The sequence below is a fragment of the Shewanella sp. SP1S1-7 genome, assembly GCF_031932105.1.
GTDB classification, from domain to species: domain Bacteria; phylum Pseudomonadota; class Gammaproteobacteria; order Enterobacterales; family Shewanellaceae; genus Shewanella; species Shewanella baltica.
The window spans coordinates 1-57,671 of the sequence record NZ_JAUOEU010000020.1 but is presented as its reverse complement, the minus strand read 5'-3'; the positions used below and the strand labels follow the sequence as shown (position 1 = coordinate 57,671).

General features: G+C 46.1%; 47 protein-coding genes and 1 tRNA gene (1 of these 48 running past the window's edge). 24 read left to right on the top strand and 24 right to left on the bottom strand.

What is annotated here, in order from left to right; all coding sequences use genetic code 11:
- The 3 genes from Q4Q49_RS15345 to Q4Q49_RS15335 form a co-directional block, all read left to right on the top strand.
- Positions 1-1,669 carry the 3' portion of an insulinase family protein gene (locus Q4Q49_RS15345; RefSeq protein WP_311999752.1) on the top strand. It extends 1,121 nt beyond the left edge of the window, so the window shows 1,669 of its 2,790 coding nt (coding positions 1,122-2,790); its start codon lies off the left edge, out of view; the stop codon is at positions 1,667-1,669.
- Between the two features lie 283 nt (positions 1,670-1,952).
- On the top strand, positions 1,953-6,212 hold the full coding sequence (locus tag Q4Q49_RS15340; RefSeq protein ID WP_311999751.1) for an EAL domain-containing protein: 4,260 nt from the start codon (positions 1,953-1,955) through the stop codon (positions 6,210-6,212).
- A 109-nt stretch (positions 6,213-6,321) separates the two neighbouring features.
- Positions 6,322-6,753, top strand: coding sequence for a hypothetical protein (locus Q4Q49_RS15335; protein WP_006085474.1), 432 nt, complete (start codon positions 6,322-6,324; stop codon positions 6,751-6,753).
- 282 nt (positions 6,754-7,035) lie between these two features.
- On the opposite strand, the gene Q4Q49_RS15330 is transcribed toward Q4Q49_RS15335, so the two are convergent.
- The 3 genes from Q4Q49_RS15330 to fadI form a co-directional block, all read right to left on the bottom strand.
- Positions 7,036-7,236 (bottom strand): hypothetical protein, encoded by a 201-nt coding sequence (locus tag Q4Q49_RS15330; protein ID WP_259544656.1) that lies wholly within the window; start codon positions 7,234-7,236, stop codon positions 7,036-7,038.
- Positions 7,237-7,636: 400 nt separating this feature from the next.
- Positions 7,637-9,757, bottom strand: coding sequence for a fatty acid oxidation complex subunit alpha FadJ (gene fadJ, locus Q4Q49_RS15325; RefSeq protein ID WP_311999750.1), 2,121 nt, complete (start codon positions 9,755-9,757; stop codon positions 7,637-7,639).
- Positions 9,758-9,762: 5 nt separating this feature from the next.
- The gene (gene fadI / locus Q4Q49_RS15320) at positions 9,763-11,073 is read right to left on the bottom strand and encodes an acetyl-CoA C-acyltransferase FadI (RefSeq protein WP_006082247.1); all 1,311 of its coding nucleotides are present in this window, start codon (positions 11,071-11,073) and stop codon (positions 9,763-9,765) included.
- A gap of 262 nt (positions 11,074-11,335) precedes the next feature.
- On the opposite strand from fadI, the gene Q4Q49_RS15315 reads away from it, so the two are divergent.
- The 17 genes from Q4Q49_RS15315 to Q4Q49_RS15235 all read left to right on the top strand — a co-directional run bounded on the left by Q4Q49_RS15315 (position 11,336) and on the right by Q4Q49_RS15235 (position 33,130).
- A complete protein-coding gene (locus Q4Q49_RS15315) occupies positions 11,336-12,292 on the top strand; it encodes a MoxR family ATPase (RefSeq protein ID WP_311999749.1) in 957 nt (318 codons plus the stop codon).
- A 24-nt stretch (positions 12,293-12,316) separates the two neighbouring features.
- Positions 12,317-13,270, top strand: a complete 954-nt coding sequence (locus Q4Q49_RS15310; RefSeq protein WP_220590628.1) for a DUF58 domain-containing protein — start codon at positions 12,317-12,319, stop codon at positions 13,268-13,270.
- A 2-nt stretch (positions 13,271-13,272) separates the two neighbouring features.
- Positions 13,273-13,929 carry a DUF4381 domain-containing protein gene (locus Q4Q49_RS15305; RefSeq protein ID WP_311999748.1) on the top strand — a complete coding sequence of 219 codons (657 nt, stop codon included), beginning with the start codon at positions 13,273-13,275 and terminating at the stop codon, positions 13,927-13,929.
- Positions 13,923-14,945 carry a VWA domain-containing protein gene (locus Q4Q49_RS15300; protein ID WP_311999747.1) on the top strand — a complete coding sequence of 341 codons (1,023 nt, stop codon included), beginning with the start codon at positions 13,923-13,925 and terminating at the stop codon, positions 14,943-14,945. The genes Q4Q49_RS15305 and Q4Q49_RS15300 overlap by 7 nt, the downstream gene beginning before the upstream one ends.
- Positions 14,942-17,038, top strand: coding sequence for a VWA domain-containing protein (locus tag Q4Q49_RS15295; RefSeq protein ID WP_311999746.1), 2,097 nt, complete (start codon positions 14,942-14,944; stop codon positions 17,036-17,038). The genes Q4Q49_RS15300 and Q4Q49_RS15295 overlap by 4 nt, the downstream gene beginning before the upstream one ends.
- Positions 17,032-18,726, top strand: a complete 1,695-nt coding sequence (locus Q4Q49_RS15290) for a BatD family protein (protein WP_311999745.1) — start codon at positions 17,032-17,034, stop codon at positions 18,724-18,726. The genes Q4Q49_RS15295 and Q4Q49_RS15290 overlap by 7 nt, the downstream gene beginning before the upstream one ends.
- Before the next feature lie 72 nt (positions 18,727-18,798).
- On the top strand, positions 18,799-19,362 hold the full coding sequence (locus Q4Q49_RS15285) for a sigma-70 family RNA polymerase sigma factor (RefSeq protein WP_006085483.1): 564 nt from the start codon (positions 18,799-18,801) through the stop codon (positions 19,360-19,362).
- Positions 19,355-20,059, top strand: a complete 705-nt coding sequence (locus Q4Q49_RS15280; RefSeq protein WP_311999744.1) for a DUF3379 domain-containing protein — start codon at positions 19,355-19,357, stop codon at positions 20,057-20,059. The genes Q4Q49_RS15285 and Q4Q49_RS15280 overlap by 8 nt, the downstream gene beginning before the upstream one ends.
- A 157-nt stretch (positions 20,060-20,216) precedes the next feature.
- Positions 20,217-21,668, top strand: coding sequence for a sodium/proline symporter PutP (gene putP / locus Q4Q49_RS15275; protein WP_311999743.1), 1,452 nt, complete (start codon positions 20,217-20,219; stop codon positions 21,666-21,668).
- A 353-nt stretch (positions 21,669-22,021) separates the two neighbouring features.
- Positions 22,022-23,332 (top strand): outer membrane protein transport protein, encoded by a 1,311-nt coding sequence (locus Q4Q49_RS15270; RefSeq protein WP_311999742.1) that lies wholly within the window; start codon positions 22,022-22,024, stop codon positions 23,330-23,332.
- Positions 23,333-23,435: 103 nt separating this feature from the next.
- Positions 23,436-23,822, top strand: coding sequence for a VOC family protein (locus Q4Q49_RS15265; RefSeq protein WP_006082260.1), 387 nt, complete (start codon positions 23,436-23,438; stop codon positions 23,820-23,822).
- A gap of 146 nt (positions 23,823-23,968) precedes the next feature.
- Positions 23,969-24,685: an SIMPL domain-containing protein gene (locus Q4Q49_RS15260; protein ID WP_220590634.1), complete on the top strand. Its 717-nt coding sequence runs from the start codon at positions 23,969-23,971 to the stop codon at positions 24,683-24,685.
- 171 nt (positions 24,686-24,856) lie between these two features.
- On the top strand, positions 24,857-25,870 hold the full coding sequence (locus tag Q4Q49_RS15255) for an efflux RND transporter periplasmic adaptor subunit (RefSeq protein ID WP_311999741.1): 1,014 nt from the start codon (positions 24,857-24,859) through the stop codon (positions 25,868-25,870).
- A 36-nt stretch (positions 25,871-25,906) separates the two neighbouring features.
- Positions 25,907-29,161, top strand: coding sequence for an efflux RND transporter permease subunit (locus Q4Q49_RS15250; RefSeq protein WP_311999740.1), 3,255 nt, complete (start codon positions 25,907-25,909; stop codon positions 29,159-29,161).
- Between the two features lie 43 nt (positions 29,162-29,204).
- Positions 29,205-29,417: a DUF2892 domain-containing protein gene (locus Q4Q49_RS15245; RefSeq protein WP_311988923.1), complete on the top strand. Its 213-nt coding sequence runs from the start codon at positions 29,205-29,207 to the stop codon at positions 29,415-29,417.
- A gap of 115 nt (positions 29,418-29,532) precedes the next feature.
- Positions 29,533-29,949: a rhodanese-like domain-containing protein gene (locus tag Q4Q49_RS15240; RefSeq protein WP_311988924.1), complete on the top strand. Its 417-nt coding sequence runs from the start codon at positions 29,533-29,535 to the stop codon at positions 29,947-29,949.
- A gap of 721 nt (positions 29,950-30,670) precedes the next feature.
- The gene (locus Q4Q49_RS15235) at positions 30,671-33,130 is read left to right on the top strand and encodes a S8 family serine peptidase (RefSeq protein WP_311988925.1); all 2,460 of its coding nucleotides are present in this window, start codon (positions 30,671-30,673) and stop codon (positions 33,128-33,130) included.
- 83 nt (positions 33,131-33,213) lie between these two features.
- Here the strand turns inward: Q4Q49_RS15235 and Q4Q49_RS15230 are convergent, their stop codons facing one another.
- The 10 genes from Q4Q49_RS15230 to Q4Q49_RS15185 form a co-directional block, all read right to left on the bottom strand.
- Positions 33,214-33,759, bottom strand: coding sequence for a YaeQ family protein (locus Q4Q49_RS15230; RefSeq protein WP_311906908.1), 546 nt, complete (start codon positions 33,757-33,759; stop codon positions 33,214-33,216).
- A gap of 159 nt (positions 33,760-33,918) precedes the next feature.
- Positions 33,919-34,830, bottom strand: coding sequence for a bifunctional precorrin-2 dehydrogenase/sirohydrochlorin ferrochelatase (locus Q4Q49_RS15225; RefSeq protein WP_311999739.1), 912 nt, complete (start codon positions 34,828-34,830; stop codon positions 33,919-33,921).
- A 19-nt stretch (positions 34,831-34,849) separates the two neighbouring features.
- Positions 34,850-35,209 (bottom strand): rhodanese-like domain-containing protein, encoded by a 360-nt coding sequence (locus Q4Q49_RS15220; protein WP_311999738.1) that lies wholly within the window; start codon positions 35,207-35,209, stop codon positions 34,850-34,852.
- Between the two features lie 128 nt (positions 35,210-35,337).
- Complete coding sequence (locus Q4Q49_RS15215; protein ID WP_006082273.1) at positions 35,338-35,655, bottom strand: putative signal transducing protein; 318 nt, start codon at positions 35,653-35,655, stop codon at positions 35,338-35,340.
- A 234-nt stretch (positions 35,656-35,889) separates the two neighbouring features.
- On the bottom strand, positions 35,890-36,837 hold the full coding sequence (gene secF / locus Q4Q49_RS15210) for a protein translocase subunit SecF (protein WP_259529411.1): 948 nt from the start codon (positions 36,835-36,837) through the stop codon (positions 35,890-35,892).
- A gap of 12 nt (positions 36,838-36,849) precedes the next feature.
- Entirely contained in the window at positions 36,850-38,700 is a 1,851-nt protein-coding gene (secD, locus tag Q4Q49_RS15205; RefSeq protein ID WP_106650964.1) for a protein translocase subunit SecD, read from the bottom strand.
- A gap of 17 nt (positions 38,701-38,717) precedes the next feature.
- Positions 38,718-39,050 carry a preprotein translocase subunit YajC gene (gene yajC / locus Q4Q49_RS15200; RefSeq protein ID WP_007649452.1) on the bottom strand — a complete coding sequence of 111 codons (333 nt, stop codon included), beginning with the start codon at positions 39,048-39,050 and terminating at the stop codon, positions 38,718-38,720.
- Positions 39,051-39,076: 26 nt separating this feature from the next.
- Complete coding sequence (gene tgt / locus Q4Q49_RS15195) at positions 39,077-40,201, bottom strand: tRNA guanosine(34) transglycosylase Tgt (RefSeq protein WP_106650965.1); 1,125 nt, start codon at positions 40,199-40,201, stop codon at positions 39,077-39,079.
- 162 nt (positions 40,202-40,363) lie between these two features.
- The gene (queA, locus tag Q4Q49_RS15190) at positions 40,364-41,401 is read right to left on the bottom strand and encodes a tRNA preQ1(34) S-adenosylmethionine ribosyltransferase-isomerase QueA (protein ID WP_311999737.1); all 1,038 of its coding nucleotides are present in this window, start codon (positions 41,399-41,401) and stop codon (positions 40,364-40,366) included.
- 63 nt (positions 41,402-41,464) lie between these two features.
- Positions 41,465-41,674: a hypothetical protein gene (locus tag Q4Q49_RS15185; RefSeq protein ID WP_311999735.1), complete on the bottom strand. Its 210-nt coding sequence runs from the start codon at positions 41,672-41,674 to the stop codon at positions 41,465-41,467.
- Positions 41,675-41,780: 106 nt separating this feature from the next.
- Here Q4Q49_RS15185 and Q4Q49_RS15180 point away from each other — a divergent pair, with 106 nt between their 5' ends.
- Together Q4Q49_RS15180 and Q4Q49_RS15175 are read left to right on the top strand one after the other, a co-directional pair.
- Positions 41,781-42,410, top strand: coding sequence for an acyl carrier protein phosphodiesterase (locus tag Q4Q49_RS15180; protein WP_311999734.1), 630 nt, complete (start codon positions 41,781-41,783; stop codon positions 42,408-42,410).
- A gap of 69 nt (positions 42,411-42,479) precedes the next feature.
- Entirely contained in the window at positions 42,480-43,151 is a 672-nt protein-coding gene (locus tag Q4Q49_RS15175; protein WP_311999733.1) for a pseudouridine synthase, read from the top strand.
- 98 nt (positions 43,152-43,249) lie between these two features.
- Here Q4Q49_RS15175 and Q4Q49_RS15170 read toward each other — a convergent pair whose 3' ends face one another.
- The 3 genes from Q4Q49_RS15170 to Q4Q49_RS15160 form a co-directional block, all read right to left on the bottom strand.
- Positions 43,250-43,690: a hypothetical protein gene (locus tag Q4Q49_RS15170; RefSeq protein WP_107948240.1), complete on the bottom strand. Its 441-nt coding sequence runs from the start codon at positions 43,688-43,690 to the stop codon at positions 43,250-43,252.
- 390 nt (positions 43,691-44,080) lie between these two features.
- Positions 44,081-44,548 (bottom strand): DUF3617 domain-containing protein, encoded by a 468-nt coding sequence (locus Q4Q49_RS15165; protein ID WP_311898134.1) that lies wholly within the window; start codon positions 44,546-44,548, stop codon positions 44,081-44,083.
- Positions 44,549-44,690: 142 nt separating this feature from the next.
- Positions 44,691-45,185, bottom strand: coding sequence for a DUF4279 domain-containing protein (locus tag Q4Q49_RS15160; RefSeq protein WP_311999732.1), 495 nt, complete (start codon positions 45,183-45,185; stop codon positions 44,691-44,693).
- A gap of 588 nt (positions 45,186-45,773) precedes the next feature.
- Here Q4Q49_RS15160 and Q4Q49_RS15155 point away from each other — a divergent pair.
- Positions 45,774-47,153 (top strand): Gfo/Idh/MocA family oxidoreductase, encoded by a 1,380-nt coding sequence (locus Q4Q49_RS15155; protein WP_107948242.1) that lies wholly within the window; start codon positions 45,774-45,776, stop codon positions 47,151-47,153.
- Positions 47,154-47,332: 179 nt separating this feature from the next.
- Here Q4Q49_RS15155 and Q4Q49_RS15150 read toward each other — a convergent pair whose 3' ends face one another.
- The 7 genes from Q4Q49_RS15150 to Q4Q49_RS15120 all read right to left on the bottom strand — a co-directional run bounded on the left by Q4Q49_RS15150 (position 47,333) and on the right by Q4Q49_RS15120 (position 54,615).
- Complete coding sequence (locus Q4Q49_RS15150; protein WP_311999731.1) at positions 47,333-47,857, bottom strand: CIA30 family protein; 525 nt, start codon at positions 47,855-47,857, stop codon at positions 47,333-47,335.
- Positions 47,858-47,932: 75 nt separating this feature from the next.
- Positions 47,933-49,159: a serine/threonine transporter SstT gene (gene sstT, locus Q4Q49_RS15145; RefSeq protein ID WP_006082286.1), complete on the bottom strand. Its 1,227-nt coding sequence runs from the start codon at positions 49,157-49,159 to the stop codon at positions 47,933-47,935.
- A gap of 174 nt (positions 49,160-49,333) precedes the next feature.
- Entirely contained in the window at positions 49,334-50,230 is an 897-nt protein-coding gene (locus tag Q4Q49_RS15140) for a chemotaxis protein CheV (protein WP_106650974.1), read from the bottom strand.
- Between the two features lie 140 nt (positions 50,231-50,370).
- Positions 50,371-50,841 carry a dual specificity protein phosphatase family protein gene (locus Q4Q49_RS15135; RefSeq protein ID WP_311999730.1) on the bottom strand — a complete coding sequence of 157 codons (471 nt, stop codon included), beginning with the start codon at positions 50,839-50,841 and terminating at the stop codon, positions 50,371-50,373.
- A gap of 72 nt (positions 50,842-50,913) precedes the next feature.
- On the bottom strand, positions 50,914-52,197 hold the full coding sequence (locus Q4Q49_RS15130) for a DEAD/DEAH box helicase (RefSeq protein ID WP_311898108.1): 1,284 nt from the start codon (positions 52,195-52,197) through the stop codon (positions 50,914-50,916).
- 47 nt (positions 52,198-52,244) lie between these two features.
- Positions 52,245-52,802: a methylated-DNA--[protein]-cysteine S-methyltransferase gene (locus tag Q4Q49_RS15125; RefSeq protein ID WP_311898106.1), complete on the bottom strand. Its 558-nt coding sequence runs from the start codon at positions 52,800-52,802 to the stop codon at positions 52,245-52,247.
- 115 nt (positions 52,803-52,917) lie between these two features.
- Positions 52,918-54,615 carry an Ada metal-binding domain-containing protein gene (locus Q4Q49_RS15120; RefSeq protein WP_311999729.1) on the bottom strand — a complete coding sequence of 566 codons (1,698 nt, stop codon included), beginning with the start codon at positions 54,613-54,615 and terminating at the stop codon, positions 52,918-52,920.
- A gap of 495 nt (positions 54,616-55,110) precedes the next feature.
- Here Q4Q49_RS15120 and Q4Q49_RS15115 point away from each other — a divergent pair, with 495 nt between their 5' ends.
- Positions 55,111-56,940, top strand: a complete 1,830-nt coding sequence (locus tag Q4Q49_RS15115) for an ABC transporter ATP-binding protein (protein ID WP_006082292.1) — start codon at positions 55,111-55,113, stop codon at positions 56,938-56,940.
- Positions 56,941-57,537: 597 nt separating this feature from the next.
- Here the strand turns inward: Q4Q49_RS15115 and Q4Q49_RS15110 are convergent.
- A tRNA-Glu gene (locus tag Q4Q49_RS15110) sits at positions 57,538-57,613 on the bottom strand.
- Positions 57,614-57,671: the final 58 nt, after the last annotated feature.

Here is a 57,671-nt window from a genome sequence, read left to right as displayed (position 1 = left end):
AGAGCAAGTTAAATCACTCGATTTGGCCAGCCACCTCAGCATCAATATGCATCATTATGAAGTCGAAGATTTGGTCTTTGGTGACTATCGAATGGATGGGCTGGATATTCCAGAAACCATAGCCCTACTCGAGCTAATGACGCCCCACAATATGCGTCTGCAGCTTATCGCGCAATCGGTAAAAACGGATCGTAAAGCCAACTGGTATCACACACCCTATAAAGTGCGCCCTATTGCACCTCAGTCCCTCGTTCGTTGGCAAGTGAGCAGTATTCGCCCTGAATTACAATTACCTGCTGCAAACCCATTTATCGTCGCCGACTCCATTCCTCGACCAGATAAGAGCGATGTCGATGTACCAGTGATCGTTGCAGAATCGACGGGATACCGTATTTGGCACAAGAAAGACGATGAGTTTAATGTGCCCAAAGGCCACATGTATTTGTCGCTGGACTCAGAGCAGGCGAGTAAAACACCAAAACATGCCGCCCTCACCCGCCTGTATGTTGAAATGCTGCTCGATTATCTGACTGAACCAACCTATCAGGCCGAAGTTGCGGGCTTAAGCTACAATATTTATCCGCATCAAGGTGGTATAACCCTGCATTTATCGGGCTTTACCGGTAATCAAGAAACCCTTTTGGCCTTGTTGATCCACAAAGCCAGAGAGCGTAATTTTACTGAAGAACGTTTTGCATTAATTAAATCTCAACTACTGCGCAGTTGGCAGAATCTAGCGCAGGCTAAACCTATTTCACAATTGTTTACTAGTCTGACTGTCACGCTACAAAAAAGCAGTTATGAACCTGCCCGCATGGCTCAAATGCTCGAAAACATAAGCCTTGAAGATTTGCATAACCATGTACGCGCCTTTTACGAGAAGATCTATCTTGAAGGGTTAGTCTACGGGGATTGGTTAGTATCTGAAGCACAAGCTCTCGGTAAACGCTTAGAGCACATTTTATCCTTGGTTTCGACGCCAAGCGCCGAGTCCACCAGAGAGTTAGTCAATTTAACGGGCCAAGGCACCTTACTTAGAGAACTTGCGATAGATCATCAAGATAGCGCGATCATTGTGTATTACCAATCTGCTGTGGCAACGCCAGAAAAGATGGCACTGTTTAGCTTACTAAATCATACTATGTCGTCCACCTTCTTCCATGAACTGCGCACTGAAAAACAGTTGGGCTACATGGTAGGCACAGGTTATCTGCCACTCAATCGTCATCCTGGGCTCATTTTTTATATCCAGTCGCCTACGACTGGACCACTGCATTTATTAGAGGCGATAGACGAGTTTATTGCAGACTTTAATTATGCCGTGATGCAAATCACCAACGAAGAATGGGAAAGCACTAAGGTCGGTCTTATTAGTCAAATCATGGAGCACGATGCGAACCTCAAAACTCGCAGCCAACGATATTGGGTCAGTGTCGGCAACAGAGATTATCAATTTAACCAAAGAGAACTGGTCGTAGACGAAATCACTAAGCTCACCCGCACTGATTTACTCAAATTCATGATGCGTAAAATGCGCACCAAACACAGTGACCGCTTAGTCTTATTTAGCACGGGTGAACAGCACATAACCCAAGCGGCGTTGCAGTCAGAAAAAATGATCACAGATCTCAAAACGTTTAAGCAAACGGCAGAGAAGTTTAATTTCTAAACAAAAACACTTTTACACACACATTTGTTCACAAAGTTGGACAAACAAACAAAACCGCTACAAATTGGCCCAACTATAGTTGTATCTATCACGGTTGGACGTAATACTAATGTAAAACATGGCTAGTCCATGTTCTACCCCTTCTTCAGCGAACAATTTTGCTGCATCTACATGCTGTTAAAAGGATTTTTAGCCGCCTCCGCTTTGACAAAGCCCTCACTTTCTGGAAAAGTGATGTAACACAATTGTTTCATGGCATCCTCGGATAATAAGAATAAACACTATGCCTAAAGCACTCTTTAAAATCGTCTTGCTCGCTTTCTTTGGCTTGCATGCATTCGAAGACGTAAACGCATCTCCCTTTTCTGATAAATCTCCAATTATTCTCCAATCACAATCTTTTGGTGTCCCGCAAGGACTTTCCCAAAGCACAGTTACGTCTATAGTCCAGGACCATGATGGCTATCTATGGATTGGAACATTTAATGGACTTAATCGATTTGATGGGAAAAACTTTAAGCATTTTTATGCTAATGATGCCAGAACAGGCCTTCCCAGTTCTTTTATCAGAAGTTTACTCATTGATGAACAAGGCGTGTTATATGTTGGAACCGATAGTGGTCTAGTCGTATATGATAAACTGCAAGAATCATTTTCTCATTATGGCCTATCGGTAAATGACTCCCCAGTCTGGAGCCTCAACTCAAGTGATAAGAGTTTAATTGTTGGAACCAACAAAGCAATTATTGATATAAGTAACAAAGAGCAAACTTATGAACTTTCAAAGAAAGGCCTAAGTGAAATTAAAAAAACGATAAAAGTAGGCGACGATTATTATATAAGAGACTATGCAGGTACATTATTTGAACTAAGCGGGAGTGAGTTAAAAGAGATAGCTCGAAAAACAATGGATTTCGAGCAAAAGAATGACACGACAATGCTAATATCATTCAGTGATGGATTATATGAATACGAAGGCAATGAAATAGTAAAAGTCGATAATCGAGCGTTTTCATTACTTACAAAATACAAAAAAAACATATATGGCTTCACAAATGAAAATGTTGTTGATATTTCCAACAACACTACTATTGGACTTTTATCTCCAGATAGACCTGACAAAACATCTTCATTTTTTGCAACCGAAGATATGTTTGTATTAGGAAGTATTGATCAAGGCATCACTATTGTAAAAAAAGTAAATAATTTAGTGCAAAAAACTAACTTAACGACAGATAGCACATGGCATCTTACAAAAAACACTAAAGGTTTTCTGGTTTCATCTGACTCTGAAAAAATAAAACTTTTTGATGAAAATTTGAACCTAATAAAAAGCTTCAACACTCATACTCAAGGATACAAATACGCAGTTCTAAGTGACGATGGGCTTTATTTTGGTACTAATACAGGGTTGTTTTTACAGAAAGATGATTCATCCAAGTTGATTAGCAAAAATATAATATCATCACTCTCTATTAATGAAAATAGTTTGACAATTGCTGCTGGCACACCTGATGGTAAAGTTTTAATCATCAAAAATGGTGAAATTACTAACAGCATTGATACAAAAAAGAATGAGCCAATTTTTGACGTAGAGTTAAAATCTGACAACCTAATATATATAGCTGGACAAGATGGACTAAAAAAATATGAAAATGGATTATTAGAAAACTTAAGCAATGAAATAACTTACAGCATCGAAAAAAGTGATAATGGCATTTACTTCGGAACATCAACATCACTGATGCTTTATAATGATACCAATAAAAAAATTTCGAGAATACTTTCTAACAATAAAGAGATCTACGCGATTGTAGATAATGATGGTTTTATAACAGCCTCATCACTAAGTGAAGTCATTATTTTTGAAAAAAACAGTAAAGTATCTTATATCTTAAAAACATCAAATGGGAGTCAATATGAGTACAACGCTCCCAATGGTATCAATATAAACGGTAACACTCTACTTGCGGGGATTAGTGGGATTAGTCTAGTATCTCCTAAAGATGTTGTAAGTTATGTAAAGAAAAGCAAGGTAAATAAAACAGAAATATCAGATTTCTTAGTATTTAATATAGTTCAAAATCAAGAAAGTAACTATCTATTACAATCAATCGCAGCATCTAATGAAATATCATTGAAATACTCTGACTATCCATTTTCGTTCAACTTTATATCTCCTATGTCAGACGACTCATCAACTAACTACTACTATAGAATGTTCGGTCTTTCTGATATATGGATACCTGCAAATGGAACAAACTCAGCAACATATACAAACCTATCTCCAGGAAATTATACTTTTCAAGTTTATTCTGTTAATTCACTTTCCGGTGAAAAAGCAGCAACAAAAGAGCTTACTGTCATTATAACACCTCCTTGGTGGTCATCATTTCAAGCAAAATCTATTTATGCTGCTATTGTATTATTTATTTCCTACCTTGTGACAAAAGCCATATTACGTCGTAGAGAAACACAAAGACAGATTGTACTCAGTGAAGAACGATTAAAACTATCATTATGGGGAAGTGGTGATGAAATGTGGGACTGGGATATAGAAACTGGCAACATTTTCCGCTCAAATATCTGGGGAGCACTTGAATTCCCCCGTGATGGACACCGTTCTGGTAAATCAGATGAAGAGAGCAATATACATCCAATGGATCAAGAGCGTGTTCGAGAAGCGCTCAATAAGCATTTTTATGGTGAAACAGATCATTTTGAAGCCGCATACCGAGTAAAAGGTAAAGACGACAATTGGGTATGGATCTTAGACCGCGCCAAAATTGTAGAACGTGATGAAAAAGATAATGCCCTGCGAATGACTGGAACGATTAAGAATATTAGTCAATTTAAACAAAAAGAAGAACAACTAAAACTCTTTGAAAAGGCTATTGAAAATATTTCGGAAGGCATGTTTATCCTCGACAGCGAATACCGTTTTGTCGAAGTTAATGAAGCTTGCTGTAAGATTTCATTACGTAACAGAACTGATTTTATTGGTAACTTACTCACATTTGATTTATATCCTGAAACCTTCTCCACCCAAATCAGGACCATGTTGAAACAACAAGGTCGCTGGGCAAATGAAGTAGAAGCAGCCAGAGGAGATAAAAGTCACTTCCACATGGAGCTCACTATCGATGCTATCTATGATGAGTTAGGCGAATTGTCACACTATGTCGGGGTTTTTTCGGATATTTCGAGACGAAAACAGCAAGAAGAAGAACTTAGAAAACTAACCAATAATGATCTTTTAACCGGACTACCTAATCGCTCCAACTTACAAGTGACCTTAAGTAACTTAGTGAATCGAGAAATAGCTCATGCGCTAATGGTGCTTGACCTTGATAATTTTAAGCGTATTAATGATTCATTAGGTCACCAGATTGGAGATACATTATTAAAGCTCGTTGCTGCCCGCATTAAGTCCTTACTTCCTAAAAATACCAGTATTTACCGTCTAGGCGGAGATGAATTCGCCATTGTATTAGATAAAAACTCAGATATAAGCGCCAGTGCTGCCATCGCTAACCGTATTATCGAAGGGTTAAAACCCGCTTTTGAAGTGAGTAATGAGCAACTAGTCCTAGGATTAAGTATTGGTATAGTGCTATTCCCAGAAGATGAGCAAAGCGAGCAAGCATTACTGAGGAAAGCAGATATTGCCATGTACCATGCTAAGTCAGCGGGAGGTAATTGCTATCAGTTTTATTCAGAGTCATTAAATCAGCATGCGATTAGGCAGTTAGAAATAGAGAATCTTATCCGTGAAGGCTTAAAAGATGATCTATTTGAAGTTTATTATCAGCCTAAGGTTGATCTTAAGCGTGGTAAAATTGCAGGCATGGAGGCTTTGGTCAGATTAAATCATCCAATACATGGTTTGATACCCCCAAATGATTTTATTCCACTTGCTGAGGAAAACGGCTTAATTGTTGAAATTGGTGAAATCGTCTTACGCAAAGCCTGTTTCGCAGCACAGAAATGGCGTGAACAAGGAATATTCAGCGGCAGAGTCGCCGTCAATTTATCGTCACGTCAATTTGCTCTCCCCGATATCCAGCAACGAATAGAGTCAATTTTAAGACTCACCAAACTCCCCGCTTGTCACCTTGAATTAGAAATAACAGAAGGTACTGTCATTAAGCAGCCGGAAACGGCGATTATTGTCATGCAGCAACTGGCTAAAATGGGCGTTAGTTTGGCACTCGATGATTTCGGCACTGGGTACTCGTCCCTTTCATACTTAAAACGTTTCCCGATTCATACTTTAAAAATTGATAAAGCTTTTGTTGACGATATTGATAAGTCTGATCGCGATCTCAAAATGGTCGATTCTATTATCACTATCGCCCATAACATGGGGCTTTCTGTTGTGGGTGAAGGAGTAGAACAGACTGCGCAATTAAACATTTTACGAGCACTTAACTGTGAAGAGATCCAAGGCTATATCTTTAGTAAGGCTATAAAAGAGACCGAGTTTACCCTGCTACTCCAAGAAGACATGATAAAGCCAAACACCCAAAGTAACATTAATTAATCATTTAAATCTCAATTTGATTGCGGTTTACAACATTGGCACAACAAGTGCAGTAGCACTATCAGTGTCAATAATAAATCAATATCAACTACCCTGAGAGAGAATTAGAATGATGAAAGGAATCCTTGCCGCCGTTACTTTATTATCTTCAATTGGTTTTGCAGTAAATACTTATGCACTTGAAGATAACACAAAATTAGAACCAGCAGCTAAGTCAATTACTTCAGAAGAACCTGCAGTTAAACTTGCTCCAGTAGAAGTAGCTGGGCATCCATATGTGAAGTTTAAGCCTTTCGAAATTGCTGGACATCCTTACGTGAAGTTCAAACCTTTCGAAATCGCTGGACATCCTTACGTGAAGTTCAAACCTTTCGAAATCGCTGGACATCCTTACGTGAAGTTCAAACCTTTCGAAATCGCTGGACATCCTTATGTGAAGTTCAAGCCTTTTGAAATCGCAGGGCATCCTTACGTGAAGTTCAAACCTCTCGAAGTCGCAGGACATCCTTACGTTAAATTTATTAACTCTGAAGTTGCATAAAATTAATCAGGTTAGGGAGAGTAACTATGCTAAATTCAATCAAAAAAGCACTCGGTTTATCCAAGCCAGCGCGTAAAAAAGTTAAGTTGCCAGAAGGCATAAACCACCTTGAAGTGATTTCTGCGAAAGGTTGGTGGAACTAATTTAAGTCCTGTAGCCATGAGTCTGACTCATGCTTTGTTATAGAAAATTAGGCTAGAAACAATAAAGGGAGCACTAGCTCCCTTTAGTTTTATATGAATATGAAAAGTGTGAAAAGATAGGACATTACATATTGATAGATTAGCTATTTAATATCCCTTCCTCACTACAACGGATTTTCCTCAAAGCTAAATGGCGGTGTGTCGTAAAGAGCGGATAAGCCAAAGGCCCGAGCACAAAACCCAGTAATACCCAATGCATAACACAAAGGCCTGCGGTAAATGCAGCTAAGCCGAAGTACCAAGCAGAGATTAATGCGATAAAGATAACCAGCAAAACCACAAACCACCTCTTTGAAAACAACTAAAAATCATAAATGTAGAGAAACTAATTCCCCATCAAAATGCGGATACTGCTCGCATAGTCTTGCAGATTGGTGCACACGTTAAATACGCCATTTTAACGGCTGGATGAAATGACCTCCGCAGACTGCTGAAACGAGCAACACTTATTCATCGCTATGTTCTCAGTACAGGACACCTAGCACTGAGCACGGCTCTCTCGATCAAGCGCTCGGATTATACAAGATCCACATCTAAGTTATGAACATTTTTTAGGCAAAAACATGCCTTGTGGCAATAAATAAAGCGGCAATGATCTGCCGCTTTTTTATTCAATCTTGATTAACTAACACCGAGATTAACTAAGACTTAGATTAACTATGACTTAGATTCACTGAAACTTAGAAAAAGTGCGCGTTTTCTTGAGCCATGGTTTTTAAGCGCTCACAAGGTTCGAATCTGCTACCCAATTGGCTTTGATAACCTTCAAGAATTCGCACTAAGTTCGCGGCGCCCAAAGTGTCAATATAGTGGAATGGGCCACCGAGGAATGGCGGGAAGCCAATACCGAAAATGGCGCCAATATCACCATCTCTTGGCGATGCGATAATACCATCATCTAAACAACGCACCGCTTCGTTGAGCATTTGTACGACACAACGCTCGGCAACCGCTTTTGCGTCTTTATTGGTGCCAGGTTTAATGCCTAACACGCCATAAACACTCTCATCGACAGCTTTAGCTTTTTTGCTCGATGCGCCGTATTGATAGAAACCTTTACCATTTTTACGGCCTTTACGATCGTCACCCAAAAGCTTGTCAAAAGCAGCTGGCGCTTTAAAACGTTCACCCAATTCTTTTTCGAGGATTGGTGAAATCTTAGCGCCCACGTCGATACCCACTTCGTCGAGTAAAGTAATAGGGCCCACAGGGAAACCAAACTTAACCAGCGCTTTATCAAGATGTTCAACACTTTGGCCTTCAAGTAATAATTGCGCGGCCTCGTTCATGTAGAGCGCAAGAATACGGTTCACGTAGAAACCCGCGCCGTCTTGTACCACTATCGGTGTTTTACCTTGCTTACGGGCAAATGCGACCGTGGTCGCAATGGTTTCTGGTGACGTTTTAGCATGGGCAATCACTTCCACCAGCGGCATTTTTTCTACTGGCGAGAAATAATGCAGACCTATCACGTTCTCTGGACGCGTTGCCGCTTCAGCGATTTGGCTAATAGGCAAAGATGAGGTGTTTGACGCAAAAATAGTGTGCTCACCACACTCACGCTCAATGTCTTTCACCATTTGATGCTTAAGCGCTAAGTCTTCAAATACCGCTTCCACAACGATGTCGGCATCTTTAACGCCTTTATATTCAGTCGTTGTGGTCATCAGTGCCATTAGGTTGTCACGAGCAGCAGGCGTCATATGACGGCGCTTAACCCCTTTATCCAACAGCTTGTAGGCGTAAGCTAATGCATTACTTAAACCTTTTTCGCTGATGTCTTTGACACGAACGGGGATTTTAGCCTTGGTAGTTGTGACAGATGCGATACCGCCACCCATTAAACCGCCACCTAAGATCACCGCTTTTTTCACTTTACGCGGGCTCGCACCTTCAGCGCCGGTTTCTTTCTTCATTTCTGTGGTCGCGAAAAAAATACTGCGCAGCGCTTCAGATTCTTTCGATACCACTAATTCGGCAAAATGACTGGCTTCGACTTCTAGCCCTTTTTGCATGCCCTTAGCAATTCCTTGGCGCACGCAATCAATGATCTTGGCAGGCGCAGGATAATTACCTTGGGTTTTCTTTTCGACCTGCTTAGTCGCTTGATCGAAAATAATGTTACGGCCAAAACTCGTGCCTTCAAGCACTTGATTAACGAGTGACTTTTTAACAGGCTTCGGAACTCGTTTACCCGCAAGCGCCATCTCAACTGCGGTTTGTAACAGAATCGTCTGCGGCACAACATCATTCACTAAGCCCATTTTCAAGGCTTGTTTAGGACGAATTTGTTTACCGGTCAACATCATATCTAAGGCTGTCGTAATGCCGACTAAACGTGGCAAACGTTGAGTCCCGCCGCCGCCTGGCAATAAGCCAAGTTGGACTTCCGGAACGCCGAGCATAGTCTTGCCATCATCGCTACATACCCTTTGATGACAGGCTAAGGCTAACTCTAAACCACCGCCTAAACAGGCACCATGGATTGCGGCAACCACAGGAATAGTTAAGGCTTCTAGCTCATTGAAAACTACATGACCTTGTTGGGATAAGGCTTTGGCATCGCTCGCCGTTTTACAAGCATCGAGCATAGAAATATCTGCGCCCGCGACAAAAGAATCTTTTTTGCCTGAGATCAGCACTAAACCGCGAATGCTCGAATCACTTTTGATCTCGGCCAGAATCTCACTGATTTCAGGGCCAAACTGCGCTTTTAGGGTGTTCATGGTTTCGCCAGGAACATCCATAGTCAAAATAGCAATGCCGTCGTCGCGGCGGGTTAAATTAAAGGTCTTTTCCATGCCGATTACTCCACTTCCACTATCATTGCCACGCCCAAACCACCAGCCGCACAGGCCGTTGTTAGGCCAGTTCCACCACCACGGCGCTTAAGCTCACGACACACTTGCGTGATCAAACGGGTTCCCGTTGCAGCAAAAGGATGGCCGTAGGCAAGCGAGCCGCCGAGCACGTTAAACTTGCTCATGTCGATTTCACCAATCGCGCGGTTACGACCGAGTTTTTCTTCGGCAAATTTTTTCGAAGCAAACATCTGCATGTTCGCTAATGTCTGCGCCGCAAAGGCTTCATGCATTTCAATCAGGGTAAGATCTTCTAGTTCCATTCCAGCACGTTTCAGCGCCAGTGGCGTCGCGTAAGAGGGTCCCATCAGCATGTCTTGCCACACATCTATGGCGCTAAAGGCATAGCTCTTAATGTAACCAATTGGTTGATAACCTAAGGCTTTAGCTCGACCTTCGCTCATCAGGATAATCGCTGAGGCACCGTCAGTCAGTGGCGTACTGTTGGCCGCCGTCACAGTACCATGCTGTTTATCGAATGCAGGACGCAGCTTAGCGTATGACTCCAGTACCGAGTTTTCGCGGATATTGTTATCGCGATCGATAAACTGTTTATACGGTGGCACATGGGCAACCATCACTTCGTCACGAAGATGGCCCGAAGCCCAAGTTTCACTCGCTAAGGTGTGCGAGCGGTGCGCTAAAGCATCTTGATCGGCGCGGCTAATATTGTAGGTTTTTGCCATTTGCTCAGCGGTTTGTCCCATAGACAAGCCCGTTGAGTACTCGGCAACCGCAGGCGGTACAGGTAATAAATCTTTAATGCCTAAACGACGGAAAATTTGTAGTTTTTGCCCAAAGCTACGGGCTTTATTCAGATCGACTAACGCATGGGCTAATTTTTTCGACACGCCGATAGGCAAGACAGATGAAGAGTCGGCGCCGCCCGCAATACCGATTTCGATATTGCCCGTCATGATAGATTCGGCCACGTTTACGGCAGATTGAAAGCTAGTCGCACAGGCGCGAGTGACACTATAGGCATCGGTCGACACATTCATGCCAGTACCGAGTACGATTTCACGGGCGATGTTAGGTGCAGCGGGCATTTGCACCACTTGTCCATACACTAATTGCTCAATCAGCTTAGGATCGAGTTCAGAGCGCGCCAATAATTCATTGACCACCATTTTGCCCATATCGAGCGCCGATACACCGTGAAATGCCGTGGCTTGTTTTGCAAATGGCGTTCTTAAACCCGCTACAATTGCGATACGCTCGCCCTTGGCGTTCGTAACCTGTTGTCTATCACTCATTTGTCACCCTCTTTATGTGCGCAATCGCTGAGAGATTTCAGGCGGCGCTAGCTATTTCCGTGTTTGACCCATTGTTTTACGGCGAAAAACGCCTAATAACAGGTCTGACCATTAAAGTGTGATCTGATTCTAACTTCTTGTCAGCAAGTTTTAAACACCTGTTTGTTTTTTTAACACTAGCCAAACCCTAAGGGAATTCTTTACCATATCCGTTGTCTATAGCCCACACACGCATTTTCAACATAATAAAACGAGTAGCATCATGCCTTTGAGTCGCTTCCATGCATTACGCACTTACCTAAATAAGGTTGTTTTAGGGCAGCCAGTATTGACCGAAAATCTGCTCATTGCCTTAATTGCCAATGGCCACTTATTAGTTGAAGGTCCACCGGGACTGGCCAAGACCCGTGCGGTGAAAGCCTTATGTGACGGGGTTGAGGGCGATTTCCACCGCATTCAATTTACCCCAGATCTGCTGCCTGCCGATTTAACCGGCACAGATATTTATCGCTCGCAAACTGGCACCTTCGAGTTTGAAGCCGGACCGATTTTCCACAATTTGATCTTGGCAGACGAAATTAACCGCGCCCCCGCCAAAGTACAATCGGCCTTATTAGAAGCTATGGCCGAAGGTCAAGTCACCGTCGGTAAGCACAGTTATAAGCTGCCACCGCTGTTTTTAGTGATGGCAACCCAAAATCCATTAGAAAACGAAGGCACTTATCCCCTGCCCGAAGCACAGCTTGACCGTTTTTTAATGCACTTGAATCTTGATTACCCGAGCGGCGAGACTGAAATCGAAATTCTGCGCCAATCCCGTAAAGAAGCACTCACCCACGAATTGCCGACCACTGAGCCGATTGCACAAGCCGATGTGTTTGCCGCCCGTGACGAAACCATGGAAATCTATCTCGCCGAGCCACTCGAAAAATACATAGTCGAAATCGTTATGGCGACCCGCGAGCCTTTGCGTTACAGCGAAGACTTAGCGAAATGGCTTGAGTACGGTGTCAGCCCACGCGCCACTATTTCGTTAGAACGCTGCGCCCGCGCCCGCGCTTGGCTGCACGAGCGAGACTTTGTTTCACCGGAAGACATTCAAGCCGTTGCACCGAATGTGTTAAGACACAGATTATTACTCAGCTATCAGGCACAAGCCGAAGGCGTCAGCCGCGATCAGGTGATCAATCACATCTTGAGTCAAGTAGCAGTACCTTAACGGTGAAGATAAAGGTGAAATAAGATGAGTGACACTGCGCGACTCTCAGCCTCGGCCGATGGCTTGCCGCTGTTTGCCGATGGCTTGCATTTAACCGAGCAAGAGCTGCTGGCGTGCCAAAATATCGCCCGTGCTATGCCTGAGCGTTACAGCCGTGCCCGCGCTAATTTAGCGGGCCATCGCAGCAGCTTAATCAAAGGCCGCGGGATGGAGTTTGCCGAGGTGCGCCACTATCAACAGGGCGACGATGTGCGCACCATTGATTGGCGCGTGACCGCTCGCACGGGCAAAACCCACACTAAGTTATTTGTCGAAGAACGCGAGCGCCCTATTCTGTTGTTGATCGACTTGAGCCAAAGTCTCTATTTTGGCTCAAGTTTATTGCTGCAATCGGTGCAAGCAGGACACTTAGCAACCACCTTAGGTTGGAATGCCATTAACCATGGCGATAGACTCGGCGCCTTGATCGCCAGCGAGTCTGAGCATCTAGAGCTTAAACCCCGCAGCCGTCGTCAGGGCATATTGCAATTGATCTCGGGCCTGCGCCGTGTGCATGAGAATCAACTCAATCATGTTGGCAGTGGCCAGCGCGATCCTGATCATATTCTGCGCGCTTGTCAGCGATTACAACGCATCGCCAAACCCGGCTCCTTGGTTTGGATAGTGACCGATGGCAGCCATTTTAGCCCCCAATGTATCGCGCCATTAACCGAGCTTAAACGTCATTGCGATGTGGGCGCCTACCTGATTACCGATCCCCTGCGCCAAGGGACACTGCCGTTACCGCACAATTTTAGTTTGCCGGTACGGGATGGGGAGGAGGACTTAGTGCTCACCCGCCACAGTTATCAGGCTTGGCTCGACATTCAGCTGCGTCAGCAAAGGGACTTTATCGCCATGATGCAGCAACTGCGCGTGCGCACCCAACTCATCGATGCGGGTGCTCCCCTAGCCCATCAATTGGAATTATTGCGTTAACTATGGATCCAGCAACAGTGAATTCAGAAATAGTGACACCAGTGATAGCAAATCCACAGGCTGCGGTCCCTATGGCTACAGCGCCAAACCCAGCGCTGGCGGATCTGCAGGATATCATTCATCCCGATCCAATCGGCGCTTGGCCTTGGGCAATCGGTTATTGGTTGGTCCTCGCGCTCGTGATTGCTCTCATCACACTCTTGGTTATCTGGCTAAGAAAACGCGCCCGTGACTTCGCGCCGAAAAAAGCCGCGAAACAGTTACTTAATCAGCTCGATAAACAAGCACCGTCCTATGTCTCTGACGTTAATAGCCTATTAAAGCGTACCGCCATGAGTTACCTCAGCAGAGATGCAATAGCCTCCTTAGATGGTGAAGCTTGGGCGACTTGGCTAGACAGCTATTTACCCGCGCCTAAACGCCAACGTATTGGCGCCTTGTTGGCCAAACGTCATCAACCAACGCCGTTGACCTTAGCTGAAGCCAATGAGTTACATGAACTCGCACAAGCTTGGTTGGCATCGAAAGCAACACTGAGTGCGCCTGAGCAGACTCTTGTTAAAACTAAGGGCTACGTTCAAGCGAGTGGCGACGCTCAAGCTAAAAGCCAAGCGTCAATCCAGCCAGCTGACACCAAACAACCGGAGGCACAATGTTAACAATTGCATGGCCTTGGCTATTGATATTACTGCCTTTACCTTTGTTTTTTTGGCGCCAACAAACCGTACAAGTGGATGGTGGCCGGCTACAACTCCCCGGAATAAGCCAAACAGGTAAACAAAGCTTAGCGGCCAACACGCGTCAGAGTCGCAAACGCTACTGGCTGATGTGGTGCCTATTAGTGCTCGCTATTGCTCGTCCGCAATGGCTTGGCGAACCGATCGAACTGCCGAGCCAAGGCCGCGATCTGATGATGGCGGTAGATTTATCCGGCAGTATGCAGATTGAAGACATGGTGGTGAATGGCAAAACCGTCGACCGTTTCACTTTAATTCAGCATGTTGTCAGTGACTTTATCGAGCGCCGCAAAGGCGATCGTATCGGTTTAATTCTCTTTGCCGATCACGCCTATTTGCAGGCGCCGCTCACCCAAGATAGACGTTCAGTGGCGCAGTTTTTAAAAGAAGCACAAATCGGCTTAGTCGGTAAACAAACCGCCATAGGTGAAGCCATAGCGCTGGCGGTAAAACGCTTCGATAAAATGGACGAGAGTAACAGAGTGTTGATTTTATTGACCGACGGCTCTAACAACGCGGGCAATATTGAGCCTGAGCAAGCGGCGCAAATTGCCGCTAATCGTAAAGTCACCATTTACACTGTCGGTGTCGGTGCCGATGTGATGGAGCGCCGCACACTCTTTGGCCGCGAGCGGGTTAATCCCTCAATGGATCTGGATGAAAACCAGCTTAAGCATATCGCCGAAGTCACCCACGGCCATTATTTCCGCGCCCGCAACAGCCAAGAGCTCGACCAGATTTACCAAGAAATCGATAAACTCGAACCAGTGAGTCGCGATCAATTAAGCTATCGTCCGCAGGCAGATTTGTTCTATTGGCCGCTGGCACTGGCGTTACTGACGAGCCTGTGGATTGCCTTAAGTCAATTACCATTCTTTGCAGCGCGCCGCGTTAAACCCTCTGTCGCAACCACTTCACAGGGGAACATTAAATCATGAGCCTACATTTTATTCGCCCAGAATGGCTACTCGCCCTAGTGCCACTGGCTCTAGTGTTGTTGAGTTTATGGCGACAACACGAAAACCACAGTGCGTGGAATCGTTATATTGCGCCGCACTTAGCCAAGATATTGGTCACCCAAGGCAGCAAGAAATCCCGCCGTCCGCTGCATTTACTAGCTTTCACTTGGCTGATTGCGACTTTTGCGCTCGCTGGGCCTGCCGTTAATAAACAGTCCTTACCTGTGTTTGCCGCCGAGCAAGGCCGCGTACTCGTGATGGACATGTCTGTGTCTATGTTCGCTACCGATCTGGCGCCGAACCGTTTAACCCAAGCTAAATTTAGGGCTACGGATCTGCTGCGTAATCTTAAAGAAGGTGAAACAGGTTTAGTCGCCTTTGCCGGCGATGCCTTTACTATCAGCCCGTTAACGCGCGATACCGGCACGCTACTCAATTTATTGCCGACCTTGAGCCCTGAGATCATGCCCGTTCGTGGCTCAAACTTAGCGGCAGGTTTAACCCAAGCTAAAACGCTACTGGCTCAGGGTGGGCATATTCGCGGTGATATTATCGTGATGACAGATGGCATAACTGCTGCCCAATTTGATGACGCTAACTCGGCATTAAGTGGCACGCAATATCGTCTTGCGGTCGTCGCTTTTGGTACCAGCCAAGGCGCGCCAATTCGTCTACCCGACGGACAATTGCAGCGCGACAGCAGCAACGAAGTCGTTGTGGCCAGCACTGACTTTGGCCTGCTGCAAAAACTGGCCGCGGATAACAAAGGCGTGTTAATCCAAAATCGCACCGACGGCAATGATCTGGCCCAATTACAACATTGGTTAAGTGATACGGGCGATGCCAAAGCCACAGATCTTGACGGTGAAACCTGGCAGGATCTTGGACCTTATCTCGCCCTGCTATTACTGCTTCCCGCCCTTTTCAGCTTTAGGCAAGGAATCGTGGCAAGCGTTGGATTTGCCACTCTCATTGGCGGTTTACTGCTCGCGGCCGCGCCTCAGCCTGCTCATGCCAGTGTGTGGGACAATGCCTGGGACAATGTGTGGAAAACGCCAGATGAGCAAGCGATGCAGGCCTATCAATCCCAAGATTATGCCAACGCCGCTAAGCAGTTTGAGTCACCCCAATGGCGTGGCAGCGCCCAATATAAGGCCGGTGATTATGAGCAAGCGCTGAAAACCTTCGAGCAAGATAGCTCAGCCCAAGGCCTCTACAATCAAGGCAATGCGTTGATGCAACTCGGTAAACCCGATAAGGCTAAGGAGCGCTATCAAGCCGCACTTGAAAAACAAGCCGATTTCCCAGCGGCGAAGGCCAACCTTGAACTGGCTGAAAAGCAATTGAAACAACAGCAAAAGCAGCAAGGTAAAAACGATCAACAGGATAAGAACCAAGATCAACAAGGCGATCAGCAGTCCGGTGATTCCAATTCAGGCGACCAACAATCCGGTAATCAGCAGTCGCAGGATAAACAACAATCTGACCAAGATAGTGCTCAGAAAGATAAGCAAGATCAAGCGGGACAAGAGTCTCAGGATCAACAGGACAATGCCAATCCTGAGCAAAGTTCTGATCAAAGCCCTGAGCAGCAAAAAGCGGATGAGCAACAGTCTGAGCAAGATAAGCAAAATGGCAATGCTCAGGACAAGCAGGATGAAGCTCAGCAAGATCAAGATAAAGCGCAACAGGATCAACAAGCCAAGCAGCAAAATGCCGAGCAGGATGCAAAGGAAAATGAGCCTGTAGACGATTCACCAGCGGATAATGAAGCTAAGATGCAAGCGCAGGCTAACGCCGATGCCGAGGCGCAAAAATCCGCTGAACAAGCAAAGCAAAGCGTTGGCGCCAAGGACGCTCCAGAGAAAAATGCGCAAGATAAACAAGAAGCTGCTATGAGTGAATCTGTCGAAGCGCCGCCAACCAATAGCGAACCGCTTCCCGCAGAAATGCAGCGAGCGCTGAGGGGCGTGAGTGAAGACCCCCAAGTGTTACTTCGCAATAAAATGCAGTTGGAATATCAAAAACGCCGTCAAAATGGCCAAATATCAAAGGATAACGAACAGTGGTGATCAGACAATTTTTTATCCTGCTACTCCTTGCCATCGGAGTGGCCCATCCCGCCTTTGCACTCAGCAAAATTGAGGCATCGGTCGATCGTAATCCTGTGATGGAGGGCGAATACTTTGTGCTCAATATCAGCGTCGATGATGAAATCGATACCGGCAAGCTAGACACATCCGCCCTGCTGAAAGACTTTATTGTTGGCCGCACCAGCGTGAGTCGCAGCACACAGATCATGAACTTCGATGCGGTCAAAGAGACTCGCTGGCAAGTGTTGCTCGCGCCAAAACAAAAAGGCCAGTTAACCATTCCAGCCTTTACTATTGATGGCATCAGCTCGGCACCGATCCCACTCAAAGTGGTCGAAACGGGTAGCCAGCCCGCACAGATGAATAACCTATTTATCGATGCCAAAGTGTCAACTGACGAGGCCTATGTCGGGCAGCTCATTACCTACAAGGTCAAACTCTATCTGGCGGTAGAATTACAAAGGGGCGTATTGAGCGCACCGGTCATCGAAGGCGCACAGATCAAACAAATCGGCGAAGATAAGGATGGCTCAGAGATAGTCGATGGCCGCCGTTACCGCGTGATTGAACGCACCTATGGCATTATTCCCGACTTACCCGGCCAAGTGAACATCAAAGGTGCAACCTTTGCAGGCGATGTGCTAGTTGAATCCCAACGCCGCGGCGGCATGTTTGGCTTTAATGAAAGCCGCCCAATGCAAGCGGGCGCGCCCTCACTCACAGTGCAAGTGAATCCTGCACCGACAAGTTTCCAAGGCCAATGGCTGGTTGCCGATTTAGTGGTGTTAAAAGAGAATTTCCCTGAGGATATTAAAGAGTTTACCGTCGGTAGCCCTATTACTCGCACTATGACTTTATTGGCTTCTAATGCCGATGAAAATAGCCTGCCAGATATAGCGCAAACCCTGCCTAATGAACTGAAGTCATACCCAGAGAAACCTCAGCGACAAACCTTTGTACGCGATGCACAAATTGTCTCCCAGTACAGTATTACGTCGGCAATCGTTCCCAGCAAAGCGGGAACATTTACCCTGCCCGAAGTCAAAGTGCCTTGGTGGAATCCGCACCTTAAACGTCAAGAAACCGCGACGCTCCCCGCACGCACCATAGTGGTAACAGGCGGTGCAGTCACAGATGCGCCCGCCCAAGCCTCTTGGCAAGCAAATTCAGCGGCCGACAGCAATGACTCCTGGATGGTTAAGGTGTTTGCTGCGCTATGGCTGAGCACTCTCGTCGCTTGGATCATCACTTTAATCGCTTGGCGCCGCGCTTTAAAAAACCAATCGGCCGCCCCGACTGCCCTTAACGCTTCAATGAGTTCAGCACAATCAGTAAATGCTGCGGGCTTACAGGGATTGGAGCAAGCCTGCGCCAGTGGCGATGTGAGCCGCATTATGTTGCAGTTACAGCGCTACTTCAGCGAGTTACAGCAAGCGCCTATGACACTCGATAAGATTGCCGAGCAGTCACCGCAACTCGCACAGGCGATACAGCAACTGCAAATTGCCGCCTATAGTGCGAAGGCCGATGCCAACAGCCATACTGACAGTGCGAATACTAACAAGCTGACCGTAGAGTGCGCCGCGTTGCTTAACGCGGTTAAGGCCTGTGAGCATAAACATTCAAACCCAAAATCGGCGCCATTAAGCCCACTGAATCCTAAATAAATTAAGGATTTAATGAGAGAGAAGCGAGCTCAACTATGCTAAACATTCAGCCAACATGCCGAAAAAATAAAAATGTTTGCTAACTGGCGTAAGAAATCCGTCGAGCCCGCGGTCTCTTCTGACATGCTAAGTAAACAACGACGATACAACAGCCTAGTCAAGGCGCTACATGCAGACATCTTCCGCTACGCATACTGGTTATGCGGCGATAAACACGTGGCTGAAGACATTACCCAAGAAACCTTCTTGCGGGCGTGGCGCTCTTTGGATTCCCTCAAGGATGATAAAGCGGCGAAGGCATGGCTGATCACGATTCTTAGGCGTGAGAATGCACGGCGTTTCGAGCGTAAACAGTTCGATTATTCCGACGTTGAGCAAGATACCTTAGAGGACAATATCTCCAATAGCAGTGAAGAGCAGACCGAGCAATATCTGATCCGTCGGCAAATAGGCAAGCTGGATATCGAATACCGCGAGCCACTCTTACTCCAACTGATTGGTGGCTTTAGCGGCGATGAAATTGCCGAGCTGATGGAGCTCAATCGCAACACCGTAATGACGCGTTTATTTCGGGCGAGGAGCCAATTGAAAGAATTACTTGAGAAGAATGATGTGAGAGGTCAATCCAATGGATGAGCTTAAATTTAGACGTCAAGCTTATGAAGATCCTCATAATCAAGATGCTGATTTTCTGGCGCAAATTAATGCTAAGCCAGAAAACCAAGCCTTAATCAATGAGCTTAAACACCTTGATGCCAAACTGACAAATGCATTGAAAGTAGAAGTGGCGGACGATCTCGCCGATAAACTGATTTTGCGTCAGCAGTTACAACAACACCATAAACACCGCCGTCAGACGGGCTTTTTAGTGGCGATGGCGGCCTCGGTGGCATTTGTGGTGGGGATCAGTTTTAGTCTATTGCGTTTAGGGCCAATCGATTTAGCTGAACATGCACTGGCCCATGTCTACCATGAAGGTGTTGCCTTACAGGTGGATCAAAACGTCAACTTTAATCAGGTCAATGCGCAGCTCGCGTCGATGAAAGACTTTGGCAATGCCAAGTTCACCCAACAACCAGGCAAAGTGTATTACACCTCCTATTGCGATTTTCAAGGGGTGAAAAGCCTACACTTAGTACTACAGGGTGAGCAAAGCAAGGTCACACTCTTTATCGTGCCACTCGAAAAACGTATGGTGTTAGACAAAACCTTCGCCGATGGCAAATACCAAGGAATGGGCTTTGAAACACCCGATGCGTTTATTTTGCTTATAGGTGAAGAAAAAGCAGACCTTAGCTATGTAAAAGACGAAATCAAGAACACCTTTATCTAACCCCATCTTATCTCGGCTATTTTTAAATTAACCTCCGATATTTTCACTCTATCGGAGGTTAGATTTTAATCACACTTCTATCTGCTAATGGGCGATTGTTCAAACATCTGGTAGCATGCTTGCCACTTTTAATAATAACAAGATGGGAAGAGGCAAGATGACGATTGAAACCCCGATTTTAATCACATTTGTTGGTTACTTAGTATTGATGATGGGCATAGGTTTTTGGGCTTACCGTGCTACCGATACTGTTGATGATTATATTTTAGGTGGCCGCAAAATGGGCCCTGCGGTAACCGCACTCAGTGTGGGTGCATCCGATATGTCAGGTTGGCTGTTACTGGGTTTACCCGGCGCAGTTTACTTAGGCGGCTTAGGTGAAGCTTGGATTGGCATAGGATTAATTTTTGGCGCTTGGCTAAACTGGCTATTTGTTGCCAGACGACTGCGTATTTACACTCAACTCGCCGATAACGCCCTCACCTTACCGGATTTCTTCGAGAAACGTTTCCACGATACCCAGGGCTATCTCAAGCTCGTCTCCGCAATCACTATTTTAGTGTTTTTCACTTTCTATGCTTCCTCAGGCATGGTCGGTGGCGCGATTCTGTTTGAAAAAGTTTTTGGTCTCGATTACACAGTGGCGCTGGTGATTGGCTCAGCCATCATAGTCGGTTACACCTTTATTGGTGGCTTCTTTGCCGTGTGTTGGACAGACTTCTTTCAAGGCTGTTTGATGCTTGTCGCCCTCTTAATCGTCCCCTTTGCCGTTTTCTCTCACCCTGAAAGCCACGCCGGAATTGAAACTATCGATCCTGCGATGTTGGCCTTGGTCAGCGACAAAACCACAGTGATAGGCATGTTGTCTTTACTCGCATGGGGTCTTGGCTATTTTGGTCAGCCGCATATTTTGTCGCGCTTTATGGCGATAGGCAGTGCCGATGCCCTTCCCTTATCGCGCCGTATTGCCATGAGCTGGATGGTCTTATCTTTAATTGGCGCATTAGCCACAGGTATTGCTGGTTCTCTGTATTTCGCTAACGCCCCACTAGCGAATTCAGAAACGGTATTTATTCATTTAGCCCAAGCCGCGTTTAATCCTTGGATTGGTGGTCTACTCATCGCGGCCATTTTGTCGGCCATCATGAGCACTATAGATTCACAGTTACTGGTGTGCTCAAGTGTTATCACTGAAGATTTCTACCGTAAATGGTTACGCCCACAAGCGGATGACCGCGAGTTGATGATGGTCGGTCGCATGGGCGTGCTGGCGATTGCCGTGATCGCAGGCATCATTGCCCTTAATCCTGAAAGCAGTGTATTAAGCCTTGTGAGTTATGCATGGGCTGGCTTTGGTGCGGCCTTTGGTCCTGTAGTCTTGTTATCGCTATTTTGGAAGCAATACAGCCGTAATGGCGCCATCGCCACTATCATTGTCGGCGCATTAACAGTCGTGATTTGGAAGCAACTCACTGGTGGTATTTTCGAACTATACGAAATCCTCCCAGGGTTTGTATTCGCCACATTTGCCGGTATTTTGGTGAGTAAATTGTCTGCACCGAGTGAAAATGTAACCACAGAGTTCGAGCAATTTAAGTCTTCACTCTAGTTTCAACACGCTTGTATCACTTAAAAAGCGCACACTTGTGCGCTTTTTACATTTTGTATCCTTTTAAACACTCAACACAAAATTACAAACCGTTAACGTCAATTAAAACCTACCGCCAAACCCAAAGCCCTTCATATCAAGCATCTGGCCAGACCATTCAAGCGTACTAAAGTTCAACCTCTGTTTTAAAGGTTTTTAATTAACTGAAAATTAACAATTTTCACATCTGGTCGGACTTGTTGAGGTTAGGTTCAGTCCATAAGATGCCGAAGACTAATAAATGGATTTAAATACGTTCGGCTGACTAGGACCGAATAAAAATCCAATACTTATAAAAAATAGAGAGAATTATAATGAAAACATTCAACAAGACACTCATTGCCGTTTCTGTCGCATTAGCAAGTACTCAAACCTTAGCCGCGGGCTTCCAACTGAACAGCCAATCTGCAACAGGTATTGGCCGTGCATTCTCAGGTGATGCTGTTATCGCAGACAATGCCTCAGTTCTGTCTCGTAACCCAGCAGCTATGGCGTTATTTGATGAGAAAGCCCTTTCATTCGGCGTAACCTATGCCGATATCAGCGTTACTGTAAAAGACGTTGAAAAAGCGGGCACGCCAATTAGCTTTGGTAGCGAGCACGATGCTGCCGACAGTAAAGTGATCCCTAACTTTTACTACATTCAACCGCTGAACGATCAATGGGCTTTTGGTCTAGCCGCATTCAGTAACTTTGGTACAGGCACTGATACGAGCGCATTAGCAAATAATGCCGTTACAATACCAGGCATGGGTACAGTACCTGCGCCAGTGGATCTACTGGGTAACACAGAAGTCGTCACTATGGACTTCAACGCTAGCTTATCTTACCGTTTTAACGACCACTTCAGTGTCGGTGCGGGTCTAGATTTAATCTATGGCCAAGGCAAACTTAGCCGTGAAGGTAACTTACCTTTAGGTCCTGGCGGCGCTATGGTTAATGCTAACCTAGTCGATGTTGATGCCGATGGTTTTGCTATAGGTGGAATTATTGGTGCTGTATATGAGTTCAATAAAGATAACCGCATTGGTGCTAGCTACCGTCTGAGCCCAGATTTCAAAGCGACTGGCGATATCAACACTCTGAATACTCAATTAGGTAAAGTGGTTTCCTTTGATGAAATCAATATCCCATTACCGGATATTTTCCAAGTTGCTGGTTTCCATCAGTTAACAGAGAAATTTGCCATTCACTACACTGCACAGTTATCAACTTGGGGTGACTTTGATCAGATCACAGTGACTGATGGCACTGTAGGTGGCACTCCAGTCGTGAGCAGCGCGCCATTAAAACAATACGTATGGGATGACTCTTGGTTATTCAGCGTAGGTGGTACTTATACGATCAATGATAAGTGGACTGCCCGTGCTGGTTACATGCATGACCAAGGTGTTGTGAATGATATCAGCTCAATTTCAATCCCTGATTCGAACCGTAATTGGTTTACTGCAGGTTTGAGCTATAACCTGAGCACTCACTCAACTGTGGATATGGGTCTTGCCTTCGTTCGCGGTGAAGATACTGAAGTTCATGAAAACAGCTCTATCCCAAATATGGGTGAAATCATTGCCCATACTCGCTCTGATGCTGTGTACTACTCAGTTCAATACAGCTACCAGTTCTAAGCTAAACGCTTAATCCTAAAAGCCGCATTTTTTGCGGCTTTTTTGTATCTTAAGCATTTATTGCCTAAAGTTAATTCATACTCCTATACACGCAGCTACGGCTATGGCTAAAGTCATTGGACTCGGTGGAATTTTCTTTAAAAGTGCAGATCCCGTTACCTTGGCAACTTGGTATAAAACCCATCTTCAGGTCCCCATTGAAAACTGGGGCGGCGCCGCGTTTTATCACACAGATAAAGCGACACTCGGCTACCATGTTTGGACGCCCTTCGCCCATAGCACTGACTATTTTGAGCCTTCAGATAAGAGCTTTATGTTCAATTTTATCGTTGATGATCTGGCGCAGGCGCTCATGCAGGTCGAACAAGGTGGCGGTCAGCTCGTGGGTGGCATTGAAGATTCAGAGTTTGGCCGCTTTGGTTGGTTTATCGATCCCGACGGCAATAAAGTCGAATTATGGCAGCCAAGTGTTATTCCTCCGGAAAAATAGCGCGTCTCAATAAAGCGACATCAAGCTGATATCGCCAACTTGTCTCCCTCAAATATTAAGCGGCATCTATCCCGAATAAACCCAGTGCATGACTTAGGTTTATTGGGTATCTTAGGCTGAGTTTATCTAATCAAGAGATTCTTTTTATGGAAAAAAATAACATCCTTCCTGCCCTGCTGCTGGGCGGTTTCCTTTGTGCTGGGCTTGTGTATGTCGGCCAGACAGCGAGCACGGCCTTATTGCAGATGAAAGCCATGGAACGCACAGTGACAGTCAAGGGCTTAGCGGAAAAAGAAGTCAAAGCCAATGTGGCGATTTGGCCAATCAATTTCACTGAGGTTGATAATAATCTGCCTAAACTCTACGAGACGGTTCAGCAAAAAACCGACCGCGTCGTGGCGTTTTTAAAGGAGCAAGGCTTTAGCGATAGCGAAATTACGATTTCATTACCTTCAATTGAAGATCGCCAAGCACAAGGTTACGTCGACCCCAACGTCAGATACCGTTACTCGGCAAAGGTGAACCTGTCGGTTTATACCCCGCAAATTGATTTAATGCTCAATACTCGTAAGCAGATGATTAGCTTAGTGAAGGAAGGCATAGCGATCGCCAACCAAGAGTATGACAATCGCACCGAATTCCTGTTTACCGATCTCAATTCAGTCAAACCTGTGATGGTGCAAGAAGCGACTCAAAATGCCCGTGAAGTGGCTGAAAAATTTGCTAAGGATTCAGATTCCCGCCTCGGAAAAATTAAAACCGCCAGTCAAGGCCAGTTTACTATTTCGGATCGTGATAACAGCACACCTTACATTAAACAAATTCGTATTGTGTCCACACTCACCTACTATTTAAATGACTAAATCTTAAGCTTAGTCGGAACTCACTGAAACGATGGGAATAAGGCACTTATGGGCCTTATTCCTAAATTAGGGAAATACACTATATTAAATTTTTCTAATAAATATTGATTGCCTATTGAAAATAACTCCATTAGAATTTACTCATGAATTACATCTGGGATGATATAAATTATGACGTCAATTTCTCGCGCATTTTTCTTACTCTTGGCACTTGCCAGTACTCAAGTCCAGGCTGCCTCAGTCGAAACCATCGAAGTCTTAACTAAACCCTACGCCAACTGGGTCACCTTAGATGCCACCATAGAAGCAGTAAAAGCGGCGACGGTGTCAGCGCAAACCTCTGGTCGTATCGTCAAACTCAACTACGATGTTAACGATGTTGTCCCCGAGGGAGCCGCCCTACTAGAGATCACCAGTAAAGAACAAGGCGCTGAGCTCGCAAGCTTTGAGGCCGATTTAGCCAAAGCCAAAGCCTTGAATGTTGAAGCACAGGCGCAATACAAACGTTATAAAGAGTTATTTCCCCAAGGCGCGATTTCTAAGGGCGCGATGGATGAAGCCACCGCCAATGCTAAGGCCACAGAGCAAGCCGTAACCGCCGCGCAAGCCCGCGTCATCAAAGCCAGCGAATCCTTAAAATACACTGTGGTATCAGCGCCTTTTAGTGGTGTAGTCACAGAGCGTTTTGTCGAACTGGGCGAAACCGTGAGCCCAGGACAAGCACTACTTTCAGGGTTTTCCGCGAGTCAAATGCGCGCCATTACCCAAGTGCCGCAGCGTTATATCAATCAGTTGAAAAACGCCCCCGAATTCCTCGTCCGTTTAAGTGATGGCCGCGAGTTAATCTCAAAGGATCTCACTATTTTTAGTTTTGCCGATCCCGTCAGCCACAGCTATCAAGTACGCATTAATCTGCCTGAAAATGAAGCTAATCTTCAACCCGGCACGTGGGCAAAGGCTTCCTTTAAAAATGGCGAACGAGAAAAAATCCAACTGCCCACCTCAGTGCTACTGACAATGAACGAACTGAGCAGCGTTTACCTTAAAAAGGGCGAAGAATTTGTACTCACCCAAGTCCGTGTCGCCAATCCCTTAGATGGCGAGGTCGAAGTTCTGGCGGGTCTTAAGTCGGGTGATAAGGTTGCCGTTGATGCCTACCAAGTGTTGCTCAACAAAAAGCAATAAATTCCCTAGCGACTTAAGCTTTGTCGAGGTTGTTTTATGAAACATGCTCCAGTACCACAGACCACACTTGGGATTTCCGGTCGAATTGCCGCCGCCTTCCAAAATAGCGCCATCACGCCACTATTAGCGCTTCTCGGACTCTTGCTTGGCTTATTCGCTATTTTGGTGACGCCAAAGGAAGAAGAGCCACAAATTGATGTCACCTTTGCCGACGTGTTTATTCCTTTTCCCGGCGCGACACCTACCGAAGTTGAAAACTTAGTCACTCTGCCTGCGGAACAAGTGATCTCCGAAATCAAAGGCATAGATACCCTATATTCGTTCTCCCAACCCGATGGCGCACTGATTATCGTCATCTTTAAGGTCGGCGTCGCGCGCAATGATGCCATCGTCAGCCTGTACAACCAGATTTATTCCAACATGGATAAATTGCCAAGGGGCGCAGGGGTGGGTGATCCGCTGATCAAACCCCGCGGCATCGATGATGTGCCCATTGTCAGTTTGACCTTGTGGTCAAAGGACAGACAAGTCTCTGCCGAGCAACTGACCCATGTCGCCCTTGGGTTAGAAACCGAAATTAAGCGCATTCCCGGTACCCGCGAAATCGATACCGTTGGCCAGCACGATATGGTGGCCAACATACGTATCGATCCCGCAAAGATTAACAGCTTTAATCTGACCTACGACAAGTTAAGACAGAGTCTAAATGACAATAATATGGTCTCTATGCCTGCATCCTTAGTGCAAGGTAATCAAGAGATTAAAGTTCAGGCTGGGCAATTTTTACAATCCATAGACGATCTCAAACAATTAGTTGTCAGTGTCTATCAGGATAAACAAGGCAAGAACATTCCGATTTATTTGGCGGATATTGCCGAAATCAGCTTGAAGAGTGATATTCCTAAACAGAGTGTTTGGCACGCAGATAAAACCGATATTTATCCCGCCGTCACTATCGCGATTGGTAAACAAGCGGGACAAAATGCCGTCGATATCGCCGACAGTGTGATTGAGCGGATTGCTAAGGTCGACAATGTGTTGATCCCCGCGAATGTCGAAGTCACAGTGTCACGTAACTATGGCGAAACCGCGGCAGATAAATCTAACACCCTTATTTTAAAACTGATTTTTGCCACCAGCGCAGTAGTCGTGCTGGTCTTTTTAACCATGGGGGCCCGCGAATCCTTAGTCGTAGGTGTGGCCATTATTGTCACGCTGGCGATCACCCTTTTCGCCTCTTGGGCGTGGGGATTTACCTTAAACCGCGTGTCCTTGTTCGCCTTGATTTTCTCCATCGGCATCTTGGTCGACGATGCCATAGTCGTGGTCGAAAACATCCACCGGCATATGGCGCTCGGCAAAAAGTCCTTTAGTGAGCTTATCCCTGTGGCGGTCGATGAAGTCGGTGGTCCGACGATTCTGGCGACATTTACTGTTATCGCAGCCTTGCTGCCGATGGCTTTTGTATCGGGCTTAATGGGGCCTTACATGAGCCCAATCCCCATCAACGCCAGTATGGGCATGTTAATTTCCCTCGTAGTGGCATTTGTGGTCACTCCTTGGCTCAGTCGTAAACTGCTGAAACACAATGACCAACACGATACTGCCCAAGCGTCGCACGAGGATGAAGCCGAAACTAAGATGGTGCGCCTCTTCACCCACTTAATTGGCCCTTTCCTGCTGGGTAAAAATGCCCGTAAGGCAAGAGTGGGACTGGCTGCCGGCGTATTTGTGTTAATTGGTATCGCCGTCGCGCTCCCCCTGGGTCAGCTCGTGGTGCTAAAAATGCTGCCCTTCGATAACAAGTCCGAGTTTCAAGTGATGGTAGACATGCCCGAAGGCACTCCCGTTGAGCAAACCCAGAGAGTGCTGCAGGATTTGAGTCGCTATCTGACGACTGTCCCCGAAGTCGAGCATCTGCAGTTGTATGCGGGCACTAACGCGCCAATGAACTTTAACGGCTTAGTCCGCCACTACTTCCTACGTCACAGCCAAGAGCTTGGTGACATTCAAGTAAACCTAGTCGATAAAAAACACCGCAAGCGTGACAGCCACAGCATCGCGGTATCGGTGCGAGACGAACTGCAACAAATTGGCGAGCAATATCATGCCAATATCAAAGTCGTTGAAGTGCCACCTGGACCGCCAGTGTGGTCGCCGCTGGTTGCCGAAGTGTATGGCCCGAGCCCCGCAATCCGCGAGCAAGCCGCTTACGAGATGCAGGCGCTGTTCCATGAAACCAAAGACGTGGTCGATATCGATATTTTCTTGCCCGCCGCCCAGCAAAAATGGCAAGTCATTATCGACCGCAGTAAAGCCAGCTTGATGGCCGTGCCCTACAGCAATATTGTCGACTTGATTGCCACCTCCGTTGGCGGCAAAGATGTGAGTTATTTACATCAAGCCCAGCAAAAACAACCGATACCGATCCGCCTGCAATTAAACGAAGGCGCGAAAGTCGATTTAGAGCAAGTGCTGAATATGAAGTTACTGAGCCAAACGGGGCAATCTGTGCCTGTGTCTGAGCTGGTGACCATCAAACGCGGCAAAATCGATGCACCAATTATCCATAAGAATATGATCCCTATGATCATGGTCGTCGCCGATATGTCGGGGCCACTGGACAGCCCGCTCTACGGCATGTTCGACATGGCGGGCAAAATTGATGGCGCCGATGGCTTAGGGTTTGATCAGCATTATATTCACCAACCCACAGGGCTAGACTCGGTCGCCGTGCTCTGGGATGGCGAGTGGAAAATCACCTACGAAACCTTTAGAGACATGGGCATCGCCTATGCGGTCGGCATGATCGCCATTTATCTCTTGGTAGTGGCGCAGTTTAGATCGTATCTCGTGCCGCTCATCATCATGGCGCCAATCCCATTAACGGTGATTGGTGTAATGCCAGGCCATGCCCTGCTCGGAGCACAATTCACCGCAACGTCCATGATAGGCATGATAGCGCTGGCGGGGATTATTGTGCGTAACTCGATATTATTGGTCGATTTTATCAATCAAGAAACCGCATCCGGCGTGCCCTTTGAGCGGGCAGTGATCCACTCGGGTGCAGTGCGAGCTAAACCCATTATGCTCACCGCACTAGCGGCCATGATAGGGGCGCTGTTTATCCTTGATGATCCAATTTTCAATGGCTTAGCGATCAGTCTGATCTTTGGTATTTTTATCTCGACCATACTGACCTTAGTTGTCATCCCTGTGCTGTACTACACAGCAATGAAAAACCGCATGAATACTGTTCAGATACAGACACAGACACAAACACAAAACTAACCACAACAAAGGCCATCACCAAAATGGCCTCAAGGAGTAAGGTATGTCATTAGAACGCAGCATTATGGCTTTTGCCGGATTTATGGTGTTACTGTCACTGGTGTTAACAGCCTATGTGCACCACAACTTTTTGTGGTTAACCGCATTTGTTGGCGCTAACCTGTTTCAAAGTGCTTTTACCGGTTTTTGCCCTGCCGCCATGATTTTACGCAAATTGGGTGTAAAATCCGAGGCTGAGATTGCTAAGCAAAGTTAAGCCACACAAAGTCACTACTTAATAGTTAAGACTTAAGAGTTAAGATTTAAGATTTAGCTGAGCGAGTACTCGTTTAGCTTAAACAAGCCTGCCCAAAAGGCGTCAAGGAGATAAAGTGACCCACAACCTCGTAACCCGTGGCCAAAGCCTAATGCGCTTAGCCCTATTAAGCCTGCAATCACTGGTTCTCGTGCCACTGCTACTAATGCCAATGATGGCCAGCGCCGCCGACCAAGATCCTGCAATCGCATGGGATAAAATTGCCGCAGGCGCTATGGTGCTCGATGTCAGAACGCCTGAGGAGTTTGCCGAAGGTCATCTAGCCAATGCGGTCAATATTCCCTTTGAGCAAGTGGCAGAGGAGTTTGCTAAGCGCGGCATCGCCAAAGATGCCCCTGTTGTCTTGTATTGCCGCAGTGGTCGCCGTAGCAGCATCGCAACCGAAGCCTTAGTCGCTGCAGGATATACTCAAACCTATAATGGTGGCGGTTATTCCACCTTAGTTGAGGCACAAAAAACGCCCGCTAAGTAATTCACCGCCATCGACTAGGCTCTAGTGCTTTAGTGCGGGAAAGCAAGTGTAAATCACTTAAGCACTGTCACTGCACTCTAGTCATTCAAGGTTTCTCCCTAAAAGCGCCCTTTGGCGCTTTTTTATTGTCTAAGCGAAATATCGAAATTAGGCAGAAGATTCTAACCACATACATTGCGTATGCTTTCACCTCCCGTTTTGCCGCTTACGCCCCCTCCAAAAAACACATCAACAAATTTGCGTGAATGGCTTAGCCATCGTCAATGAATTGGCAACTGCCACTCCCTTGACAGAAATTTGCAACAATTTCGCATAATCAATCACTTGAAAAAACTCATTATAATGACCAAACTTTACATGGCTATTTAGTTATTTATAATCACTAAAAAATATATATAAAAATTTCAATCACATAGAAACAGGAAAATCAGTATAAAGTACTCATATTGACCGTAGATTCGTATTCACTTATTCATTTTTACCACATAAAAAAACAAGAAATTGAATAAAACTTAGTTACAACTCGTTACATATTGAATTTATATTCAAATTAACTGCTTATAAAATATGAGGCTTTATAAGCAACCATACCGTTAACAATTGATTTACAAATACTTTGGCCGCAGATAAATTCACTAACCGAGTAGCATCTGAGTCGTAGTTATTCTTATGAAACATAAAATAATAATGATTAACACTAAATTGACCATGGAAGAAGAACATGACAATCAACAGAACCACTAAAATAGCGTTAAGCCTTTCAAGCTTAGCTATTGCGATCTCAGCCGGTGTACAAGCAGCACCACAAGCCCCAGGTTTTGCCGCAGCATTACAAGCACAAACCTCTCCACTGCCAAAGCGTTACATAGTGAAATTTAAAAACGCCGATGCTGCTACCATAATGTCGGCCAGTAATGTGCAATCAATGAGTGATCAGCAATCGAGTGACGCGGCAACTGATACGCTGCCAACCACAATGAATTATCAGCCCCAAATGGCGGAAATCAGTGCTCAACACACTGCATTGAACAAAGTACAAGCGAAGGAAATGAAACGTATCGGCCGCAGTAACAGTTACTCGGTCAAACTCGATGCAAACGGCATCAATGCGTTAAAAAAACGCGCCGATGTGGAATATGTTGAAGAGGATATGCCGCGTCACTTACTGAGTGAAAGCACGCCTTGGGGTCAAACCTTTGTGGGGGCGACTCAGTTAAGCGATAGCCAAGCAGGCAATCGTACTATTTGTATTATCGATTCTGGCTACGATCGTAGTCACAGCGATTTAAGTGGCAATAATGTCACGGGCACCAATAACTCAGGCACAGGCAACTGGTTCGAGCCAGGTAACCACAACGCCCACGGTACTCACGTTGCGGGCACGATTGCGGCAATTGCCAACAACGACGGCGTGATCGGCGTAATGCCAAATCAAAATGCCAATATTCATGTCGTAAAAGTGTTTAACGAATCTGGCTGGGGTTACTCTTCATCCTTAGTCGCCGCGGTAGATACTTGTGTTGCCAACGGCGCTAACGTTGTCACTATGAGTTTAGGTGGTGCGGGTTCGAGCACCACTGAGCGTAATGCTCTGGCTGCCCATTATAATAATGGTGTTCTCTTGATTGCCGCTGCAGGTAACGATGGCAATAGTGCTCACAGCTATCCAGCATCCTACGATGGCGTGATGTCAGTCGCCTCAGTGGATAATCATAAAGACCATTCTGCATTTTCCCAATACACCAACCAAGTTGAAATATCTGGCCCAGGTGAAGCGATTCTGTCGACGGTTACCCGTGGCGAAGGCCGTTTAGCCGATATTACTATCGGTGGTCAGTCTTACTTTGATTCAGGTGTAGTGCCTCATAATCGCCTCATTTCATCGGGCGGCAACTATGTGCCAGCACCATACAATGGTACAGCGACAGCTACGCTTGCCGAATGTAGCGTCAGCGGAACTAGCTTCAACTGCGGCAACATGAGCAATAAGATTTGTTTAGTGGAACGTGTTGGCAATCAAGGCACAAGTTACCCTGAAATCAATGCGGCTAAAGCCTGTAAAAATGCCGGTGCCAGTGCGGCGATTGTTTACAGTAACGCGGCATTACCTGGCTTACAAAACCCCTTCCTTGTCGATGCAAACAGTGAAATCAATATGGTTTCCGTATCAGTGGATCGCGCAACAGGTTTAGCACTACGTAATCAACTGGGTGCGACAGCAACAGTCAGCAACCAAGGTAATAAAGATTACGAGTACTACAACGGTACTTCGATGGCAACGCCACATGTGTCAGGTGTTGCAACCTTAGTCTGGAGCTATCACCCTGAGTGTAGTGCGGCGCAGGTTCGTAACGCATTGAAAATGACCGCTGAAGATCTTGGTACTGCGGGCCGTGACAACTACTATGGCTATGGTTTAGTCAACGCTGTTGCCGCGAAAACCTTCTTAGATGCCTCTTGTACTGGCCCAACGGGTCCTGTTGATCCAACTCCAACCGATGGCGTGTTAGTTAACGGTGTGGCTAAGACGGGCTTAGGCGGCGCAGCGAGTGAAGAACTGCACTTCTCCTTTGACGTACCACAAGGCGCAACTAACTTAGGCTTTGTGATGAACGGTGGTACAGGTGATGCGGACTTGTATGTGCAATATGGTGCAGCGCCGACTACAGCTAACTATGATTGCCGTCCATATAAAAGTGGCAATAGCGAGTCTTGCCCAATCACCAATGTCCAATCAGGCACTTACTACGCCATGCTGAAAGGCTACTCGGCCTTCACTGGTGTGTCATTAACAGCAAGCTACACAGCATCTAGCGGCGGTACTCCACCGACTACGCCTGCAAGCTATAGCAACACTGATAACTACAACATCCCTGATAACAAAGCAGCTGGGATCACTAGCCCAATCACAGTCACTCGCACAGGTGATTCAGGCACTGTGACTGCGGTAGTGAACATAGTCCACCCTTATATTGGTGACTTGAAAGTGCAGCTGATCAGCCCTTCTGGTAAAACAGTTACATTGCATAGCAACACAGGTTCAGGTGCTGCCAATATCAACAAGAGCTATACCGCTGATATGACGGGTGCTAATTCGAACGGCGTATGGAAGTTAAAAGCCGTAGACAGTGGCCGTGGTGATGTGGGTTATATCGATAGCTGGGAGCTGAGCTTCCAATAAATCCCAATCAATACTCATTACTGAAAAATGAAAGTAATAAATGAAAAGAGCCTGCAATCGCAGGCTCTTTTTTACAAGACATGTTATGCAATATCTTTGAGGATTTCAGGTTCGATCAACACGCTGGTATCATTATCCGATAGCCAAATTTGGCCTTCGCTGATAGAAACCTGCAATGCCATATTGCGCCCAACAAAGGCTTCCATCGCCGTGACCGACTCTTCGGCAATATTCCACACGGTTAAATTCTGGTAACGCTCTAACGCCTGCTGATTCTGTTTCCACCAAATGGGTACACTACGGCCACCATAGGTAAATAACTGCACAACTTTGGCACGACCACTGGCCTTTCGCAGCCATTTCTCATCGGCCTGACCAAACTCAACCCACAGATCAATTTCGCCTGATAAGGTTTTGTCCCACAACTCGGGCTCATCATCGACGCACAAACCTTTACTGAAACTTAAGGTTTCGCTGGCATTCACAATAAACGCCAGTAAACGCACCATCATGCGGCCGTCGGTTTCGGAAGGATGCTGGGCAAGCGTCAATTGATGGTCTTGGTAATAATTCCGATCCATATCGGCTATCTGTAAATTGACCTTAAACACAGTCGCTTTGAGGGCCATAGTCATCCTAAATGCAGAGTGAAATCCTGAAACAGCGAAATCCTAAAATAAGGCTGCCGAGTCTACCTGAGACTCGGCATTAGCTCAAACGAACAATAGGATACGTCCATCAAATCGAACAGAAAGTGCAATCGGACAGAAGGCTGAATCGATAAGAGGTTAAATCGCGCCGGGTCGTAAATGCTTAGCCATCGGGAAATGCGCTTTCAACTGACTGATTTTTTGTGTATCGGCCACCAGCAACATGCGTGTGCCCTGTTCGTATTGCAGGCTCAATTCACTGAGTGCGGGTAACTCGCCCCGATTGGCGTCTCGACGGACTAATTCTGCCAATTCATCACTCAAATCGCCTTGGCTATAGATCCAATCGAGGCGCTGCAACAACGGCATCGCGGCGAGTGGCAGTAAGTCCACAGAGGTTGCATCATCCAGCAAAAGGATTTCGCCGCGGCTGACTAAGTTATTAAACGCATTATGGTAATGCTCGGTGGTACGACTATCGAAACGGTCGCCATTGGTATCGAAAAAACGCTCCCAAAATAAGCGGCGTTTCGAGGTTGAATCGAGCTTGTCTTGCACTTCGGCGCGTCTATCGGCGACAAAGTCGAACAAAGGCTTGAGTGATTGCGGTAGGCTGGATTCTAAGCGCGAGCGAATCGTGCGTGCAAATACTGGTGCTGCGCCCGCCGTGCTGATCGCGACCACTAAACGGCCCCTATCGACAATCGAAGGGGTGATAAAACGGCAAAATGCCGGATTATCAACGGCATTAACCCAAATACCGCGCGCGGTGGCTAGAGTCGCCAATTCGGCATTAAGGCTGTCGTTTGCCGTGGCGAGATACACGAGATCGTAATTTTGAATATCGGCGTGAACCACTTCGCGCTGGGATAACAGAATACGGCCCGTATCAGCATAACGCTGCACTTCAGGATTGACCTCTGGGGCAACCACATGGATATTAGCTTCGGTACGTGTTAGTAACGCCAACTTACGGCTCGCCACATCACCCGCCCCCACCAGCAAGACATTCAAATTAACCGTATCGACAAACAAGGGAAAATATTGCATCAAATGAGATCCTGAACGCTTAATCCTGCACCACTGGCAGTTGACGATGTACCCAGCCCTTATAACCACCAATCAAAGAAGCAACTTGAGTGTACCCCATGAGTTGTAGATTATGGGCAGCCAAGGCAGAGCGCGCACCACCTGCGCAGTAAAGTAATATAGGGGTATGTTTATCGGGGAAACGCGCTTCAATATCGCGCTCTAAAATACCCCGACTTAAGTGTTTCGCTTGGGGTAAATGATCCTGTAGCCACTCGCGATCCTCACGCACATCCACAAGGTGCCAGCTATCGTCTGCCTGATAAGCTTCAATGGTCACTTCGGTGATATTAGGCAGTATTGCGTCAACAAGGGCGGAAAAAGCATTGGGGTGCAGCATCACAAACTCCTAGATAAGATATTGAATGACATGATGAATGTCAGCTTATCAGCAAAGTGTAATCTTCTCATCCAGTAGACGCAATCTTTCAGCCACAGCACAAAGCAAAGGTGTTTGCATATCCAAGGCTAATTGTGACTTTCACTGCGCTCAGAGCTGCATTGCCAGCACAACTCAAAACTGCCTTCATTGGTTTCATGGCACTGCACACATTGCCATTGTGGGCTTTCGACATCCAGCGCATTCAGCTGCACTTGCGCCGACGCATGTTGGGACTCGCCCACCCACAACTCGACGTTTTGCATCCCTGTCGGAAGCTCACCAATCCCGCCCAATAGCGCTTCACCTCTGAGCTCAACATGAATACCACAGGCCTCTAATAAACCTTTCCATGTGTGGGCTTGCAATAAATTACCACCAGCAACTAACACTTTACGTTCTTCCATGCGACATCCTACGGCTACAACTCTCTGGAATATGGGTTGCCGACATCCTACTGCTAAATAGCCGAGCCTGTCGAGCGCTGATTTTTACACCAGTTGTTAATTTAATTAACATTCCATTTTTACAGCATAACTGACTATAACTTTGTGAGTTTGCTAGCAGAATGTCAGATCTATCTCAAAACTGAGGTAAAAAAAAGCCACCTCGTCGGTGGCTTTTTAACTCGAATGTAACCTTTAAGGCATCATGGGAGGTTGGTCTGCGCCTTCTTTCTCAATCTCAACTGGCATCATGTGTTCACGATTGATACCCAGTTTAATGGCCAAGAAACTCGCCACATAGATAGAAGAATACGTACCCACAAAAATACCCATCAGCAATGCAGTCGCAAAGCCATGGATCATAGTGCCGCCCTTAAGGAACAAGGCTACGACCACCACTAAGGTTGTACCTGTGGTGATGATTGTACGGCTCATGGTTTGAGTAATGGAAACGTTAACCACTTCTTCAGGGTCGCTTTTACGCATCTTAAGGAAGTTTTCACGGATACGGTCAAATACCACGATAGTATCGTTGAGTGAGTAACCCACAACCGTCAATAGACCCGCCAGAACGGTCAAGTCGAATTCCAATTGGAATACCGAAAACACGCCTAAAGTCACGATCACGTCGTGCGCCAGTGCCGCCACTGAACCAAATGCTAGGCGCCATTCGAAACGGAATGACACATAAATCATGATACAGATAAGCGCAACTAATACCGCTAAACCGCCTTGCTCAGCCAGTTCTTTACCCACTTGTGGGCCAACGAACTCAACACGCTTCTGCTGAACTTGTGGATCAACTTTCTGCGCAGCTTCCATGACAGACTTAACTTGCACGTCACTCTTTACGCCTTCTTTCACCTGTAAACGTACTAATACGTCACGGCTAGAACCGAAGTTTTGCACAATGGCGCCTTCAGAATCAGGCGTCGTCAGTTGCACCCGCAGGGCGTTTAAATCGACCGGATTAGTGAACTCCATTTCAACGACGGTACCGCCAGTGAAATCAAGCCCCCAGTTAATGCCATTGGTCACAAGAGAAACCAATGAAGCCAGTACCAATACAGCCGACATAATACTGATTGGCAGTGCATGACGGAGGAAGTTTACCGTATGTTTTAAAGATAAAATTTCTAACATTGTCACTTCCCCTTAGATAGACAGAGTCTTCACGCGCTTACCGCCCCAAATCGCGTTAACGATTGAGCGAGTACCCACGATTGCAGTAAACATGGAAGTCGCAATACCTATCATCAAGGTCACCGCGAAGCCTTTAACAGCGCCTGTACCTACGGCAAACAGGATCAGCGCCGTTAGGAAAGTGGTGATGTTCGCATCGGCGATGGTGGAGAATGCGTTGCCATAACCTTCGTGGATGGCCTGCTGGACGCTACGGCCCGCACGTAATTCTTCACGGATACGCTCATAAATCAGCACGTTACCGTCAACAGCCATACCCACAGTCAACACCATACCGGCAATACCCGGTAGGGTTAACACTGCGCCAGGGATCATCGACATTACGCCCACGACCATGACTAAGTTCATGGTTAAGGCGATGTTGGCGATAAGACCAAAGCCACGGTAGTAAACCAGCATAAAGAGTAAGACAACCGCCATACCCCAAACCATAGCTTGAACACCGTTTTCAATGTTTTCAGCACCTAAGCTTGGACCTATGGTACGTTCTTCAACAATCGATACTGGCGCAATCAAGGCACCAGCACGCAGTAATAGCGCAAGATTTTGTGCTTCACCATGGCTTAAACCAGTGATCACAAAGTTGCGGCCTAAACGCGCTTGAATGGTCGCTACAGAAATCACTTCTTGGATTTTCTGCATCTTAACGCTGCCGTCGGCATTGCGCTCACCACTGTCTTTGTATTCGATGAACAAGGTCGCCATAGGTTTACCTATGTTATCTTTGGTCACGTCGGAGAAAATGGTGCCGCCTTTCGCATCAAGGTTGATGCTAACTTGTGGACGACTGTACTGGTCAAAGCTAGGTTGTGCGCCAGTGATATGATCACCGGTCAGCATAACTTCTTTCTTCAATATTACAGTGCCGCCTTCACGGCGCTGGTAGACTTCAGAACCAGCAGACACACGGCCTGATTGCGCTGCATTAGGGTCGGCTTTGTCATCGACCATGTGGAATTCAATCGATGCGGTAGCACCTAAGATTTCCTTGGCGCGAGCGGTATCTTGCACACCTGGCAATTCAACGATAATGCGCTCGGCACCTTGACGTTGTACTACAGGCTCAGCCACACCTAACTCGTTTACACGGTTACGAATGGTCGTAATGTTTTGTTGCAGTGCTTCTTCTTTAATCTGCTTAAGATACACGTCACTCATCACAGCTTGCAGGGCAAAGTCTTCACCCTTGCTCACATCGGTGAACACCATATCGTTGCTGCGAGATTTTAGGAAACGTTCGGCACTGGCTAAACTTTCGCCATCACGGAATTTAATCTCGATTCCTTGAGCATTATTGCGAATGCCCGCGTAACGGATTTTTTCTTCACGTAATTGCGAACGGAAATCGGCAATTTTAGCCTCTTCCATTTTGCGAATCGCTTCGCCCATGTCCACTTCCATCAAGAAATGCACACCGCCGCGAAGGTCGAGACCGAGTTTCATTGGGCTACCGCCCATTGACTCAAGCCACTTAGGTGTCGCTGGGGCTAAGTTGAGCGCCACAGTAAACTTGTCGCCTAAGCTGTCAGCAATCACTTCTTTCGCCAGTAGCTGTTGATCCGCATTTTGCACACGGACCAACAACTGACCTTTTTCAAGCTCAGAGCGCTTTACCGCAATGCCCTTACTGGCTAACAGCTCGTTCACACTGGCTTGGGTTGATGCCGTGACTTCAGCACCTCGAGTCGCCACCACTTGCACCGCATGATCTTCACCAAATAGGTTCGGTACGGCATAGAAACAACCTATGGCAATGACGAGCATCACCATAATGTTTTTCCACATTGGGTATTTATTTAACACGCCTGAGCCCTCTTGGCTTACAACGACTGGATAGAGCCCTTAGGCAATACAGCTGCAATATAGTCTTTTTTGATCGTGATTTGTGTTGTGTCGTTTAAGCTCAGTAACACGTAATCGCTTTCGTCGCTGATTTTTGCAATCTTGCCTAAAATCCCACCACTGGTCAGCACTTCATCACCTTTGCCAAGTGAAGACATCAGATTTTTGTGCTCTTTAACGCGTTTTGATTGCGGACGGAAAATCATGAAATAGAAAATCAGGCCGAAAATCGCCAGCATGAAAATCAGTTCCATCGTGCCGCCACCTTGTGGTGCGCCGGCAGCGCTTGCATATGCATTTGAAATAAACATAGTTTTCTCTTCTTATTAGCAAAAAATCAATCGACTAACTCTGGTACTTCGCGACCTTGACTGGTATAGAAGTCCGCCACAAAGGCGTCTAATGTACCCGTCTCAATCGCACCGCGCAAACCTTCCATTAACATTTGATAGTATCTCAAGTTGTGAATGGTGTTTAAACGCGCACCCAGAATCTCATTACAACGATCTAAGTGGTAAAGGTACGCCCGTGAATAATTTTTACAGGTATAACAATCACACTTAGTATCGAGTGGTGACGTGTCATCTCTATGACGCGCATTGCGTATTTTGATCACACCTTCACTCGTAAACAGATGACCGTTGCGGGCATTACGGGTTGGCATTACACAGTCAAACATGTCAACACCACGACGTACCCCTTCAACTAAATCTTCTGGTTTACCGACCCCCATCAGATAGCGAGGTTTGTCAGCAGGAATTTGCGGGCAAATATGCTCAAGAATACGATGCATATCTGCTTTAGGCTCTCCTACGGCCAAACCACCGACGGCATAACCGTCGAAACCGATATCGACTAAGCCTTTTAAGCTTTCGTCGCGTAAATCTTCATACACACCGCCCTGAATAATGCCGAATAGAGAGTTAGGGTTCTCTAAACGGTCAAATTCATCACGCGAACGTTTGGCCCAACGCAGCGACATCTGCATTGACTTACGCGCTTCATCTTCAGTCGCGGGATACGGCGTACATTCGTCAAAAATCATCACCACATCGCTGCCCAATGCATCTTGGATTTGCATTGATTTTTCAGGATCTAAGAAGATTTTCTCGCCATTGATTGGCGAACGGAAATGCACACCTTCTTCGGTGATCTTACGGATATCGCCAAGACTGAATACTTGGAAACCACCCGAGTCAGTTAAAATCGGACGCTGCCAGTTCATAAAATCATGCAAGTCACCGTGCTTACGCATGATTTCTTCGCCTGGGCGCAACCATAAATGGAAAGTGTTACCGAGCAAAATGTCCGCGCCTGTAGCACGTACTTCTTCTGGCGTCATACCTTTAACTGTGCCGTAGGTTCCAACAGGCATAAATGCGGGGGTTTCTACTGTGCCACGGTCAAAAATCAACCGACCACGGCGCGCACGGCCGTCGGTAGTGTCTAATTCAAATTTCATAATTCACCTCGCCAGATAAACAGTCTGACTACATTTTTAATGGCTAATGCCATTTTGATTAACAATAGAGATGGGGACAGCGTTAAAAGGTTCAACCTTTTAACGAAAAAAAGTTGCCGCCCATACTCACTTTGGGTGGCTATTTTAAAACAAAATCTTGGTCTAGTGGGCTTTTTTCGTCACAAACATGGCATCACCATAGCTAAAAAAGCGATATTTTTGCGCGATAGCATGTTGATACGCCGCCATAACATGATCAAAACCCGCAATTGCACTGACTAACATGATGAGGGTCGATTCAGGGAGGTGGAAGTTCGTCACCATGGCATCGACCACTTGGAATTGATAGCCGGGATAAATAAAGATATCGGTATCGCCGCTAAAGGCTTTGAGTTCACCTTGACTAGCGCGCGCCGCACTTTCTAAGGAACGTACAGATGTTGTACCAACAGCCACGACGCGTTTACCCGCCGCTTTGGTTTGCGCGATTAAATCGACCACATTCTGCGGCACATTGGCCCACTCAGAATGCATCTTGTGCTCAAGAATGGTATCAACACGCACCGGTTGAAACGTTCCAGCGCCCACATGCAAAGTCACAAAGGCGATATTCACACCCTTGGCTTTTAATGCATCGAGCATGGCATCGTCAAAATGTAACCCCGCCGTTGGCGCGGCAACGGCGCCTGGGTTTTGGTTATACACAGTTTGATAGCGCTCTTTGTCAGCATCTTCATCGGGTCTGTCGATATAAGGCGGTAGCGGCATGTGCCCTACGGCTTCGAGCACCTCTAGAATGGTCAACTCGGATAACAGCTCAAGTTCAAACAAAGTATCGTGACGGGCGACCATCTTCATTTGATAGCCACCGTCGAGCAGAATGAACGAATCGACTTTCGGGGATTTAGAGCTGCGAACATGGGCGAGGATGCGCTTATCATCGAGCATACGCTCAACTAAAATCTCTAACTTGCCGCCGCTGGCCTTTTGGCCAAACATACGCGCGGGGATCACTCGGGTATTGTTGAACACCATTAAATCGCCGGGATTAATCATCCCCAGCAGATCGGTAAACTGTTTGTCGCCTAACGCGCCAGAATTGCCGTCTAAGGTTAACAGACGTGATGCATTACGCTGCGCCATAGGATAACGAGCGATCAGCTCATCGGGGAGATCGAAAGAAAAGTCTGCAACGCGCATGATAGGCCTCTAGATAGCTTAGAACGGCGGCTAGTCTATGGTTAGAGGCCAAGAATATCAAGATTACTTATTGCCAGCGTCCACTTCTTGCTCAGGAACTATAGGTTTGACGCCATCTTGGGGCAAATTGTCATCGGCATCGAATTTAAGCCGTGAACGGCTGAAATCATCCATGCTAAAACGGTGTTGTTCAAAGGGGATTTCTACCAGCACTTTTTTGCGCTTTGGCTGCTCGTCTCGACCAAGCATCTTTATAAACCAGTTCCACATCATCCATGATCCTAAAAAGTGAAAAAATACTGCATTTTTAGCTTCCGTGCTTTCCTAAGCGCGCTTGCGCATGATACCGTGAACCGACGTGGTTAACCAAGTACAAAATATGAACTTTCTTACACACTTACATCTCGCCGACATCAGTAAAACGCATCTTGCCGCCAATGTGGCGGGTAATTATATTCAAGCGCCAATTGCACAAGCTCCAATTGAGTTACGCCAAGCGCTATGGTTAAACCAAGAGATTAATAATCTCTGCAGCAGCCACGAACTCACAATTGAATTAATGGAAGCTTTCCCTGCGCCCTTAAGAAGCATAGCAGCAGAACTCATGGCCGTGAGTTTCGATCACTATTTAGCTTATTATTGGGAAGAATATCATCACCAACCTTTAGATGAATTCAGCCGCAAGGCCTATAATGCGTTAGATACTTTCGCCGTCCAAGGTGTAGACCCGTACCATCCAGAAGCACTTGCTAAGCTCTTGCCCGCCATGCGCAGCGCCGATTGGCTCGGCAGCTACACCACAGAAAAAGGCTTACAACACGCTTTAGCACAAGTGGCAAAACAGCATCCGCAAGCCGCACTGTTTAAAGATGCCCACAAAGTCGTCAATAAAATGCAGATAGAAATCGAAACCGCGTTCCGCACTTTTTATCCGCAGCTGATGGCTTATACCCGCATTTGGAGCCGTAAGACGCCTGCTGAATATTTGCCCTCCCCAATCTCGCAATAAGCAAGCATGAGATTATGCTGTGTGCCTGCGTAAATTTTGCTAGTATGGCCGCGCAAAAATGAGGACAAGATGCAAATATTTGATTACCAGCCCCCAGCAGTGCCTTGGCTAGACATCCGCTATAACGATAGAGATCTGATTATCATCAATAAACCTTCGGGATTATTGTCTAATCCGGGTCGAGCGGCTCACACCTTCGATTGCGCGTTAACCCGCTTACAAACCCTTTATCCAGAAACGATTTTAGTGCATCGGCTCGACTGCGCGACCTCGGGCATCATGGTGTTCGCCCGTAATAAAAAAGCCGAGTCGCATTTAAAAACGCAGTTTCAAGATAGACAGAGTAAGAAAGTCTATATTGCCGAAGTGATGGGACATGTGCCGCAGGAACAGGGCATGATTAACCTCGCGATTGCGCCAGACACTGAGCATCCGCCCTATCAAAAGACGCTACAGACAGGAGAGACTGGCGGTAAAAGCGCCCTCACCTACTACCGTGTACTAGAACGCCGAGAAAACAGCACCTTAGTCGAGCTTTCGCCAGAAACAGGCCGCACTCATCAATTACGTGTGCATATGCTTGCCCTAGGCCATGCGATTTTAGGCGATGAGTTTTACGGTGATGCCGAGGTTATCAAAGCAAAACCGCGTTTATGCTTACATGCACAAAGCTTAAGTTTGACCCATCCCTATTCGGGTAAATCGCTGTTTTTTAGCAGTAAACATCCATTTACTGAATAACTCAATCCAATAGCTGCAATCCCATAAAAGCAAAAGGTCGCAACTTAGCACTGAGCTAAAATGCGACCTTAGTTATTTACGGATTCGATTGTTGCCTTTTAAGCGACGCGTATACCTTGACCAAAATCGACATCAGCCGCTAATTCTTCTGCTTGGAAATAACAGCCCTGCTCATTACAAAATTGTAATTGCTGTGACTGTGTCACGATAAAGAATTCACCAAAGAAATTACCGCCCACATCTTCCAGCTTATGGCCTTCAGCGGTTTGCGACATATAGACTTCATCTAAACTATGGCAGCCATCGCTAAACCAAGTTTCTAAAAAATATTTTTCGTCTTCTTTATAGAGGGTAATTTTATCACCCAATAAAGGACGCCCATCTAACCAACGACCTATAATTTCACGATTTTGCATATCTGTCTCCCGCCAATGAAGGCGACGGCGTTTTTCAATCCCAGACATCCTGATATCCTTATGCAATACCCAATCACCTAAAGTGAATGTCAGTTGTGGTAGTACATTAAGCATAGAACCCATTTAACGCTTTACTCCCCACTACAGCAAATTACTTCAAACCGCCCGTCAAATGTAACTTTATGGTTAATTTAAATTTGCTAAATGTTTAAAATATAAAAGATAAATACCTTTGACTAATTAATCGGCAGTGTAGCTCAATCTACAAATAAAAACGCGATCTTTATCACTATTTACTTATCGCTAAAGTAAAGACAGCTAAAAGACTTATCTAGCGAGCTGAATGAGAGCGCCACGCTGTTTAAACGTCGATACAATGGAACGGCAGCCATACACAATACAGACCAACTGGCAATGCCAGCGAAAGTTCAATAAATCCCTTTTATATTACTAACAGTCCTCATAACATCCTTATTAACCGTTATGCGTTAAGTTGAAGAGCTTGTATGGCACTTAGTCACAAGCGCCAATATATTTTCCATTGCCAACGAGTTTCGACTTGATTTTCATTGCCTCTTCAGAGATTGTCACTTCAAGCTTAGAAGTGGACGTTTTCCCATTGAAATGCATTTCACCCACTGTTTTAGATGCACCATCAGGACTAGTGCATGATGTTTCAAACACCATTTTGTTAGCACTGATCCAATTGCTGTTGGTTTGACATTCTTCGCCTTCATTTTCTTCAGGCTCCAAATCAAATGCAGAGGCGATGTCATTTATGCATTCAGTTTCCGTGTAATCAGGCCTTTTGGACATGCTCCGCATCATTTTCTCCATTTCAGGAGGTGCGTCTATTTCTACTATTTCGGATTTCCAAATGGTTTCCCATAAACCCGGTTTGAAGTCGTAGTTTTCAGCGTGAAGATGAGTTGATGCCACTATGAGTCCAGTTAACATCACTTTAGTAATTAGGTGGGTCATTTATTATTCCTTTAATTAATAAAAACAAGTAAGGTTTTAGTGCCTAGCGCCCAAATTTAGCACGCAAAGCCGTGCAGCGGGTTGACGTCGCAGCCAGCACTTTTGCTGGCGTTAACATTTGTTTTTAGGGGCGACAACCATCTTAATCGTCCGACCCACTATAAACATCTAAACTTAAAACAATTCCACGTTGACCAAGTGCCAGCATGATTTCAGGTGACAAGCTCAAACCATCATTCCAATTGCCCATAAACAAGCCGCAGAACATGTCAACTTTGTAGCTTTGGTAAAGCTTTTCCCATATCGCTAAGTCACTTGTTAGCTGGGATAAAATTGCTTCAATCTGCGCGTTTAGGTCTTCTGGCTCTCTCTTTTTAGCCTGAAAATGCCAGCTACCCGTTTTGGCAATCCGCACTTTTCCGCTGATTTTGCTGACATCTTCATCACCTTTCTTTTTACTTTTAGTTGCTGTACCACCAAGTAAATTTGATACGTCTTCAGGTATCAAATCATCCCCGAAGATCCGAAGAGTGGCTTGTGAATATTCAAATGCACCCATAAAAGGCCCTAATGCTGAGCTAAAAATCGCCAATGCAGCGTAGCGTTGGCGTCCATAGAAAAATAAAAACGCACACACTTAACTACCTGTATTAACTAGAAGTTATCAGCTTTATACCGCTTTTCATATACAAGAATCCATCAGAAAGACACGCATGCGCGTTTTCCAGACCTATTATCCTAAAACGGTAACCTCTAAGTGTTTAATTTTAAATATTTTTAGATTTAGATGTTTGAGATAACACGCACGTGCATTGACAGAAAGCACTCACAAACAAGCAATTTAGATACGATTGTATCTCTTCCAGTTTCTACGACTCTTGATGAAGAGTTAAGCACAAGGGGGATGTAGCGTTATTTCTACAAATCTAAAACTCAATCCTTTGGTATGAATATGCTCCACATATTGTCCAATTTCGTTTTTTAGTTTGCTTTGATCATATTGATGAACTCGCAACAAAAATAACTCAAGCAATTGTTTTTTTTAATTTTATATCAAGCCAACAATGTTACGCGTTTCATACTAAATGGACTTATAGGAGCTTGTTACATCTTTATTGCCAATTTGAATGGGGTTTCTGATATAACCCATAAGTGAATTACCGTACAAATAAGACCAAGTGATATTTCAATATCCCTACAAAACAAAAATAAAGCAGGAAGCGCTATGCATAACATTCATCGTCGTAATTTTCTTAAGGCCGCAGGTGCCGCTACTGCAGGACTCGTTACTGCCAATATTGCTCTCAATGCCTACGCCAGTAGCGTCGCCCCTAAACCGCAAGTGGGTAAATCCGTTATCGGACTCATAGCACCTAAGATGGACGTGGTCCGAGTCGGCTTTATCGGTGTTGGCGAGCGGGGTTTTAGCCATGTCGAGCAATTCTGTCATTTAGAAGGCGTTGAACTCAAAGCCATTTGTGATACCCATCAAGCGGTACTCGACAGAGCCGTAGATCATATCGTTAAACAGAATCGGCCCAAACCGGCTGTCTATACTGGTAATGATCTGAGCTATCGCGATTTGCTGAGCCGCGATGATATCGATATTGTGATTATTTCGACCCCGTGGGAATGGCACGCGCCAATGGCGATAGAAACCATGGAGAGCGGCAAGCATGCCTTTGTCGAAGTGCCAATGGCGCTCACGGTTGAGGAGTGCTGGCAAGTTGTCGATACTGCTGAGCGCACTCAGAAAAACTGCATGATGATGGAGAACGTCAACTACGGCCGCGAAGAACTGATGGTGCTCAACATGGTGCGCCAAGGCGTGTTTGGTGAGCTACTCCACGGCGAAGCCGCCTACATCCATGAGCTACGTTGGCAGATGAAAGAGATCGATCATAAGACAGGCTCATGGCGGACTTACTGGCATACCAAACGTAACGGCAACTTGTACCCGACCCACGGTTTAGGGCCAGTTTCCCAGTATATGAACATCAACCGCGGTGACCGATTCGATTATCTAACCTCGATGAGTTCGCCTGCCCTTGGCCGTGCGCTCTATGCTAAACGTGAATTTCCCGCCGATCATGAACGTAATCAGCTCAAGTATATCAATGGGGATATCAATACCAGTCTGATTAAGACCGTTAAGGGCCGAACCATCATGGTCCAGCATGACACGACGACCCCAAGACCTTACAGTCGCCATAATTTAATCCAAGGAACAAATGGCGTGTTTGCTGGCTTCCCGAATCGGATCGCCGTCGAAAATGGTGGCTTTGGTCAAAGTTACCACGAGTGGGATATGGACATGCAAAAGTGGTACGACAAATACGATCACCCACTGTGGCAGCGCATAGGAAAAGAGGCTGAAATTAACGGCGGCCACGGCGGTATGGACTTTGTGATGCTATGGCGCATGATTTATTGCCTACGCAATGGCGAGGCTTTAGATCAGGATGTGTACGATGGCGCGTCTTGGTCGGTGGTGAATATTTTAAGTGAACATTCACTTAATGATCGCAGTAACTCTGTCACCTTCCCTGATTTTACCCGCGGGGCATGGCAAACCGCCAAACCATTAGGGATTGTTGGCGCTTAAACTGCGGCTTTCGCCAAACACATCATTTTAATGAGTTCACCATAAGGATAAGTGCTTCGGCCTTATCCTTTTTCTTACTGTTAAATTAAGTCCTGAGATGACCCGCGCCATCAGCCATAAGCACTTAGCGGTAAGAAACTAGCGACAATAAATTCACCATAAGAAACTCACTATAAGCGCTAGTAGTAGCCGATTTCTCTGATTTTCAATGAAAAGTCGCCACTTTGCTGGGCACCAATCACTAACCCTAAGCTGCACAACTGACTCAATACCATATTCGGACGGGAAATGGGTTTACCCCGACATTGGGGCTTGAAATCACTGAAGGGAATTTCAATCCGCTGCCAATTCAATACTCTGGCACTACTCACACCAAAGGTTTGGTGAGTTGGCGTGGGCATAGGCGCTTGATATACCGTACTTTGCGGTGTGTCGACATCCTTTAAATTCACTTTATAGTCTTTAGTTCGGTCGCCATCGAGTTCGAGGTAAATCCCAGTAAATTCACTGACATCTATGGGGCTAAACTCACAGCGCACTGAGGCAAACCCGCCGCCATTTGCCAGCGACACATGGCCACTAAACTCACCATAACCTAAAGGTGAAACCGTCATTTTACTGCGGGACAAACCGCCCATCACAGTGTCATTTATTCCATACCAGGGTTTTGCAGCATCTAGCAGGCTAAAATCAAAAAAGATCATAACGACTCCCATAAAAAAAGCAGCCACCTAAGTGACTGCTTCCATAATACTTTTCGATACGAATAACAGCACTCGTTAACTCAGTTTAGCTTTATTCTCAGCGGCTTCACAAGCGGCAGCGGTAAAGATAACGTCGGTTGAACTATTTAATGCGGTTTCGGCTGCATCTTGAACCACACCAATAATAAAGCCAACAGCGACCACTTGCATGGCAACATCGTTAGAAATACCAAACAAGCTACAAGCCAGTGGGATCAATAATAATGAACCACCCGCCACACCCGATGCGCCGCAAGCTGAAACAGCAGCAACAACACTCAGTAGTAATGCGGTCAGTAAATCGACTTGAATGCCTAAGGTATGCGCCGCAGCTAAGGTCAATACGGTAATAGTGATCGCCGCGCCGCCCATGTTGATGGTGGCACCTAAGGGAATAGAAACTGAATAAGTGTCTTCATGCAGCTTTAACTTTTCACACAGCGCCATATTCACCGGAATGTTTGCCGCGCTCGAGCGAGTAAAAAACGCCGTTACACCACTTTCACGCAAGCATTGAAATACCAGCGGATACGGATTACGTTTAATCTTCACGTACACAATCAATGGATTAACAACTAAAGCAATAATAGCCATCGCACCTAATAGCACGGCCAATAACTGGGCATAACCTGCAATCGCCGCAAAACCGGTTTCGGCAAATGTCGCCGCAACGAGACCAAAAATACCGATAGGCGCTAAACGGATAATAAAGCGCACCATTTGTGAAATACCGTGGCTCATATCGGCAAACACTTGTTTAGTCGAATCGGTGGCGTGATGTAAGGCTAAACCTAAGCCCACACCCCAAGCGAGAATACCAATATAGTTGCCCGTCATTAATGCATTGACTGGGTTATCAACCAGTTTGAATAACAAGGTATGAATGACTTCACCTATGCCCTGTGGTGGGCTGGTGCCTTCCACGCCGGCAACTAAGACTAAATTAGTCGGGAAAATTGAACTCAGGAGCACTGCGGTTAATGCGGCCGCAAAAGTGCCGAATAAGTACAGCACCACAATGGGACGCATATTGGTTTGGGTATTCTTCTTTTGGTTGGCAATCGATGACGCCACTAAGATAAAGACTAAGATGGGAGCAATCGCTTTCAATGCCCCAACGAATAAACTGCCTAAGAAGGCGATATCTTTCGCGCTACTCGGTGAAAAACTGGCTAAGACCACACCAGCGATTATCCCCAAAAAGATTTGTATTACTAGACTGCCATTAGCCAACTTAGCTAACAATGATGATTCTTGTTTCATGGTTTAACCTATCGTTATTATATTTCGGTTGAGATCCCCAACGCGCACCTTCGGAAATGAGGCCAATAAGGTTTTTATAGGATGTGACTGGACTTGTCTAGTTTTGCGGGGAAATAAGCTAACTAAATTACCCTAGCCCCGCAAAAAGCATACAAAAAACTAACAAGCGCCAGATTAGCGCTTGTCTAAGGCAAGATCGGCGCCCCGTAACATGGCGTCGATTAACTCGTGGGCATCGAACTTAGTCAGTGCTTCATTCGCCCCAACTTGATGGGCCTGACTCACGCTAATTTCGCTGGATAAAGAAGTGTGCAAAATAATGTAGGCCTTGGCAGTCAGTGGATTATCACGCACTTCAAAAGCCAGTTCGTAACCATCCAGTCCCGGCATCTCGATATCACTCACCAGAATATCTATCGGGTGATGTTCCAATGCCGCTTGCTCCATCATGACTAGCGCTTCTTTACCGTCGGCGGTGACTCGATAAGGAATGTTAATCATATCAAGGGCGTCGGATAACTGCTTACGCGCCACCTTAGAATCATCCACTAAAAGGATATTCATAGGTTTAAGTTTTTCACGTTGTACGTCAGTCAAAATAGCCCGATTCGTCTGTGGATCATCGGGGAAGATTTTCGACAATAACAGTTCAACGTCAAGTAACTGTACCAGTTGGTCCTCAAAACGTGTCACGCCCGTTAAATAGGCATTTTTCCCTAAACTAGACGAAGGAGCTTCAATATCACGCCAGTTACATTCAATAATCTTATCGATACCGCGCACCAAGAAACCAATGATCATCCGCTGACAATCCGTGATGATGATGTAGCACTTTTCCCGCTCTTCAGGAGCAATCGGCCGATAACCAATCGCCGCCGCCATATCTATGATAGGAATCGTATGACCACGGATAGTTGAAGCCCCCAGAATCGTCGGATGAGATTGGGGGATTTTGCTGAGGCGTGTGTACGGCACCAGCTCACGCACTTTCAACGTGCCTAAGGCAAACACTTGAGTCTGTGATAACCGAAACAGTAGTAATCCCTGTGACTGACTTGCCTTACTTTTCATAATTAGATAGATAACTCACTAAAACCAACCTGCGGATAGCTTAACCTTAACACAGTAAAAATTTGATGACTAAGGTCAAACGAATGAAACTATTATGCCTATTAATGAATAGGTTCGACTCTAAGTCGCCTAAAAAAGGCTTATTCTTGTAATGCGTACAAAACGTCAAAGGCGAATTGATCCCAGCCATCGGCAGTAAAGGCGATATCGCAAATACTGCGTACTTGGCTGACAGCGTGTAATGGCGCAGCACCATTGACCATTAAGTAATAGGCCATGATAAGACTGGTGCGATCCTTACCAGAACGGCAATGGATCACCACAGGTAAGCCATCGGCTTCACACTGTTGGATAAAAGCTAATGCCTTGGGCAATTGAGCGACACAAATCGCCACATCCCCATCTTGGGGCGGCACATTGCGCGAAAAGGGAATACATTCGTAACGTAAATCGAGCTTTTTAAAGGTGCTAGGCTCACAGCCTTCGCCCCCATTGACCGACAAAATAGCACCAATACCGGCCTCTTTAAGCACCTGCAAATCCCAAGGATCTTTATTGGGACCACTGCGCCCTGCGACTTTACCTTCAACTAACCAGAATAAGTGTTGCATAAACCTTACCTACGACAAGTGAGATGACAAGGAACGCCAGAGATAAGCTAAGAATAGCTTGTTTCCAACAACTTAAGATTTTTTGCCCCAAAATTCAGCATTGGCAGCCGGCAACTGTTTACGCTTTTTTTTACCCATACCTTCGGGCTTGGCGACAGGTTTAGCTTGTTCTAACAGTTCGACTGGCATTTCATCATCGGCTTCAAAACCGACAATTTGCTCACGCACTAACTTAAGCTTGTTCTTTTTCTCTATCACGCCAAAGTGGTGATAATCCTCATGGGAAATCAAGGTCACAGCTAAGCCTGCTTCACCGGCGCGGCCACTACGGCCAATACGATGCATATAATCCGCAGGGCTTCTTGGTAAATCAAAGTTGATCACCACAGGCAGTTTATCGATATCGATACCACGGGCGGCAATGTCAGTGGCGATTAACACACTGATCTCACCATTTTTAAACCCATCGAGCACTCGCGTACGTGCGCCTTGGGCTTTATCACCATGGAAGACTTCGGCACTGATCCCACGTTTAGATAACTTTTGCGCTAAGTGATTACAGGTATTTTTAGCACTCACAAAAATCAACGCCTGTGACCACTGATGTTCTTTAATCAGATGCGCCAATAATGCGGTTTTCATCGGACGATTAACGGTAATCACCCGCTGATGAATCGTGCTTTCTTGTTCACTTTGCAATTGGTATTCAAGCGGATCATTCAGCAGTTTTGCCGTTAATTCGCGGACTTCTTCAGGGAATGTCGCTGAGAATAATAAGGTTTGTTTCTTGGCGGGCAAAGCGTCGAGCACTTTGGCTAATTCTTCTGTAAAACCAAGGCTTAACATGCGGTCAGCTTCATCGAGGACTAAGGCGCTAACGCGGTTAAGTTTGATGGCATTACTCGACAACAGATCTAACAAACGGCCCGGCGTTGCCACTAATACGTCGGCACCAGCGCGTAGGCTCTGCATTTGCGCATTGACTGACACACCGCCAAACGCAGCGACAATTTTCAGTTTGCCATTCAAATGCGAGGCATAGGACAGAAAGCTGTCAGCGACTTGCTGGGCTAACTCACGGGTTGGCACTAAGACCAAACAACGAACATAAGCACCTGTCTTATAGTCTGTTTTTGCTTCAACAAGTTGCTGCAACAGCGGCACGGCAAAAGCTGCCGTTTTACCCGAGCCCGTATTGGCGCCAGCTAACACATCCCGCCCAGCGAGCACAGCGGGGATCGTAGCCGCCTGTACTGGTGTGGGCGAAACATACGCTAATTCGGTTAGTCGATTTAGCAAAGGTGCAATAATGCCGAGTTGGGCAAAGCTTGCCGCAGAGGAAGAAGCCTGAGTCATAGAAAGTTTAACTGCTCACCAATATCTTAATAGGCGGCTATTCTAGCTTAAATATCGAGGCAGTGCTTGTCAGTTTCCAGCGTTAACAACTGCTGTTTCATCGCAAGCCCGTAGGCGTAACCCGTTAACTTGCCATTTTTGCCTATCACTCTATGGCAAGGCACGATAATCGCGATGGGATTGGCACCATTGGCCGCGCCCACGGCGCGCACCGCCTTAGGCCGACCGATTTGCTCGGCAATCTGCCCATAACTACAGCTCTGGCCGTAATCTACATTGAGCAAGGCTTGCCATACGTCGCGCTGAAATTCAGTGCCCTTGGGCGCGAGCTTTAAATCAAATTCAACCCGCTCACCCGCAAAGTAATCCGCGAGCTGCGCCTGAGTTTCGCGAATATGCGCCTTAGCTTGATTGAGGGCATCCTCACTCGCCTTGGCAAGCACAATCTCAGTGCGATCCGAGCCGACAACCGTTAAATGGCTTAGTCCATAGGCATTGGCATTTAACTGCAATATTCCGGCAGGACTGATAAACGTATCCACGGCGCAGGGTTGATATTCTGCAATGCTTGGCGCTTGGCTCAATTGACGAATCGCATGTTTCATAATCTGTCTCTTTATTTGCTCTTTATTTGCTCTTTATTTGATCTTAATTTGGTTCTTAACTGAACTGCTTACTCATCTTTTTAAACTGGCCATTCAATGTGAGACAGCTTAATGGTTATTGATGCCAAAGCTGAAAGGTTAAGTAACTGCCCCATGGGGCAATTTGTTGGCTCAGCTGCTCGCACAATTGGGGATAGCTCACCGCTGCAGCGGCTGTTTCATCCAACCTATTGTTCTTGATATATAAGGCCAATAAATGCTTTTTAACAATCAAATCCGAATGCAAAAACACGTTTGGCTCGCCCAAGCCACGAAGCTTGGCATACGCTATCGTCCAAGGACCTATGCCTTTAACGCTAAGCCAATCATCGACGCTCGCCTCAGGATGTTCGCAGATAAACGCCGCGAGCGCATTGAGGGCTAATTTACGGGCGCCCGGCATTTTAAGCTCAGTTAAACCCGCCTCACGAATCGCCTCGGGTGTTGGGAATAATCGATACTCGCGGCCATTGAGACTAAAGCGTTCCCCATAGGCTTCAACCAATATATTCAGTAACTTAGTTGCTTGCACGACCGTCACTTGTTGGCCTAAGATGGCGCGGCAAACCGCTTCAAATAAAGATCCAGCGCCAGGAATGCGAAGTCCCGAAAACGGCGTTAAACCTAAACTCGGTAGCGTACTTAAACCTTGTTCAATCTGCTGCATATCCGCATCGAGATCTAAAATGCGCCGCACCTCAGTGACCAGCAATTGCAGCTCATCAACGACAGAATCTTCGGTCAAAGTAATCGCAAGTTTGAAGCGATTCAGCTTAGGCTCATGGATAATGTGCACTGTGCCGCGCATCTTGCCTATGACAAAACAGCGACCATATTCGAGCCCGTTCTCGTCAGCCTTGGCTTCAGCGGCAAGGTTCGCTTCATCTGCAACCTGAACAGCATCGCTCGCTTGTGGATGACTCATCTGCGGTGTGAACCATTCCATCCCAGTTACCGCACGTAAGCGATAAAACGCCAGCTGTGATGCCCAATCCAATGGCGGCCGATAATACTGATACAAGGTTAATCCATAGTGCGGCACAAATTCACCCATAGTATCAATCTCACTTAATCCTGTTAGTGGCTCAATCATGGACTCCTTTGCCGCTTTGGTTAACGCGGTCTTTCTTAATTGAGTTGGCGTCAATTGTAAGGTTTGCTTAAACGCCTCATTAAAACGGCGAATACTGTTGAAACCCGCCGCCAGTGCGACTTGAGTGACAGGTAATTGGGTTTGATGTAGTAATTGCTTAGCGAATAGTAACTGCCGATATAAGGCATATTGTTTAGGCGAAGTGCCAAAACCTTCGGTAAAGAGCTTATTGAGATAACGACTGCTGATCCCTAATCGCTCAGCCAATTGTGTCACTGTCGAGGCAGGCTCTCCCGATGATTTCCCCGCTAAGGCGCCCGCTTCAATTAAACTAATGGCCCTCGCCAACGTTGTGCCAGTGCCTTTCCACGGATTTGAACCTGGCGCACTGTCGGGCCGACAACGCAAACACGGGCGTAATCCAGCTTGTGCGGCTTTCACGGCCGAATCAAAATAACGCACATTTTGCTCTTTTGGCGCGACGGCAGGACACACGGTACGGCAATAAATCCCCGTCGTTAATACGCCCACAAAAAACTTACCATCAAAACGCGGATCGCGGCTCATCCTAGCTTCACGGCAAATGGACGCAGAAAGCAGCCCAGCACTTGACTCCAGTGAATGCACTGAGTCTATTTCATCACGCTTAATCGCACTCTCAGACGCTCTATCTGTACTCATTTTTCACTACGCCCGACAATATTCGCTCACAATTAATTTCTTGTTCATTACTTTACGTAAAACTAGCATGTAGCACTAGCGGAAAACGGAACTCAATCATTTCAATGCTTTTAGGGAATGAAATCTTATATACCCAAGCTACCTGAAGATACGAGCTTCAGAGCGTCTAGGGTGCTTCAATTCAAGGCGCATCAATGACAGAATGTCGGCCACCTTTTGAATTGATGCAACACGGAAGTGGAGTGCCCTAGACGCTCCGTACCGGCGGCTGATGTTAACCACGGGGTAACGCACTTTATGCTGTGTTGGTTATTTTTAACTTAGTCCACTAGGTCTGCAAATAACCGCAATCGCCATGGATGGCGTGAATGCCATTTATGCAGGAGCAAAGGGCCTTGCCTAAAGTGCGTTAAATTCCCGCTGAATCCTGCATCTTCAGGTTGTTTGGGTATATGCTATACGCGACTATTTTTTATCTCACCATAGAGTTAATTCATGTTTAAACGATTTGAATCTTGGGTTGAAGCCCTCCCCGATGATGAACCGACTAAGCCACCCACTGGGGTTTATGCTTTTTGCCGCCACTACACTAAAGGCTACGAACTGCCGCTGATCTTAATGTCAGTGCTGACCGCTATGCTGGCGATGCTTGAAGTGTCGCTGTTCGGATTTATGGGCCAATTAGTGGATTGGCTTGTGAAAAAAAATCCCGAAACCTTATTTCAAGACGAAGGCACGACCTTAATGCTGATGGGGGGCATGGTGCTGATTGTGATGCCAATCCTGGTATTACTGCATGCGCTTATCATGCATCAAACCTTGCTCGGCAATTATCCTATGTCGATCCGTTGGCTCGCGCACCGCTATTTGCTAAAGCAAAGTGTGTCATTTTATCAAGATGATTTTGCCGGCCGAATCGCCACGAAAGTGATGCAAACGTCCTTAGCCGTGCGCGAAACTGTGATGAAGTTGCTCGATGTATTGGTATACATTTTGGTGTATTTCACCTCTATGCTAGTGATGATCGCCAGCGCCGACCTGCGCTTAGTGATACCTATGCTAGTGTGGCTTGCACTGTATGTTGGACTGCAATGGTACTTTGTGCCAAAGCTGAAAAGCGTCTCTACCGAGCAAGCCGATGCGCGCTCAACCATGACAGGTCGTATCGTCGACAGCTATACCAACATCACCACAGTGAAGCTATTTGCCCACACGCAAAAAGAAGCCGAATACGCCAAATCCAGTATGCGGATATTTTTAGACACGGTTTATCGCCAGATGCGCTTAGTAACGGGCATCAGCGTCAGCGTGCAAATCATTAATTATGTGCTCGCATTCAGCATTGCTGCGGTAGCGATTGCTCTATGGACTGACAGCGCGATTACTATCGGCGCCATTGCCATTGCGGTCAGTTTAGCACTGCGCTTAAACGGCATGTCACAGTGGATCATGTGGGAAATCAGTTCGTTATTTGAAAACATCGGCACAGTCACCGATGGGATGAACACCTTATCGAAAACAACGATCATCCAAGATGAGCCAGACGCCAAGGCGCTGGTCGTCAACCATGGCAAGATTGATTTCAATCAAGTGTGTTTCCATTACGGCGAGCAGACTGGGGTGATTGAAGATCTGAATCTGAATATTAAGGCCGGTGAAAAAGTTGGCTTAGTGGGACGTTCTGGTGCGGGTAAATCGACCTTAGTGAATCTATTAATGCGTTTCTACGATGTCGAGAAAGGTCAGATTAATATTGACGATCAAGACATCAAAACGGTTATGCAGGATTCACTACGTTCGCAAATCGGTATGGTGACCCAAGATACATCACTGTTGCACCGTACTATCCGCGAGAATATTCTTTACGGCAATCCAACGGCCAGCGAAGAACAGCTCGATAGCGCCATTAAACAAGCTCAAGCCTATGACTTTATTAAGGATCTAAGTGACCCTCACGGTAATCATGGCTTAGATGCCCAAGTCGGTGAACGTGGTGTAAAACTTTCTGGTGGCCAAAGACAGCGGATCGCTATTGCGCGGGTTTTATTAAAAAATGCGCCGATTTTGCTGCTTGATGAAGCCACTTCAGCGCTGGATTCTGAAGTCGAAGCCGCCATTCAAGAAAGTTTATATGAGTTAATGCAAGGCAAGACAGTGATTGCGATTGCCCATCGACTTTCGACCATTGCCGCAATGGACAGGCTAATAGTGTTAGATCAAGGCCGAGTCGTCGAACAAGGCACGCATCAAGAACTTATTGCCGCTGGCGGTATTTATGCTCAGCTATGGGCACACCAAACCGGTGGATTCTTAGGCGTAGACTAAATTAAAAGTTAAATGACGAAAGGCGACACTCAGCAATGAGTGTCGCCTTTTTTATCTCAAACTCAAATAAGTGTCCGCCATATTCTGCCCTCTTCCCGCAAGGCTTCACTCTTACACTCGCCCTCATATTCACCGCAACGATACGCTATTCAGCTATTACAATAGCTACCGTAAGAACGGTTCACTTCAAATTGCGATCGTTTAGCGATTGGAAGCATGAGATAAATCGCGATTAACGGTTCAACTTATCAGTATTGAAAGTAGCAGCATTCAAAGTGCCAACACACTCAATAATCCGAAAGGTGAGTTTTAACCATGGGCTAGTACAAAGTTAAGCAGAAAAACACTTAAATAATTCTTATCACACGATTGAACAGAATGACTTCACCGCACTAAGTATGTCTCTCGAAGCATCATTTATCTTAATGTGGATGGTTTGATTGGTGGGTAAATTCGGAATCGGCAAATAACTCGAGGCGTATGACTCGTAAATGAATCGGGGAGATCTCGATTAAATACTAAAATTCAAATACAAAAAAACCACCTTGTGGTGGTTTATTGTCTTTAACCAAAGTTTCGATAAACCTTGATTAAAATTGGTATCCCCTAGGGGATTCGAACCCCTGTTACCGCCGTGAAAGGGCGGTGTCCTAGGCCTCTAGACGAAGGGGACCCGGACTTATGATTTAACTCGTAACCGAGCTTTGTAACACATTCACTTCAGTAGGCTA

Coding starts and splice junctions, on each gene's coding strand:
- Q4Q49_RS15115 (WP_006082292.1), top strand. CDS start 55,111: ATGTTTAAACGATTTGAATCTTGGGTTGAAGCCCTCCCCGATGATGAA.
- Q4Q49_RS15305 (WP_311999748.1), top strand. CDS start 13,273: ATGGATCCAGCAACAGTGAATTCAGAAATAGTGACACCAGTGATAGCA.
- Q4Q49_RS15245 (WP_311988923.1), top strand. CDS start 29,205: ATGTCATTAGAACGCAGCATTATGGCTTTTGCCGGATTTATGGTGTTA.
- sstT (WP_006082286.1), bottom strand. CDS start 49,159: ATGAAACAAGAATCATCATTGTTAGCTAAGTTGGCTAATGGCAGTCTA.
- Q4Q49_RS15250 (WP_311999740.1), top strand. CDS start 25,907: ATGAAACATGCTCCAGTACCACAGACCACACTTGGGATTTCCGGTCGA.
- Q4Q49_RS15295 (WP_311999746.1), top strand. CDS start 14,942: ATGAGCCTACATTTTATTCGCCCAGAATGGCTACTCGCCCTAGTGCCA.
- Q4Q49_RS15185 (WP_311999735.1), bottom strand. CDS start 41,674: ATGATGTGGAACTGGTTTATAAAGATGCTTGGTCGAGACGAGCAGCCA.
- Q4Q49_RS15220 (WP_311999738.1), bottom strand. CDS start 35,209: ATGCTGCACCCCAATGCTTTTTCCGCCCTTGTTGACGCAATACTGCCT.
- Q4Q49_RS15315 (WP_311999749.1), top strand. CDS start 11,336: ATGCCTTTGAGTCGCTTCCATGCATTACGCACTTACCTAAATAAGGTT.
- Q4Q49_RS15215 (WP_006082273.1), bottom strand. CDS start 35,655: ATGGAAGAACGTAAAGTGTTAGTTGCTGGTGGTAATTTATTGCAAGCC.
- Q4Q49_RS15135 (WP_311999730.1), bottom strand. CDS start 50,841: ATGCAACACTTATTCTGGTTAGTTGAAGGTAAAGTCGCAGGGCGCAGT.
- Q4Q49_RS15170 (WP_107948240.1), bottom strand. CDS start 43,690: ATGGGTTCTATGCTTAATGTACTACCACAACTGACATTCACTTTAGGT.
- Q4Q49_RS15155 (WP_107948242.1), top strand. CDS start 45,774: ATGCATAACATTCATCGTCGTAATTTTCTTAAGGCCGCAGGTGCCGCT.
- Q4Q49_RS15125 (WP_311898106.1), bottom strand. CDS start 52,802: ATGAAACATGCGATTCGTCAATTGAGCCAAGCGCCAAGCATTGCAGAA.
- fadJ (WP_311999750.1), bottom strand. CDS start 9,757: ATGGAAAAGACCTTTAATTTAACCCGCCGCGACGACGGCATTGCTATT.
- Q4Q49_RS15225 (WP_311999739.1), bottom strand. CDS start 34,830: ATGCAATATTTTCCCTTGTTTGTCGATACGGTTAATTTGAATGTCTTG.
- tgt (WP_106650965.1), bottom strand. CDS start 40,201: ATGAAATTTGAATTAGACACTACCGACGGCCGTGCGCGCCGTGGTCGG.
- queA (WP_311999737.1), bottom strand. CDS start 41,401: ATGCGCGTTGCAGACTTTTCTTTCGATCTCCCCGATGAGCTGATCGCT.
- Q4Q49_RS15335 (WP_006085474.1), top strand. CDS start 6,322: ATGATGAAAGGAATCCTTGCCGCCGTTACTTTATTATCTTCAATTGGT.
- Q4Q49_RS15130 (WP_311898108.1), bottom strand. CDS start 52,197: ATGACTCAGGCTTCTTCCTCTGCGGCAAGCTTTGCCCAACTCGGCATT.
- Q4Q49_RS15175 (WP_311999733.1), top strand. CDS start 42,480: ATGCAAATATTTGATTACCAGCCCCCAGCAGTGCCTTGGCTAGACATC.
- Q4Q49_RS15235 (WP_311988925.1), top strand. CDS start 30,671: ATGACAATCAACAGAACCACTAAAATAGCGTTAAGCCTTTCAAGCTTA.
- Q4Q49_RS15280 (WP_311999744.1), top strand. CDS start 19,355: ATGGATGAGCTTAAATTTAGACGTCAAGCTTATGAAGATCCTCATAAT.
- Q4Q49_RS15230 (WP_311906908.1), bottom strand. CDS start 33,759: ATGGCCCTCAAAGCGACTGTGTTTAAGGTCAATTTACAGATAGCCGAT.
- Q4Q49_RS15310 (WP_220590628.1), top strand. CDS start 12,317: ATGAGTGACACTGCGCGACTCTCAGCCTCGGCCGATGGCTTGCCGCTG.
- putP (WP_311999743.1), top strand. CDS start 20,217: ATGACGATTGAAACCCCGATTTTAATCACATTTGTTGGTTACTTAGTA.
- Q4Q49_RS15265 (WP_006082260.1), top strand. CDS start 23,436: ATGGCTAAAGTCATTGGACTCGGTGGAATTTTCTTTAAAAGTGCAGAT.
- Q4Q49_RS15270 (WP_311999742.1), top strand. CDS start 22,022: ATGAAAACATTCAACAAGACACTCATTGCCGTTTCTGTCGCATTAGCA.
- secF (WP_259529411.1), bottom strand. CDS start 36,837: ATGTTAGAAATTTTATCTTTAAAACATACGGTAAACTTCCTCCGTCAT.
- Q4Q49_RS15140 (WP_106650974.1), bottom strand. CDS start 50,230: ATGAAAAGTAAGGCAAGTCAGTCACAGGGATTACTACTGTTTCGGTTA.
- Q4Q49_RS15260 (WP_220590634.1), top strand. CDS start 23,969: ATGGAAAAAAATAACATCCTTCCTGCCCTGCTGCTGGGCGGTTTCCTT.
- Q4Q49_RS15150 (WP_311999731.1), bottom strand. CDS start 47,857: ATGATCTTTTTTGATTTTAGCCTGCTAGATGCTGCAAAACCCTGGTAT.
- Q4Q49_RS15120 (WP_311999729.1), bottom strand. CDS start 54,615: ATGAGTACAGATAGAGCGTCTGAGAGTGCGATTAAGCGTGATGAAATA.
- Q4Q49_RS15340 (WP_311999751.1), top strand. CDS start 1,953: ATGCCTAAAGCACTCTTTAAAATCGTCTTGCTCGCTTTCTTTGGCTTG.
- Q4Q49_RS15285 (WP_006085483.1), top strand. CDS start 18,799: ATGTTTGCTAACTGGCGTAAGAAATCCGTCGAGCCCGCGGTCTCTTCT.
- Q4Q49_RS15255 (WP_311999741.1), top strand. CDS start 24,857: ATGACGTCAATTTCTCGCGCATTTTTCTTACTCTTGGCACTTGCCAGT.
- Q4Q49_RS15165 (WP_311898134.1), bottom strand. CDS start 44,548: ATGACCCACCTAATTACTAAAGTGATGTTAACTGGACTCATAGTGGCA.
- Q4Q49_RS15180 (WP_311999734.1), top strand. CDS start 41,781: ATGAACTTTCTTACACACTTACATCTCGCCGACATCAGTAAAACGCAT.
- Q4Q49_RS15300 (WP_311999747.1), top strand. CDS start 13,923: ATGTTAACAATTGCATGGCCTTGGCTATTGATATTACTGCCTTTACCT.
- yajC (WP_007649452.1), bottom strand. CDS start 39,050: ATGTTTATTTCAAATGCATATGCAAGCGCTGCCGGCGCACCACAAGGT.
- fadI (WP_006082247.1), bottom strand. CDS start 11,073: ATGAGTGATAGACAACAGGTTACGAACGCCAAGGGCGAGCGTATCGCA.